General features: G+C 56.8%; 48 protein-coding genes (2 of these 48 cut by a window edge). 29 read left to right on the top strand and 19 right to left on the bottom strand.

Annotation, left to right across the window (positions count from 1 at the left end; genetic code table 11):
* The 9 genes from rpsA to SOM40_RS07625 form a co-directional block, all read left to right on the top strand.
* Positions 1–653, top strand: the 3' end of a protein-coding gene (rpsA, locus tag SOM40_RS07585; protein WP_004860074.1) for a 30S ribosomal protein S1. The gene continues 1,021 nt to the left of window position 1, outside the view; only the last 653 of its 1,674 coding nucleotides appear in the window; the start codon falls outside the window, past its left edge; it ends in the stop codon at positions 651–653.
* A gap of 120 nt (positions 654–773) precedes the next feature.
* Positions 774–1,061, top strand: a complete 288-nt coding sequence (ihfB, locus tag SOM40_RS07590) for an integration host factor subunit beta (protein WP_032617358.1) — start codon at positions 774–776, stop codon at positions 1,059–1,061.
* Between the two features lie 215 nt (positions 1,062–1,276).
* Positions 1,277–3,541, top strand: a complete 2,265-nt coding sequence (locus SOM40_RS07595) for a ComEC family protein (RefSeq protein WP_320457115.1) — start codon at positions 1,277–1,279, stop codon at positions 3,539–3,541.
* A 36-nt stretch (positions 3,542–3,577) separates the two neighbouring features.
* Complete coding sequence (msbA, locus tag SOM40_RS07600) at positions 3,578–5,326, top strand: lipid A ABC transporter ATP-binding protein/permease MsbA (RefSeq protein ID WP_106992586.1); 1,749 nt, start codon at positions 3,578–3,580, stop codon at positions 5,324–5,326.
* Positions 5,323–6,321 carry a tetraacyldisaccharide 4'-kinase gene (gene lpxK / locus SOM40_RS07605; protein ID WP_320457114.1) on the top strand — a complete coding sequence of 333 codons (999 nt, stop codon included), beginning with the start codon at positions 5,323–5,325 and terminating at the stop codon, positions 6,319–6,321. The genes msbA and lpxK overlap by 4 nt, the downstream gene beginning before the upstream one ends.
* Positions 6,322–6,332: 11 nt before the next feature.
* The gene (locus tag SOM40_RS07610) at positions 6,333–7,562 is read left to right on the top strand and encodes a winged helix-turn-helix domain-containing protein (RefSeq protein ID WP_320457113.1); all 1,230 of its coding nucleotides are present in this window, start codon (positions 6,333–6,335) and stop codon (positions 7,560–7,562) included.
* Positions 7,563–7,607: 45 nt separating this feature from the next.
* Positions 7,608–7,790, top strand: coding sequence for a protein YcaR (gene ycaR / locus SOM40_RS07615; RefSeq protein WP_106992589.1), 183 nt, complete (start codon positions 7,608–7,610; stop codon positions 7,788–7,790).
* Positions 7,787–8,533: a 3-deoxy-manno-octulosonate cytidylyltransferase gene (gene kdsB, locus SOM40_RS07620; RefSeq protein WP_106992590.1), complete on the top strand. Its 747-nt coding sequence runs from the start codon at positions 7,787–7,789 to the stop codon at positions 8,531–8,533. The genes ycaR and kdsB overlap by 4 nt, the downstream gene beginning before the upstream one ends.
* Positions 8,534–8,663: 130 nt before the next feature.
* Positions 8,664–9,557 (top strand): YcbJ family phosphotransferase, encoded by an 894-nt coding sequence (locus SOM40_RS07625; RefSeq protein WP_262673145.1) that lies wholly within the window; start codon positions 8,664–8,666, stop codon positions 9,555–9,557.
* On the opposite strand, the gene elyC is transcribed toward SOM40_RS07625, so the two are convergent.
* A complete protein-coding gene (gene elyC / locus SOM40_RS07630) occupies positions 9,534–10,313 on the bottom strand; it encodes an envelope biogenesis factor ElyC (RefSeq protein ID WP_320457112.1) in 780 nt (259 codons plus the stop codon). The genes SOM40_RS07625 and elyC overlap by 24 nt on opposite strands.
* 124 nt (positions 10,314–10,437) lie before the next feature.
* On the opposite strand from elyC, the gene cmoM reads away from it, so the two are divergent.
* The 7 genes from cmoM to SOM40_RS07665 all read left to right on the top strand — a co-directional run bounded on the left by cmoM (position 10,438) and on the right by SOM40_RS07665 (position 21,075).
* A complete protein-coding gene (cmoM, locus tag SOM40_RS07635; RefSeq protein ID WP_106992593.1) occupies positions 10,438–11,223 on the top strand; it encodes a tRNA uridine 5-oxyacetic acid(34) methyltransferase CmoM in 786 nt (261 codons plus the stop codon).
* Complete coding sequence (gene mukF, locus SOM40_RS07640; RefSeq protein ID WP_106992594.1) at positions 11,220–12,542, top strand: chromosome partition protein MukF; 1,323 nt, start codon at positions 11,220–11,222, stop codon at positions 12,540–12,542. Before cmoM ends, mukF begins: the two co-directional genes overlap by 4 nt.
* Positions 12,523–13,227: a chromosome partition protein MukE gene (mukE, locus tag SOM40_RS07645; protein ID WP_106992595.1), complete on the top strand. Its 705-nt coding sequence runs from the start codon at positions 12,523–12,525 to the stop codon at positions 13,225–13,227. The genes mukF and mukE overlap by 20 nt, the downstream gene beginning before the upstream one ends.
* On the top strand, positions 13,227–17,675 hold the full coding sequence (gene mukB, locus SOM40_RS07650; protein WP_320457111.1) for a chromosome partition protein MukB: 4,449 nt from the start codon (positions 13,227–13,229) through the stop codon (positions 17,673–17,675). Before mukE ends, mukB begins: the two co-directional genes overlap by 1 nt.
* Positions 17,676–17,858: 183 nt before the next feature.
* Positions 17,859–19,682 (top strand): L,D-transpeptidase, encoded by a 1,824-nt coding sequence (gene ldtD, locus SOM40_RS07655; protein ID WP_320457110.1) that lies wholly within the window; start codon positions 17,859–17,861, stop codon positions 19,680–19,682.
* Between the two features lie 177 nt (positions 19,683–19,859).
* Positions 19,860–20,408, top strand: coding sequence for a peptidoglycan L,D-endopeptidase MepK (gene mepK, locus SOM40_RS07660; RefSeq protein ID WP_106992599.1), 549 nt, complete (start codon positions 19,860–19,862; stop codon positions 20,406–20,408).
* A 19-nt stretch (positions 20,409–20,427) separates the two neighbouring features.
* Positions 20,428–21,075: an MBL fold metallo-hydrolase gene (locus SOM40_RS07665; RefSeq protein ID WP_106992600.1), complete on the top strand. Its 648-nt coding sequence runs from the start codon at positions 20,428–20,430 to the stop codon at positions 21,073–21,075.
* Positions 21,076–21,172: 97 nt separating this feature from the next.
* Here SOM40_RS07665 and aspC read toward each other — a convergent pair whose 3' ends face one another.
* The 4 genes from aspC to pncB all read right to left on the bottom strand — a co-directional run bounded on the left by aspC (position 21,173) and on the right by pncB (position 26,999).
* On the bottom strand, positions 21,173–22,363 hold the full coding sequence (gene aspC / locus SOM40_RS07670) for an aspartate transaminase (protein ID WP_106992601.1): 1,191 nt from the start codon (positions 22,361–22,363) through the stop codon (positions 21,173–21,175).
* Between the two features lie 184 nt (positions 22,364–22,547).
* Positions 22,548–23,627 carry a porin gene (locus SOM40_RS07675; RefSeq protein ID WP_106992602.1) on the bottom strand — a complete coding sequence of 360 codons (1,080 nt, stop codon included), beginning with the start codon at positions 23,625–23,627 and terminating at the stop codon, positions 22,548–22,550.
* 606 nt (positions 23,628–24,233) lie between these two features.
* Positions 24,234–25,634: an asparagine--tRNA ligase gene (gene asnS / locus SOM40_RS07680; RefSeq protein WP_106992603.1), complete on the bottom strand. Its 1,401-nt coding sequence runs from the start codon at positions 25,632–25,634 to the stop codon at positions 24,234–24,236.
* Positions 25,635–25,796: 162 nt separating this feature from the next.
* Complete coding sequence (gene pncB, locus SOM40_RS07685) at positions 25,797–26,999, bottom strand: nicotinate phosphoribosyltransferase (protein ID WP_106992604.1); 1,203 nt, start codon at positions 26,997–26,999, stop codon at positions 25,797–25,799.
* A 264-nt stretch (positions 27,000–27,263) separates the two neighbouring features.
* Between pncB and pepN the strand changes: the two genes are divergently transcribed.
* The gene (pepN, locus tag SOM40_RS07690) at positions 27,264–29,876 is read left to right on the top strand and encodes an aminopeptidase N (RefSeq protein WP_320457109.1); all 2,613 of its coding nucleotides are present in this window, start codon (positions 27,264–27,266) and stop codon (positions 29,874–29,876) included.
* A 101-nt stretch (positions 29,877–29,977) separates the two neighbouring features.
* Here pepN and ssuB read toward each other — a convergent pair whose 3' ends face one another.
* From ssuB to ssuE, 5 genes are read right to left on the bottom strand one after another with little or no spacing between them, the layout of a single operon-like run.
* Positions 29,978–30,748 (bottom strand): aliphatic sulfonates ABC transporter ATP-binding protein, encoded by a 771-nt coding sequence (gene ssuB / locus SOM40_RS07695; protein ID WP_320457108.1) that lies wholly within the window; start codon positions 30,746–30,748, stop codon positions 29,978–29,980.
* Complete coding sequence (ssuC, locus tag SOM40_RS07700) at positions 30,745–31,536, bottom strand: aliphatic sulfonate ABC transporter permease SsuC (protein WP_312079240.1); 792 nt, start codon at positions 31,534–31,536, stop codon at positions 30,745–30,747. Before ssuC ends, ssuB begins: the two co-directional genes overlap by 4 nt.
* Before the next feature lie 9 nt (positions 31,537–31,545).
* Positions 31,546–32,691, bottom strand: a complete 1,146-nt coding sequence (gene ssuD / locus SOM40_RS07705; RefSeq protein WP_106992607.1) for an FMNH2-dependent alkanesulfonate monooxygenase — start codon at positions 32,689–32,691, stop codon at positions 31,546–31,548.
* Positions 32,688–33,650: a sulfonate ABC transporter substrate-binding protein gene (locus SOM40_RS07710; protein WP_320457107.1), complete on the bottom strand. Its 963-nt coding sequence runs from the start codon at positions 33,648–33,650 to the stop codon at positions 32,688–32,690. The genes ssuD and SOM40_RS07710 overlap by 4 nt, the downstream gene beginning before the upstream one ends.
* Positions 33,643–34,218, bottom strand: a complete 576-nt coding sequence (gene ssuE, locus SOM40_RS07715) for an NADPH-dependent FMN reductase (protein WP_106992609.1) — start codon at positions 34,216–34,218, stop codon at positions 33,643–33,645. The genes SOM40_RS07710 and ssuE overlap by 8 nt, the downstream gene beginning before the upstream one ends.
* A gap of 248 nt (positions 34,219–34,466) precedes the next feature.
* On the opposite strand from ssuE, the gene pyrD reads away from it, so the two are divergent.
* On the top strand, positions 34,467–35,477 hold the full coding sequence (pyrD, locus tag SOM40_RS07720) for a quinone-dependent dihydroorotate dehydrogenase (RefSeq protein WP_320457106.1): 1,011 nt from the start codon (positions 34,467–34,469) through the stop codon (positions 35,475–35,477).
* A gap of 167 nt (positions 35,478–35,644) precedes the next feature.
* Entirely contained in the window at positions 35,645–36,181 is a 537-nt protein-coding gene (zapC, locus tag SOM40_RS07725) for a cell division protein ZapC (RefSeq protein ID WP_320457105.1), read from the top strand.
* On the opposite strand, the gene SOM40_RS07730 is transcribed toward zapC, so the two are convergent.
* Entirely contained in the window at positions 36,178–37,287 is a 1,110-nt protein-coding gene (locus SOM40_RS07730) for a YcbX family protein (RefSeq protein ID WP_106992612.1), read from the bottom strand. The genes zapC and SOM40_RS07730 overlap by 4 nt on opposite strands.
* 99 nt (positions 37,288–37,386) lie before the next feature.
* On the opposite strand from SOM40_RS07730, the gene rlmKL reads away from it, so the two are divergent.
* The 6 genes from rlmKL to rmf all read left to right on the top strand — a co-directional run bounded on the left by rlmKL (position 37,387) and on the right by rmf (position 45,314).
* Complete coding sequence (gene rlmKL, locus SOM40_RS07735; protein WP_225759141.1) at positions 37,387–39,495, top strand: bifunctional 23S rRNA (guanine(2069)-N(7))-methyltransferase RlmK/23S rRNA (guanine(2445)-N(2))-methyltransferase RlmL; 2,109 nt, start codon at positions 37,387–37,389, stop codon at positions 39,493–39,495.
* 12 nt (positions 39,496–39,507) lie between these two features.
* Positions 39,508–41,415, top strand: coding sequence for an ABC transporter ATP-binding protein (locus SOM40_RS07740; RefSeq protein WP_106992614.1), 1,908 nt, complete (start codon positions 39,508–39,510; stop codon positions 41,413–41,415).
* An 18-nt stretch (positions 41,416–41,433) separates the two neighbouring features.
* Positions 41,434–42,687, top strand: coding sequence for a membrane integrity-associated transporter subunit PqiA (gene pqiA, locus SOM40_RS07745; protein WP_320457104.1), 1,254 nt, complete (start codon positions 41,434–41,436; stop codon positions 42,685–42,687).
* Positions 42,688–42,691: 4 nt separating this feature from the next.
* On the top strand, positions 42,692–44,329 hold the full coding sequence (pqiB, locus tag SOM40_RS07750; protein WP_312079228.1) for an intermembrane transport protein PqiB: 1,638 nt from the start codon (positions 42,692–42,694) through the stop codon (positions 44,327–44,329).
* Positions 44,329–44,892 carry a membrane integrity-associated transporter subunit PqiC gene (gene pqiC, locus SOM40_RS07755; RefSeq protein WP_106992617.1) on the top strand — a complete coding sequence of 188 codons (564 nt, stop codon included), beginning with the start codon at positions 44,329–44,331 and terminating at the stop codon, positions 44,890–44,892. The genes pqiB and pqiC overlap by 1 nt, the downstream gene beginning before the upstream one ends.
* 254 nt (positions 44,893–45,146) lie before the next feature.
* Complete coding sequence (rmf, locus tag SOM40_RS07760; RefSeq protein WP_032617397.1) at positions 45,147–45,314, top strand: ribosome modulation factor; 168 nt, start codon at positions 45,147–45,149, stop codon at positions 45,312–45,314.
* Between the two features lie 73 nt (positions 45,315–45,387).
* Here the strand turns inward: rmf and fabA are convergent, their stop codons facing one another.
* Positions 45,388–45,906 carry a bifunctional 3-hydroxydecanoyl-ACP dehydratase/trans-2-decenoyl-ACP isomerase gene (gene fabA / locus SOM40_RS07765; protein WP_320457103.1) on the bottom strand — a complete coding sequence of 173 codons (519 nt, stop codon included), beginning with the start codon at positions 45,904–45,906 and terminating at the stop codon, positions 45,388–45,390.
* A 68-nt stretch (positions 45,907–45,974) separates the two neighbouring features.
* A complete protein-coding gene (locus SOM40_RS07770) occupies positions 45,975–47,735 on the bottom strand; it encodes an AAA family ATPase (RefSeq protein ID WP_106992619.1) in 1,761 nt (586 codons plus the stop codon).
* Between the two features lie 186 nt (positions 47,736–47,921).
* On the opposite strand from SOM40_RS07770, the gene matP reads away from it, so the two are divergent.
* Positions 47,922–48,377: a macrodomain Ter protein MatP gene (gene matP, locus SOM40_RS07775; protein ID WP_320457102.1), complete on the top strand. Its 456-nt coding sequence runs from the start codon at positions 47,922–47,924 to the stop codon at positions 48,375–48,377.
* 66 nt (positions 48,378–48,443) lie between these two features.
* Here matP and ompA read toward each other — a convergent pair whose 3' ends face one another.
* The gene (gene ompA / locus SOM40_RS07780; RefSeq protein WP_106992621.1) at positions 48,444–49,499 is read right to left on the bottom strand and encodes a porin OmpA; all 1,056 of its coding nucleotides are present in this window, start codon (positions 49,497–49,499) and stop codon (positions 48,444–48,446) included.
* 354 nt (positions 49,500–49,853) lie between these two features.
* Positions 49,854–50,363 (bottom strand): SOS-induced cell division inhibitor SulA, encoded by a 510-nt coding sequence (gene sulA / locus SOM40_RS07785; RefSeq protein ID WP_106992622.1) that lies wholly within the window; start codon positions 50,361–50,363, stop codon positions 49,854–49,856.
* 217 nt (positions 50,364–50,580) lie between these two features.
* On the opposite strand from sulA, the gene SOM40_RS07790 reads away from it, so the two are divergent.
* On the top strand, positions 50,581–51,207 hold the full coding sequence (locus SOM40_RS07790; RefSeq protein ID WP_225759136.1) for a TfoX/Sxy family DNA transformation protein: 627 nt from the start codon (positions 50,581–50,583) through the stop codon (positions 51,205–51,207).
* Here SOM40_RS07790 and yccS read toward each other — a convergent pair.
* Positions 51,192–53,327 (bottom strand): YccS family putative transporter, encoded by a 2,136-nt coding sequence (gene yccS, locus SOM40_RS07795; RefSeq protein WP_261642627.1) that lies wholly within the window; start codon positions 53,325–53,327, stop codon positions 51,192–51,194. The two genes, SOM40_RS07790 and yccS, sit on opposite strands and share 16 nt — an antisense overlap.
* Positions 53,328–53,345: 18 nt before the next feature.
* A complete protein-coding gene (locus tag SOM40_RS07800; RefSeq protein WP_106992625.1) occupies positions 53,346–53,792 on the bottom strand; it encodes a YccF domain-containing protein in 447 nt (148 codons plus the stop codon).
* A 123-nt stretch (positions 53,793–53,915) separates the two neighbouring features.
* On the opposite strand from SOM40_RS07800, the gene helD reads away from it, so the two are divergent.
* Positions 53,916–55,970, top strand: a complete 2,055-nt coding sequence (gene helD / locus SOM40_RS07805; RefSeq protein ID WP_106992626.1) for a DNA helicase IV — start codon at positions 53,916–53,918, stop codon at positions 55,968–55,970.
* Positions 55,971–56,007: 37 nt separating this feature from the next.
* On the opposite strand, the gene mgsA is transcribed toward helD, so the two are convergent.
* Positions 56,008–56,466 (bottom strand): methylglyoxal synthase, encoded by a 459-nt coding sequence (gene mgsA, locus SOM40_RS07810; RefSeq protein WP_106992627.1) that lies wholly within the window; start codon positions 56,464–56,466, stop codon positions 56,008–56,010.
* 79 nt (positions 56,467–56,545) lie between these two features.
* Positions 56,546–57,208 carry a curli synthesis inhibitor gene (gene csgI / locus SOM40_RS07815; protein WP_106992628.1) on the bottom strand — a complete coding sequence of 221 codons (663 nt, stop codon included), beginning with the start codon at positions 57,206–57,208 and terminating at the stop codon, positions 56,546–56,548.
* A gap of 171 nt (positions 57,209–57,379) precedes the next feature.
* Here csgI and SOM40_RS07820 point away from each other — a divergent pair, with 171 nt between their 5' ends.
* Positions 57,380–57,671, top strand: partial view of a CoA-binding protein gene (locus tag SOM40_RS07820; RefSeq protein WP_106992629.1) — the 5' portion only. Its footprint extends 122 nt past the window's final position; 292 of the gene's 414 nt are visible here — the first part of the coding sequence; its start codon is at positions 57,380–57,382; the stop codon falls past the right edge of the window.

A 57,671-nucleotide genomic window follows, 5' to 3' on the forward strand; every position in this document is an offset into this window, starting at 1 on the left:
GTATCTCCCTGGGCCTGAAGCAGTGCAAAAACAACCCATGGCAGCAGTTCGCGGAAACCCACAACAAGGGCGACCGTGTTGAAGGTAAAATCAAGTCTATCACTGACTTCGGTATCTTCATCGGCCTGGACGGCGGCATCGACGGCCTGGTTCACCTGTCTGACATCTCCTGGAACGTTGCAGGCGAAGAAGCAGTACGTGAATACAAAAAAGGCGACGAAATCGCAGCAGTTGTTCTGCAGGTTGACGCAGAGCGTGAGCGTATCTCTCTGGGCGTTAAACAGCTCGCAGAAGATCCGTTCAACAACTGGGTTGCACTGAACAAGAAAGGCGCAATCGTAAACGGTAAAGTGACTGCAGTTGACGCGAAAGGCGCAACCGTAGAACTGGCTGACGGCGTTGAAGGTTACCTGCGCGCTTCTGAAGCTTCACGTGACCGCGTTGAAGATGCAACTCTGGTTCTGAGCGTAGGCGACGACGTTGAAGCTAAATTCACCGGCGTTGACCGCAAAAACCGTGCAATCAGCCTGTCTGTTCGTGCTAAAGACGAAGCTGATGAGAAAGATGCAATCGCAACTGTTAACAAACAGGAAGATGCAAACTTCTCTAACAACGCAATGGCTGAAGCTTTCAAAGCAGCTAAAGGCGAATAAGTTACTCGTAGAGTAACTTGACAGATTGCAGGATTCGTCCTGTAATCAATAACAAAGGGCGGCTACGGCCGCCCTTGTTTAAGCTGATTAGCTAATGGGTTTGAAGGAACCGGAGGAATCATGACCAAGTCAGAATTGATCGAAAGACTTGCCAGCCAGCAATCGCACATTCCTGCGAAAGCAGTGGAAGATGCCGTAAAAGAGATGCTGGAGCATATGGCGACCACTCTTGCACAGGGCGAGCGCATTGAAATCCGCGGTTTCGGTAGTTTTTCTCTGCACTATCGTGCTCCACGCACCGGGCGTAACCCGAAGACTGGCGACAAAGTAGAGCTGGAAGGTAAATACGTTCCGCACTTTAAGCCGGGTAAAGAACTGCGCGATCGCGCCAATATTTACGGTGACTGAGTCTGGCCTGCGGGCGAAACTGAGTCATCAAAAGAAAAGCACCTGCGGGTGCTTTTTTTGTTTCTGTATTTCCCGATCCTGAACCGGCACCGCACGTTTTTCGGCCGGTTGCTGCAAACCGATCATTTCTCGCCAGCCCTGGCTGCAACCTCACACTTCCATACCTGACATGCTAAACGACCCGGCGCACACTGCTCTGATACAGGGAGGTGTAAATGTGTCTGTCAACGCTCGCGACATGTCTAATCCTGGCCATCTTACCGCTGCTCTGGTTGCCCGTGCTGCCGGCGCTACCGGTTATCCAGGCCACGATCGTTGCCGGCGTCCTGCTGGCCTTAATTCGCCATCAGATTGCACGCTATCTGGGCTTCTGGCTGCTCTTTTTTGCCTGGGGCGGGCTGGCAGCGCTGAGCGCAGTCTGGCCGATGCAGCATCTGACCAGCGGGCCGCAGAAAGCTGAAGTGGAGATCCTGGCGACCGGAAGCGACACGCGGTATCAGGCCCGTATCATCCGGCTTAACGGCAGGGCGATGCTGCCCGCACCAGGCGTCGCGCTGTATGGCAATACGCTACCGCAGCCGGGCTGTGCCGGGCAACGCTGGAAGATGACCCTGACGCTGCGGCCCGTGCACGGTCAGCTTAACGACGGGGGATTCGATGCCCAGCGCTATGCTCTGGCGCAGCACCAGCCGCTGACCGGGCGTTTTACCCATGCAGAGATAATGGATGCCCGCTGCAGCTTACGCGCGCGGTATCTTGCCACGCTGACAAATACGCTCTCGTCGTATACCTGGGGGCCGGTTCTGCTGGGCCTTGGCATGGGGGAGCGTCTGGCGGTGACGCCCGACATCAAAAATCTGATGCGGGAAACGGGCACCGCGCATCTGATGGCAATTTCAGGATTGCATATTGCGCTGGCGGCGTCGGTTATCTGGCTGCTGGTACGCAGCATACAATTTTTCGTTCCGGCGCGCTGGGTAGGCTGGCGTGCTCCGCTGGTGGCGGGATTCTGTTTTGCCGCTTTTTACGCCTGGCTCACCGGATTGCAGCCACCCGCGCTGCGCACCGTCGTCTCGCTGGGTGCGTATCTGGCGCTACAGTTGAGCGGCCGTCTCTGGTCGCCATGGCAGATATGGCGGGTTTGCATCGCCGCTATTCTGTTGGTCGACCCGTTGGCGGTGTTATCCCATAGTCTTTTACTGTCGGCCTTTGCGGTGGCGGTGCTCATTTTCTGGTATCAGTGGGTGCCCAGGCCCCGTTTAACCGGGCCATGGGCGATCCAGGCGGTGGTTAATCTGCTGCATCTCCAGCTCGGCATGCTGTTGCTGTTGCTGCCGGTGCAGGTGATGGTCTTTCACGGGTTCAGCCTGTCATCACTGGTTGCGAACCTGGTAGCAGTACCGCTGGTAACCTTTATCTCGGTGCCGCTCATTCTGCTGGGAATGTGGCTGCATCTCGGGATATGGCCGCTGGCGGAAAACGGGGTCTGGACACTGGCGGATGGCTCACTGTCGCTGCTGTTTGGCTTCCTGACCACGCTGCCTGACGGTTGGATCCCGGTCGATAAGCGCTGGCTGTGGCTGACCCTGCTGCCCTGGGTCGTCATTATCGCCTGGCGGATGCGCGGCGCACGAACTTACCCGGTGGTCTGTGTGTCGGCACTGGTGCTGGCAGCCAGTCCGTTATGGCGGGCTAACAAAACGGAAGGGTGGGCGGTGCATATGCTGGATGTCGGACAGGGGCTGGCAGTGGTAATTGAGCGGCAGGGGAAAGCGATTTTATATGACACCGGGCCTGCATGGCCGGGCGGGGACAGCGCCCAACAGCTGATTATTCCCTGGCTGCGCTGGCACCACCTACGCCCGGAGGGGGTGATTGTCAGCCATGATCATCTGGACCATATTGGTGGGCTGGCGTCGCTACGTCAGGCGTGGCCGAAGATGTGGATACGCAGCCCGCTGCGCCAGGAGGGACATAGAGCCTGTTTTCGCGGTGAGCGCTGGCAGTGGCAGGGGTTGACCTTCAGCGCGCACTGGCCTCTTGCCACCACACCGCAGCACGGCAACAACGGCTCCTGCGTGGTAAAAATTGAGGACGGCACCCATAGCCTGTTGTTAACCGGGGATATTGAGGCGCAGGGAGAAAAAGCGATGCTCAGTCATCACTGGCAATATCTTGCGTCTACACTTATCCAGGTGCCGCACCATGGCAGTAATACCTCTTCGTCACTCCCTCTGGTGCAGCGCGTGGGTGGGCGCATCGCCCTGGTGTCTGCATCCCGCTATAACGCGTGGCGTCTGCCCTCGAACAAGGTGGCTCGCCGTTACAGAAAGGAGGGGTATCTCTGGTTAACCACGCCCCGATCTGGACAAATCACTGTGTCGTTTTCGCAACATGGCTGGCAAATCCAACGCTTACGGGATCAAATTTTCCCCCGTTGGTATCATCAGTGGTTTGGCGCGCCCGGAGATAACGGGTAGAATATGCGGCTATTTCAACAAATGCTGGTTTTTTGAATGCATAACGACAAAGATCTCTCCACGTGGCAGACCTTCCGCCGACTCTGGCCGGTGATTGCACCCTTCAGAACGGGCCTTATCGTGGCGGGCGTAGCGTTAATCCTCAACGCAGCCAGCGATACCTTCATGTTATCGCTCCTCAAACCGTTACTGGACGACGGTTTTGGTAAAACGGATCGCTCAGTGTTGCTCTGGATGCCACTGGTGGTTATCGGCCTGATGATTTTACGCGGCATCACCAGCTATATCTCCAGCTACTGCCTCTCGTGGGTATCCGGCAAAGTGGTAATGACCATGCGCCGTCGCCTGTTCAGTCACATGATGGGCATGCCGGTGGCGTTCTTCGACAAGCAGTCGACGGGCACCTTGCTGTCGCGTATTACCTACGACTCCGAGCAGGTAGCCTCCTCCTCCTCCAGCGCACTGATTACCGTGGTACGTGAAGGGGCCTCGATCATTGGCCTGTTCATCCTGATGTTCTGGTACAGCTGGCAGCTGTCGCTGATCCTGATCGTGCTGGCGCCAATTGTGTCGATCGCTATCCGCGTCGTCTCCAAACGTTTCCGCAGCATCAGTAAGAACATGCAGAACACGATGGGGCAGGTGACCACCAGCGCCGAGCAGATGCTGAAAGGGCATAAAGAGGTGCTGATTTTTGGCGGCCAGGAAGTGGAAACCAAGCGCTTCGATAAGGTCAGCAATAAGATGCGTCTGCAGGGGATGAAGATGGTTTCCGCCTCTTCCATCTCCGACCCGATCATTCAGCTTATCGCCTCTCTGGCGCTGGCGTTTGTGCTGTATGCTGCCAGCTTCCCGAGCGTGATGGAAACCTTAACCGCCGGTACCATTACCGTGGTCTTCTCGTCGATGATTGCCCTGATGCGCCCGCTGAAATCGTTAACCAACGTTAACGCCCAGTTCCAGCGCGGGATGGCAGCCTGTCAGACACTGTTCGCTATTCTCGATTCCGAACAGGAAAAAGACGAAGGTAAGCGCGTCATCGAGCGCTCAACCGGCGATGTGGAGTTCCGCAACGTGACCTTCACCTATCCGGGTCGCGACACGCCTGCTCTGCGTAACATCAATCTGAAAATCCCGGCAGGCAAGACCGTGGCGCTGGTGGGCCGTTCAGGCTCCGGTAAATCGACCATCGCCAGCCTGATCACCCGCTTCTATGATATCGATGAAGGCGAGATCCTGATCGATGGTCACGATCTGCGCGAGTATACCCTGCGGTCGCTGCGTAACCAGGTCGCCCTGGTTTCCCAGAATGTGCATCTGTTTAACGACACCGTCGCCAATAACATTGCATATGCCCGTAACGAAGAGTACAGCCGTGAGCAGATTGAAGCGGCGGCGCGGATGGCCTACGCCATGGACTTCATCAATAAGATGGATAATGGCCTGGATACCATTATCGGTGAAAATGGCGTGCTGCTCTCCGGCGGCCAGCGCCAGCGTATCGCCATTGCGCGCGCGCTGCTGCGTGACAGTCCGATCCTGATCCTTGATGAAGCCACTTCGGCGCTGGATACCGAGTCTGAACGTGCGATCCAGTCTGCGCTGGATGAGCTGCAGAAGAACCGTACCTCGCTGGTGATCGCGCACCGCCTGTCGACTATCGAAAAAGCCGATGAAATCGTGGTGGTGGAAGATGGTTACATCGTCGAACGCGGCAGCCATACCGACCTGCTGGCGCATCAGGGCGTGTATGCGCAACTTCATAAGATGCAGTTTGGCGCATGATTGCCCGCATCTGGTCCGGTGAGTCTCCGCTCTGGCTGCTGCTGTTGCCGCTCTCCTGGCTGTATGGCCTGGTCAGCGGCCTGATCCGCCTCAGCTATAAAGTGGGGCTCAAACGGGCCTGGCGTGCACCCGTACCGGTGGTAGTGGTGGGGAACCTTACCGCTGGCGGCAACGGTAAAACGCCGGTGGTGATCTGGCTGGTGGAACAGCTGACCCAACGCGGGATCCGCGTGGGGGTCGTCTCCCGGGGATACGGCGGCAAGGCGGAGCGCTATCCGCTGCTGCTGACCGCGCAAACCACCACCGCGGAAGCGGGTGATGAACCGGTGCTGATCTTTCAGCGCACCGGTGCGCCGGTGGCAGTCTCGCCGGTACGTAGTGAGGCGGTTCAGGCCCTGCTAGCCCATGCTGATGTGCAGATGGTGATTACCGACGACGGGCTGCAGCACTACGCCCTGGCCCGGGATAAAGAGATCGTGGTGATTGACGGCGTGCGCCGCTTTGGTAACGGCTGGTGGTTACCCGCCGGGCCGATGCGCGAGCGCGCTTCTCGTCTGCGTTCTGTGGATGCGGTCATCGTCAACGGCGGTACGGCACAGGCGGGAGAGATCCCGATGCAGCTGAGCCCAGGCCTGGCAGTAAATCTGCTGACCGGCGAACGGCGTGACGTCGCTGAACTCCCTGATCTGGTGGCCATGGCCGGTATCGGTCATCCTCCACGCTTTTTCGCGACCCTCGAAGCCTGTGGTGCCCGGCTCCTTAATACGGTGCCGCTGGCCGACCACCAGGCGCTAAGCCTCGAACAGGTTGACGGCTTTACCGCTCCCGGTCAGACGCTGATCATGACCGAAAAAGATGCGGTGAAATGCCGGGCATTTGCCCGCGATAACTGGTGGTATTTGCCGGTTGACGCTGAACTGCAGGGCGAACAGCCCGAACAACTCCTGCAGGCGCTGATTGCCCTGGCAGAAGAGGTTTCCCCGCGCACTCATTAACAGGAGATGGCATGGCTTTACCGCAACTTACGCTTTCAGCCGCACGTCATCTTCATCTCGCCGCGCAGGGGCTTTTGAAAAAGCCCCGCCGCCGCGCGCAGCCCGCCGATATTCTTACTACCATCCAGCGCATGTCGCTCCTGCAGATCGACACCATCAATATCGTTGCCCGCAGCCCGTATCTGGTGCTGTTCAGCCGTCTCGGCCACTATCAGCCCGAATGGCTGGATAACGCCCTGCGTCAGGGCGAGCTGATGGAATACTGGGCGCACGAAGCATGCTTTCTGCCGCGCAGCGATTTTGCGCTGGTGCGTCACCGGATGCTCTCCCCCGACAAAATGGGCTGGAAATACCGTCAGGCATGGATGCAGGAGCATGCGGAGGAGATTGATCAGCTGATCGCCCTTATTCAGGAGAAGGGCCCGGTGCGTTCCGCTGATTTCGAACATCCCCGCAAGGGAACCAGCGGATGGTGGGAGTGGAAGCCGCATAAACGTCATCTTGAGGGGTTGTTTACCGCCGGAAAGGTGATGGTGGTTGAAAGGCGAAACTTCCAGCGCGTCTACGATCTCACGCACCGGGTGATGCCGGAGTGGGATGACAGCCGGGATATGCTGACCCAGGCGGCGGCCGAAGCCGTAATGCTGGAAAACAGCGCTCGCAGCTTAGGCATTTTCCACGCCCGGTGGTTGGCCGATTATTATCGCCTGCGTCAGCCGGTGCTGGCTCCGCTGTTTGAGCGCTGGCAGGCGCAGCAGCAGGTAGTGCGTGTCGAGGTAGAGACGCTGGGAGAGATGTGGCTGCATGCCGATCTACTGCCGCTGCTTCCTCTTGCAGAGGAAGGCAAGCTCACCGCCACCCACAGCGCCGTCCTGTCGCCGTTTGATCCCGTCGTCTGGGATCGCAAGCGTGCTGAGCAGCTGTTTAACTTCAGCTACCGGCTGGAGTGCTACACCCCGGCCCCGAAACGTCAGTACGGCTATTTCGTTCTGCCACTGCTGCACAAAGGGCAACTGGTGGGGCGGATGGATGCCAAAATGCACCGCAAAACCGGCGAGCTGCAGATTATCGCTCTCTTTCTGGAAGAGGGTGTCCGGGTCAGCGCCGGGCTGGAAAAGGGGCTCACTGCCGCAATCAGCGACTTTGCAGGCTGGCAGGGAGCAACACGGATCGCGCTGGGCCATCTTCCTGACGGACTTTTTGCTGCCTGTCGACGTGGCTGGGAAATAGACGCGGTCTGAAAAAGGAATATGGTAAGCTTTACCGATCATTGATACGGAGGAACTATGGATCACCGTTTATTGGAAATTATTGCCTGCCCGGTGTGCAACGGCAAACTTTACTACAGCCAGGATAAGCAAGAGTTAATCTGCAAACTGGACAACCTTGCCTTCCCCCTGCGCGACGGCATTCCCGTCCTGCTGGAGACCGAAGCCCGTTCGCTGGCGGCAGAAGAGAGCAAACCATGAGTTTTGTTGTCATTATCCCGGCGCGTTTCGCCTCCACGCGCCTGCCGGGCAAACCGCTGGTCGACATCAACGGTAAGCCGATGATTGTCCACGTGCTGGAACGCGCGCGTGAGTCCGGCGCTGACCGTATTATTGTCGCCACCGATCACGAAGAGGTGGCGCGTGCGGTAGAAGCGGCGGGCGGCGAAGTGTGCATGACTCGCGCCGATCACCAGTCCGGTACCGAACGTCTGGCGGAAGTGGTGGAAAAATGCGGCTTCAGCGACGACACGGTGATTGTTAACGTGCAGGGCGATGAGCCAATGATCCCGGCGGTCATTATTCGCCAGGTGGCAGAAAACCTCGCCCAGCGTCAGGTGGGTATGGCGACGCTGGCCGTGCCGGTGCACAGTGCCGAAGAGGCGTTCAACCCGAACGCCGTGAAAGTGGTGCTGGACGCTGAAGGCTACGCGCTCTATTTCTCCCGCGCGACTATCCCCTGGGATCGCGACCGTTTTGCTGAATCGCGCGAAGCGCCTGGCGATAACATCCTGCGTCATCTGGGCATTTATGGCTATCGCGCCGGCTTTATTCGCCGTTACGTGACATGGCAGCCGAGCCCGCTGGAAAACATCGAAATGCTCGAGCAGCTGCGCGTGCTGTGGTACGGCGAGAAGATCCATGTTGCCGTGGCGCAGGAAGTTCCAGGTACAGGCGTTGATACGCCTGAGGATCTCGCCCGCGTTCGCGCTGAGATGCGTTAATCCCCGCCATCCCCTCGCCTGAGGGGATGTTTTATCTTCTCTATTTCTTCTCAGAATTGCCTCATAAGAGTGACATCCGCTCGTCAGACGCTCATTATAAAAGCAGTAGTCTTAATGGGGGTAATCTCAAATGGAACAGCTACGTGCCGAACTCAGCCATCTGTTGGGTGAAAAACTGAGCCGTGTGGAATGCGTGCATGAAAAGGCGGATACCACGCTGTGGTCGTTGTATGACAGTCAGGGAAACCCCATGCCGTTACTGGCGCGAAGCTTCTCTTCACCGGATGTTGCCCGACAGCTGGCGTGGAAAATCTCCATGCTGGCCCGCAGCGGTACGGTCAGAATGCCGACCGTCTATGGCGTGATGACCCACGAAGAACACCCGGGGCCTGATGTGTTGCTGCTCGAGCGCCTGCGCGGCGTGCCGGTTGAAGCGCCGGCCCGCACCCCGGAACGCTGGGAACAGCTTAAGGATCAGATTGTCGAGGCGCTGCTGGCCTGGCACCGGATGGACAGTGGGGGGCTGGTGGGGGCGGTGGACAGCACCCAGGAGAACCTCTGGCCGCTCTGGTATCGCCAGCGGGTTGAGGTCCTGTGGGGAACGTTAAACCAGTACCGCAACACTGGCCTGACCATGCAGGACAAACGGATCCTGTTTCGGACCCGGGAATGCCTGCCCGGCCTGTTTAAAGGCTTCAACGACAACAGCGTGCTGATCCACGGCAACTTTACCCTGCGCAGTATGCTTAAGGATCCGCGCAGCGATCAGCTGCTGGCGATGGTCGGGCCGGGGGTGATGCTGTGGGCCCCGCGGGAGTTTGAACTGTTTCGGCTGAGTGAGGGCGGGCAGGCAGAAGATCTGCTCTGGCACTATCTGCAGCGCGCGCCGGTCTCAGAGTCATTCCTCTGGCGGCGCTGGCTGTATCTGCTGTGGGACGAAGTGGCGCAGCTGGTCAATACCGGACGTTTTAACCGCGCCAACTTCGACCTGGCGTCGAAATCACTGCTCCCCTGGCTCGCCTGACGGGGCTTTAAGCCACTGCCAGACGCGTCCGAGCGTCTCGTAACCCACGCGATCGCTGTGCATCAGCCAGACCGGGGACGGAATAATCCGTTCCCAGAGGTTGAGCGGCGCGCTAATTGCCAGCTGGTTAGCCGGGGCGGGCAGGGGATGTAATCCCTGCTGTTCAAAAAAGATCATCGCCCGCGGCAGATGCGAGGCGGAGGTCACCAGCAGGAACGGGGCATCGCCGATCGCCTGCTTCACCGCTGCGGCTTCCTCTTCGGTATCTTTCGGGCTGTCGAGGGTGATGATCTCCTCGCGCGGTACCCCCAGCGACTGCGCCACGCGCGCCCCGGCTTCAGCGGTGCTCACCGGATTGCGTTGCGCCGCCGCCCCGGTGAAGATCATCTTCGAACCGGGATTCGCCAGCCACAGGCGCATCCCTTCATTGAGTCGCGGCAGGCTGTTGTTAATCAGATTAGAGCTGGGCGCCCAGTCCGGATCCCAGGTGTAACCCCCGCCGAGTACCACGATGTACTCAACCTTTTGATTTCCTTGCCAGGTCGGGTACTTATTTTCCACCGGACGTAACAACCCGTCCGCCACCGGCTGCAGGCTCAGCAGCAGGAGCACCAGCCAGCCTGCCGTGGTAATAATTTTACCGGTTCTCTGAAAGCGGCTGAACCACAGCAATCCCAGGCCCAGCGCGATACACAGCAGAATAAGAGGGAGGGGAAGCATCATGCCGCCAATATATTTTTTTAGGGTAAAAAGCATCCTTTCTGGCTCCTTTTTTGACCATACAGCTGAGGATTGTTAGCGATATTACACCAGAGAGGTTCATTCTCCGCCCGGCTGTGACAAAATAGCGGTTTTGTTGTTAGCGGGTGGAGCTCTCCCAATGCGGGATCGCAATTTTGATGACATCGCGGAAAAGTTTGCCCGCAATATTTATGGCACGACCAAGGGCCAGCTGCGTCAAACGATCCTCTGGCAGGATCTGGACATCCTGCTTGCCCGCTTTGGATCGAAAAAATTGCGCGTCCTTGACGCCGGCGGCGGTGAAGGTCAGACGGCGATAAAAATGGCCGAGCGTGGACACCACGTCATCCTCTGCGACCTGTCAGCGGAGATGATCGCCCGGGCTGAAAGCGCGGCGATGGAGAAAGGTGTGAGCGATAACATGCAATTTATACATTGCGCCGCTCAGGACATCGCTCAACATTTGGAAAGCCCGGTTGATCTGATATTGTCTCATGCGGTGCTGGAGTGGGTGGCCGACCCCCAGGCGCTGTTGCAGACGCTGTGGTCGATACTGCACCCCGGCGGCGCGTTGTCGCTGATGTTTTACAACGCCAACGGCCTGCTGATGCGTAACGTGCTGGTGGGTAATTTTGGCTATGTGCAGCAGGGCATGTACAAAAAGAAACGGCGCACGCTTTCACCGGACTTTCCGCGCGATCCGCAGCAGGTCTACGGCTGGCTGGAAGCGATGGGCTGGGAGATCGCCGGGAAAACCGGCATCAGGGTGTTTCACGACTATTTGCGTGATAAACAAAAGCAGCATGAGTGTTTTGACGCCCTGACAGAATTAGAGACGCGGTACTGTCGCCAGGAGCCCTGGATCAGCCTTGGCCGCTACATACATGTCACCGCGCACAAGCCGCAGAGCAAGGATAACTTATGAGTGAATTTTCCCAGACAGTCCCCGAGCTGGTTGCCTGGGCCCGAAAAAACGATTTCTCCCTCTCGCTGCCGGTAGACAGACTCTCTTTTCTGCTGGCGGTTGCCACGCTGAACGGCGAACGGCTGGATGGAGAAATGAGCGAGGGCGAACTGGTGGATGCGTTCCGCCATGTCAGTGATGCGTTTGAGCAAACCAGCGAAACCATTAATGTGCGTGCTAATAACGCCATTAACGATATGGTGCGTCAACGTCTGCTGAACCGCTTTACCAGCGAACTGGCGGAAGGGAACGCCATCTATCGCCTGACGCCACTGGGCATCGGCATCACCGACTATTACATTCGCCAGCGTGAATTCTCGACCCTGCGCCTCTCGATGCAGCTCTCCATTGTGGCGGGCGAACTGAAGCGTGCGGCGGATGCCGCTGATGAAAACGGCGACGAGTTCCACTGGCACCGCAATGTCTACGCGCCGCTGAAATATTCGGTGGCCGAAATTTTCGACAGCATCGATCTGACCCAGCGCATTATGGATGAGCAGCAGCAGCTGGTGAAGGACGACATCGCCCAGCTGCTGAACAAGGACTGGCGGGCGGCGATCTCCAGCTGTGAAATGCTGCTGTCAGAAACCTCCGGCACCCTGCGTGAACTGCAGGATACGCTGGAAGCCGCGGGCGACAAGCTGCAGGCCAACCTGCTGCGCATCCAGGATGCCACCCTGGCCCATGACAACCTGCATTTTGTCGATCGGCTGGTCTTCGACCTGCAGAGCAAACTCGACCGTATTATCAGCTGGGGTCAGCAGGCGATCGACCTGTGGATCGGCTATGACCGTCACGTGCATAAATTTATCCGTACCGCCATCGATATGGATAAAAACCGCGTCTTTGCCCAGCGTCTGCGCCAGTCGGTCCAGACCTACTTCGATGCGCCATGGGCGCTGACCTACGCCAGCGCCGACCGTCTGCTCGATATGCGTGACGAAGAGATGAGCCTGCGCGACGAAGAGGTGACCGGGGAACTGCCGGCAGACCTGGAATATGAAGAGTTTAACGAAATACGGGAACAGCTTGCCGCGATGATCGAGGAGCAGCTGGCGATCTTCAAAGCCAAAAACACCCCGCTGGATCTCGGTCTGGTGGTGCGCGACTACCTCGCACAATACCCACGTGCGCGCCATTTTGATATCGCCCGCATCGTGGTCGATCAGGCGGTACGCCTGGGCGTCGCGCAAGCAGATTTCACCGGCCTGCCGCCGAAGTGGCAGCCGATTAACGATTACGGAGCCAAGGTACAGGCGCATGTCATTGACAAATATTGAACACGTGATGCCCGCTAAGCTGGCACTGGCGCTGGCAAATCCGATCTTTCCGGCGCTGGACAGCCAACTGCGTGCCGGTCGTCACATTGGTCTCGACGAGCTGGATAATCACGCCTTTTTGATGGATTTCCAGGAATATCTGGAAGAGTTTTATGCCCGCTATAACGTGGAGCTGATCCGCGCCCCGGAAGGTTTCTTCTACCTTCGCCCGCGCTCTACCACGCTTATTCCGCGTTCGGTGCTGTCCGAGCTGGACATGATGGTCGGCAAAATTCTCTGCTACCTCTATCTCAGCCCGGAGCGTCTGGCTAATGAAGGCATCTTCACCCAGCAGGAGCTCTATGACGAGCTGATGACGCTGGCGGACGAAGGCAAACTGCTGAAGCTGGTGAACAACCGCTCTACCGGTTCCGACGTTGACCGTCAGAAGTTACAGGAAAAAGTTCGCTCCTCCCTGAACCGTCTGCGCCGTCTGGGGATGGTGTGGTTTATGGGCCACGACAGCAGTAAATTCCGCATCACGGAATCGGTATTCCGCTTTGGCGCCGACGTGCGCGTGGGCGATGACGCCCGTGAAGCGCAGCTGCGCATGATCCGCGATGGCGAAGCGATGCCGGTGGAAAACCACCTGCAGCTCAATGATGAGCATGAAGACAATCAGCCGGATAGCGGGGAGGAAGAGTAATGATTGAACGCGGTAAATTTCGCTCACTGACGCTGATTAACTGGAACGGTTTCTTTGCCCGCACCTTTGATCTCGATGAGCTGGTAACCACGCTCTCGGGCGGGAACGGGGCCGGGAAATCCACCACCATGGCGGCGTTCGTCACCGCCCTGATCCCGGACTTGACGCTGCTGCACTTCCGTAACACCACCGAAGCCGGTGCGACCAGCGGCTCCCGCGATAAGGGTCTGCACGGTAAGCTGAAGGCGGGTGTCTGTTATTCGGTGCTGGACGTGATCAACTCCCGCCACCAGCGCGTGGTCGTCGGCGTACGTCTGCAGCAGGTCGCCGGGCGCGACCGTAAGGTGGACATCAAGCCGTTCGCCATTCAGGGTCTGCCAACGTCCGTTCAGCCGACCTCGCTGTTAACGGAAACCCTGAACGACCGCCAGGCGCGCGTGCTGACGCTTCAGGAGCTGAAAGACAAGCTGGAAGCCATCGAGGGCGTGCAGTTTAAGCAGTTCAACTCGATCACTGAATACCACTCCCTGATGTTCGATCTGGGGGTAGTGGCGCGTCGTCTGCGTTCGGCCTCGGATCGTAGTAAATACTATCGCCTGATTGAGGCCTCGCTGTACGGCGGGATCTCCAGCGCCATTACCCGTTCCCTGCGCGACTACCTGTTGCCGGAGAACAGCGGTGTGCGCAAAGCCTTCCAGGATATGGAAGCGGCGCTGCGTGAAAACCGCATGACGCTGGAAGCCATTCGCGTCACCCAGTCGGACCGCGACCTGTTCAAGCATCTGATCAGCGAAGCCACCAACTATGTGGCTGCTGACTATATGCGCCATGCCAACGAGCGCCGCATTCATCTGGATCAGGCCCTTGAGTATCGCCGCGAGCTGTTTACCTCGCGCCAGCAGCTGGCGTCCGAGCAGTACAAGCACGTCGAGATGGCCCGCGAGCTGTCCGAGCATAACGGGGCAGAAGGGGATCTGGAGGCCGATTATCAGGCCGCCAGCGATCATCTGAACCTGGTGCAAACCGCGCTGCGTCAGCAGGAAAAAATTGAGCGCTACGAAGCGGATCTCGATGAACTGCAAATTCGTCTGGAAGAGCAGAACGAAGTGGTGGCCGAAGCTGCCGACAAGCAGGAAGAGAACGAAGGCCGCGCCGAAGCCGCCGAGCTGGAAGTGGATGAGCTGAAAAGCCAGCTTGCCGACTATCAGCAGGCGCTGGACGTTCAGCAAACCCGCGCCATTCAGTACAACCAGGCCCTGCAGGCCCTGCAGCGCGCGAAAGATCTCTGCCATCTGCCGGATCTGACTCCGGAGAGCGCCGATCAGTGGCTGGAAACCTTCCAGGCGAAAGAGCAGGAAGCTACCGAGAAGCTGCTGAATCTCGACCAGAAAATGAGCGTGGCGCAAACCGCGCACAGCCAGTTTGAACAGGCGTACCAGCTGGTGGCGGCGATTAACGGCCCGCTGGCGCGCAGTGAAGCCTGGAGCGTGGCTCGTGAGCTGCTGCGTGATGGTGTCAACCAGCGTCATCAGGCGGAACAGGTTCAGCCGCTGCGTATGCGTCTGAACGAGCTGGAACAGCGTCTGCGGGAACAGCAGGAGGCGGAACGCCTGCTGGCTGAATTCTGTAAGCGTCAGGGCAAACGGATTGATATTGACGATCTGGAAACCCTGCATCAGGAGCTGGAAGCCCGTATCGCGTCGCTGTCTGACAGCGTCTCCAGCGCCAGCGAGCAGCGTATGCAACTGCGCCAGGAGCTGGAGCAGTTGCAGTCGCGCATTCAGACCCTGATGCAGCGCGCCCCGATCTGGCTGGCAGCCCAGAGCAGCCTGAGCCAGCTCAGCGAGCAGTGCGGCGAGGAGTTCGAATCCAGTCAGGACGTGACAGAGTACCTTCAGCAGTTGCTGGAGCGTGAACGCGAAGCCATCGTAGAGCGTGATGAAGTGGGCGCGCGCAAACGTGCCGTCGACGAAGAAATTGAGCGCTTAAGCCAGCCGGGCGGGGCAGAAGATGCACGCCTGAACACCCTGGCCGAACGTTTTGGCGGCGTGCTGCTGTCCGAAATTTATGACGACGTCAGCCTTGAAGATGCGCCGTACTACTCTGCGCTGTACGGTCCGTCCCGCCACGCTATCGTGGTGCCGGATCTGTCGCTGATCGCCGACCAGCTCGAAGGCCTGGAGGATTGCCCGGAAGATCTCTATCTGATCGAAGGGGATCCGCAGTCGTTCGATGACAGCGTCTTTGGCGTCGACGAGCTGGAAAAAGCGGTGGTGGTGAAAATCGCCGATCGTCAGTGGCGTTATTCGCGCTTCCCGACCCTGCCGCTGTTTGGCCGCGCCGCGCGTGAAAGCCGCATTGAGAGCCTGCACGCCGAACGCGAAACACTGTCAGAACGTTTTGCCACACTGTCGTTTGATGTGCAAAAAACCCAGCGTCTGCACCAGGCGTTCAGCCGCTTTATCGGCAGCCATCTGGCAGTAGCGTTTGATGCCGATCCGGAAGCGGAGATCCGCAAACTCACCACCCGCCGTGGTGAACTGGAACGCGCCATCTCTAACCACGAGAATGACAACCAGCAAAGCCGGGTGCAGTTCGAACAGGCCAAAGAGGGCGTTGCTGCGCTTAACCGCATCCTGCCACGCCTCAACCTGCTGGCGGACGACACCCTCGCCGATCGCGTGGATGAGATCCAGGAGCGCCTCGACGACGCGCAGGAAGCCGCGCGCTTCGTGCAGCAGCACGGCAACCAGCTGGCGAAGCTGGAGCCGATGGTCTCCGTTCTGCAGAGCGACCCGGAACAGTTCGAACAGCTGAAAGAAGATTACGCCTGGTCCCAGCAGGTTCAGCGCGAAGCCCGTCAGCAGGCGTTTGCCCTGACCGAAGTGGCCCAGCGTCGGGCACACTTCAGCTATTCCGACTCGGCGGAAATGCTGAACGGCAACAGCGATCTGAACGAGAAGCTGCGCCACCGTCTGGAGCAGGCGGAAACGGAACGTACCCGCGCCCGTGAGGCGATGCGTAGCCATGCCGCGCAGCTGAGCCAGTACAGCCAGGTGCTGGCGTCGCTGAAAAGCTCCTTTGATACCAAGAAAGAGTTGCTGACTGATCTGCACAAAGAGCTGCAGGATATCGGTGTGCGGGCCGACAGCGGGGCAGAGGAGCGGGCGCGTATTCGTCGCGACGAACTGCATGCCCAGCTCAGCAACAACCGTGCTCGCCGCAATCAGCTGGAAAAAGCGCTGACTTTCTGCGAGGCGGAGATGGATAACCTCACCCGTCGTCTGCGCAAACTGGAACGCGATTACCACGAGAAGCGCGAGCAGGTCGTCACCGCTAAAGCGGGCTGGTGTGCTGTGATGCGGATGGTGAAAGACAATGGCGTTGAACGTCGTCTGCACCGCCGCGAGCTGGCCTATCTCTCCGGGGATGAGCTGCGCTCTATGTCGGATAAGGCGCTCGGTGCGCTGCGTCTGGCGGTGGCGGATAACGAACACCTGCGCGATGTACTGCGCATGTCGGAAGATCCAAAACGCCCTGAACGCAAAATTCAGTTCTTCGTGGCGGTCTATCAGCACCTGCGCGAGCGTATTCGCCAGGACATTATCCGTACCGATGACCCGGTTGAAGCCATTGAACAGATGGAGATCGAGCTGGGCCGTCTGACAGAAGAGCTCACCTCCCGCGAGCAGAAGCTGGCGATCAGCTCCCGCAGCGTGGCCAACATCATCCGTAAAACGATCCAGCGCGAGCAGAACCGTATTCGTCAGCTGAACCAGGGCCTGCAGAGCGTCTCCTTCGGCCAGGTCAACAGCGTGCGACTGAACGTCAACGTGCGTGAAGCCCACGCCACGTTGCTGGACGTGCTGGCTGAACAGCACGAGCAGCATCAGGATCTGTTCAACAGCAACCGCCTGACCTTCTCCGAAGCGCTGGCGAAGCTGTATCAGCGTCTGAACCCGCAGATTGATATGGGCCAGCGCACGCCGCAAACCATCGGTGAGGAGCTGCTGGATTACCGCAACTATCTCGAGATGGAAGTGGAAGTTAACCGTGGCTCCGACGGCTGGCTGCGTGCGGAATCCGGCGCCCTGTCGACCGGGGAAGCGATCGGTACCGGGATGTCGATTCTGGTGATGGTGGTGCAGAGTTGGGAAGATGAATCCCGTCGCCTGCGCGGCAAGGATATCTCGCCATGCCGCCTGCTGTTCCTCGATGAAGCCGCGCGTCTGGATGCCCGTTCCATCGCCACGCTGTTTGAACTGTGCGACCGTCTGGATATGCAGCTGATTATCGCGGCGCCGGAGAACATCAGTCCGGAGAAAGGCACCACCTATAAACTGGTGCGTAAGGTCTACCAGAACAGCGAGCACGTTCACGTTGTCGGTCTGCGCGGCTTTGCCCCGCAACCGCCGGAATCGCTTCCAGGAACGGCTGACGCCTCCTGACGATTCTGAAAGTTACCCATGGCGGCCTGCAGGCCGCCTTTTTTTATTCCTTGAGCTTGTACTGGCGGCTGCGTTAACTTTAAACTTCTTTACATAAGGCAAGGCTGGTGCCGGTCTGTCTTCCTATAATGAATTGAAGCCCCGGTGATGAGGGCGCGACGTAAAGCAAACAGGGGGCAAGGGATGTTGCTGAATAAAATGTACGGTCGTCAGCTGTCAGCACTCAGTTTGTGCCTGACGGTAGTAGTGGCTCCACTGTTTTCTGCCCGGGCCGATGAGCCCGAACTGGTTCCGGTCGATAGCTCCGCCACGATGGGCGCGCAGCCTACGTCGCTGTCACAACCGCTGGAGCAATCGCCAGCCACCGCCATGATGGCCGGTATCCGTCCGCTGCCTGCCGATGTCAGTGCGGAACAACGTCGCGAGCAGCTGCTCTCGGCTCTGCCTGCGGGTTACTCCCCGGTCTATCTTAATCAGCTTACGCTGCTGTATGCCGCACGTGACATGAAACCCATGTGGGACGATCGCGATGGTGTGCGGGCGTTCCAGCAACAGCTTGCCGAAGTCGCTATCGCCGGTTTCCAGCCGCAATTTACCGCCTGGGTGGAACTGCTGACCCAGCCTGAGATAACCGGAATGGCGCGGGACGTGATCCTGTCGGATGCGATGATGGGCTATCTGCAGTTTGTGGCAGGGATCCCGGTCAACGGTAACCGCTGGCTCTATAGCACCAAACCTTACAAGATGGCGACACCGCCGCTGTCGGTGATTAACCAGTGGCAGCTGGCGCTGGATAACGGGACGGTGCCGCAATTCATTGCCGGCCTTGCGCCGACGCATCCGCAGTATGCGGTGATGCATCAGTCGCTGCTGGAGCTGGTGGCCGATACGCAACCCTGGCCGCAGCTGCAGAGCACCGCCAAACTGAGCCCGGGGCAGTGGAGCAGCGATGTTCCGGCCCTGCGTGAAATCCTGAAACGCTCCGGCGTGATCGACGGCGGGCCAAAAATTGCCCTGCCGGGTGACGATCCACAAAGCGTGGTTGTCAGTCCGTCAGCCCCACCGGTTGAGAAGAAAAAGAAGCCAGCCTCCAGCAAGCCGGCCTCCTATGACCGCAGCCTTGTTGAAGCGGTCAAAGCCTTCCAGACCACCCAGGGTCTGGGCGCCGACGGCGTGATTGGCCAGGGCACGCGTGACGCGCTGAATCTCACACCAGCCCAGCGTGCCGGCGTGCTGGCGCTGAATATTCAGCGTCTGCGCCTGCTGCCGGCCACGCTCTCCACCGGAATTATGGTGAATATTCCGGCTTTCTCGCTGGTTTATTATCAGAACGGTAATGAGGTGCTGGCATCGCGAGTCATTGTTGGCCGTCCGGATCGTAAAACGCCGATGATGAGCAGCGCCCTGAATAACGTGGTGGTCAACCCGCCGTGGAATGTGCCGCCGACGCTGGCACGCAATGATATTCTGCCGAAACTCTGGAATGACCCGGGATACCTTGAACGCCACAACTATACCGTGCTGCGGGGCTGGAACAGTAAAGAGGCTATCGATCCGTGGCGGGTAGACTGGGCGACCATCACGCCTTCTAATCTGCCGTTCCGCTTCCAGCAGGCACCCGGAGCGCATAACTCGCTTGGGCGCTATAAGTTCAATATGCCAAGCTCGGACGCTATCTATCTGCACGATACGCCTAACCACAACCTGTTCCAGAAAGATGCTCGTGCGCTCAGCTCCGGCTGCGTGCGTGTAAACAAGGCGTCAGAACTGGCTAACATGCTGTTACAGGATGCAGGCTGGAACGACACACGAATCTCCGATGCGCTGAAGCAGGGCGACACGCGTTATGTGAATATCCGCCAAAATATTCCGGTTAATCTGTACTATCTGACCGCGTTTGTCGGCAAGGATGGTCGCACCCAGTATCGTACAGATATTTACAATTATGATGAGATTGCCCGATCGAACACTCAGATTCTGCCCAAGGCAGAGCAATTGATCAGGTAAATGAAGAAGTTCGGAAAATTCTGGTAGCCTGAGTCAGGAAAAGATACGGGGTTTGCGGCTGCAAGCCCCGTATTTCCTGGTTTTGCTGCCTTGACGCTGACAGGTTTGCCCGGTAATGTGCCCTTCGTGCGCTGTATTGCATTTATACGATAACACTGACCTGTAGACCTGATTACCATGGATAAATTCGACGCTAATCGCCGTAAGTTGCTGGCGTTAGGGGGCATTGCGCTGGGCGCTGCCATCTTACCGACGCCATCATTTGCTACGCTCTCAACCCCTCGACCACGCATTTTGACGCTTAATAACCTGCATACAGGTGAGTCAATAAAAGCCGAGTTTTTTGATGGCCGGGGCTATATTCAGGATGAATTAGCAAAGCTTAATCATTTTTTCCGGGATTTCCGCGCAAATAAGATTAAAGCCATCGATCCGGGATTATTCGATCAGCTTTTCCGCCTGCAGGGCCTGCTGGGCACCCGCAAACCGGTCCAGCTCATCTCTGGTTACCGCTCCCTTGATACCAATAACGAACTACGCGCCCGCAGCCGTGGGGTCGCTAAAAAAAGTTATCATACCAAAGGGCAGGCGATGGATTTTCATATTGAAGGCGTTTCGTTAGCCAATGTTCGCAAAGCTGCGTTATCTATGCGCGCAGGTGGTGTAGGATATTACCCACGTAGCAACTTTGTGCATATTGATACCGGGCCACTGCGGCACTGGTAATAACGAAATCAGGAGCAGTATGAACTATCGTATTATTCCGGTCACTGCGTTCTCCCAGAACTGTTCGATTATCTGGTGCGAACAAACCAAACTGGCCGCCCTGGTCGATCCCGGTGGTGATGCAGAGAAGATCAAACAGGAAGTCGCTGCCGCTGGCGTGACCTTAATGCAGATTTTACTCACCCACGGTCATCTCGATCACGTGGGCGCTGCGGCCGAGCTGGCGCAACACTACGGTGTGCCGATTGTAGGTCCGGAAAAAGAAGATGAGTTCTGGCTGCAGGGCTTGCCGTCACAGAGCCGGATGTTCGGTCTGGATGAGTGTCTGCCGTTGACGCCAGATCGCTGGCTGAACGAAGGTGAGAGCGTCAGCGTCGGCAATGTGACTTTACAGGTGTTGCATTGCCCGGGCCATACGCCAGGCCACATTGTCTTCTTTGATGACCAGTCGCGTCTGTTGATTTCCGGCGACGTGATCTTTAAAGGCGGAGTAGGGCGCAGTGATTTCCCACGTGGCGATCACGGTCAGCTGATTCGCTCAATTAAAGAGAAGTTATTGCCGCTGGGGGATGATGTGACCTTTATCTCCGGCCACGGCCCGATGTCGACGCTGGGCTACGAACGGCTGCACAACCCGTTCCTGCAGGATGAAATGCCTGTCTGGTAATGACGAATTAAAAAAGCCTGCTTAAAGCAGGCTTTTTTTTGCCCGGCGACCGGGCTTTTGTAGGCCGGGCAAACGCAGTGCCGCCCGGCTTAACGTTTTACAGCACAGCCACAATCGCTTCGCACAGCGGCGCCATGTTATCCGGCGTCATACCCGCCACGTTAACACGACCTGAAGCCACTGCGTACACGCCAAATTCTTCACGCAGACGCAGGACCTGCTCTTTGGTCAGGCCGCTGAAGGAGAACATGCCATTCTGCTTAATGATGAAGCTGAAGTCGCGATCCGCGCCTTTTTCCGCCAGGGTGTTCACGAACAGCAGACGCATGCGCTGAATACGCTGACGCATGTCGTTCAGTTCCTGTTCCCAGATAGCGCGCAGGGCGTCATTGCTGAGAATAGTCGCAACGACTGACGCACCGTGAGCCGGTGGGTTGGAGTAGTTAGCACGAATAACGGATTTCATCTGGCTGAACGCACGATCGACGGTCTGCTCATCGGCAGCCACCAGCGTACAGGCACCTACGCGCTCATTGTACAGACCGAAGTTCTTGGAATAGGAGCTGGCAACAATCAGCTCTTTATGCAGCGCAGCGAACGCACGCAGGCCTTCAGCATCTTCTTCCAGACCACGGGCAAAGCCCTGATAAGCGAAGTCGAACAGCGGCAGCCAGCCTTTTTCAACCGACAGTTTCGCCAGCTGTTCCCACTGCTCCAGCGTTGGATCGATGCCAGTTGGGTTGTGGCAGCAGCCGTGGAACAGCACCACATCACCCGCCTGCGCTTCGCTCAGGCTGGCCAGCAGACCGTCAAAGTCGAGAGTGTGGTTGGCCGCGTCATAGTAAGCATATTCACGCACTTCCAGGCCCGCAGAGTTGAAGACGCTCTTATGGTTAGGCCAGCTTGGATTGCTCACCCAGACGGTTTTTACGCTGGTATTTTTGGCGAGGAAATCCGCTGCCACGCGCAGGGCGCCAGTACCGCCAGGGGTCTGTGCGGTGCGGGCGCGCTTATCACTGATAATCGCGTTGCCTTTGCCGAACAGCAGCTCCTGAGTGCAACGACCAAATTCCGGAATACCGTCGATGCCGAGGTAGTTTTTGGTATTTTCGTTCTCCAGCAGATACTGCTCAGCTTTTTTAACGCTGGTCAGTACCGGGGTCTTGCCGGTCTCATCTTTATAGACACCAATACCCAGGTTGATTTTTCCAGGGCGGTCATCGGCACGAAACAGATCGGCCAGGCCCAGAATCGGGTCGGCAGGGGCGGCGGTAATGTTCTCAAACATGACGAAGTTCCATTGTGGTTACGGAAGTGAAATCCGCTATCAGGTTAACGATAGTTCTACAAAATGCCAACCGTTTGCTACAAAAAGCGTGCGGCTTTTCAAAAGTCGCCATTTTTAGCTTTCGGGCATAAAAAAACAGGGCCGAAGCCCTGTTTTTTAGACATATAACAAAGTGGTGTACTGATTAGAACTGGTAAACGATACCCACGCCCGCCTGGTCGTCGGTAGACAGGCCAGTTGCTTCGGTGTAGTTGTTGTCATCCAGCAGGTTGAAGCGGTACGCAGCGTACACGTTCATGTTCTTGTTGAAGTAGTACCAGGTACCCACTTCTACGTATTTCACCAGGTCAGCATCGCCACCGGAGAAACCGTTACGCGCGGTCAGATCTTTACCTTTGGACTGAACGTAGCCCACGGACGGACGCAGACCGAAGTCGAACTGGTACTGAACCACAGCTTCAACGTTCTGGGTTTTGTTAGCGAACTGGTCGTCGCTTTCACGAGTCATGTTCTGAGATTCGCCGTACATTACCGCTGCGTACAGGTTGTTTGCGTCATATTTAACGGAGGTTGCCCAGCCTTCAGCACGTTCGCCTTTACCGTCAACACTCTGCGCAGTAGAGCGGTCAGAGTTGGAGTAGGCTGCGGTTACGTTGAAGCCTTCAGCGAAGTCATAACCCAGAGAGTAGCTGCCGCCGTCGCCGTTCTGACGTGAGGTGGTGTGGCCAGATTCGTTTTTGCCCTGGTACTGCAGACCCAGTGACAGGCCGTCAACCAGACCGAAGAAGTCAGAGTTACGGTAGGTAGCCAGACCGGTGCTACGTGCAGTCATGAAGTTGTCAGTAGCAGCCAGGGAGTCGCCGCCCCAGATGACGAACATATCGGTAGAAGCCAGCGCATCGTAGAACACGCCGTAGTTACGACCGTAATCGAATGAACCATAATCACCGGTTTTCAGGCCTGCGAATGCCAGACGGGTTTTAGTACCCTGAGCACCTTCCTGAGAAGAGGCGTCCATGTTGTATTCCCACTGACCGTAACCGGCCAGCTGGTCATTAATCTGAGTTTCGCCTTTAAAGCCGATACGCGCATAAGTGGTATCACCGTTGTTGGTGTCACCGTTGGTGGTCCAGATATGCTCACCAACTGCTTTGCCGTAGAAGTCCAGCTTGTTAGCGTTTTTGTTATAGATTTCTGCTGCGTTAGCTGCACCGGCTGCCAGCAGGGCAGGGATAACCACTGCCAGGATATTGCGCTTCATCATTATTTATTACCCTCATTGGTTTTTTTATGACACTCGCCACTGCCGTCAATAAATTCTGTCAATAAATATTTCCGGAACTATTGATGAGAGTTTGGTGTCTTTATGTGTCTGACAGGCATCTTTCCATTCAAATAAACGTTTCGCTAGCCTGAAAGTGCTACAAATCTAAAGAATCAGTTACAAGAAGAAAATATGTGTAACAAAACGTGTATTTTAAGGAACTTTGTGAGGCATCTCAAACTTCAGAGTTGAGTGGCGAAAAATAAAGCTTCACTAATTCTATCTATATGAATTGCTTATCTTAATTTTAGATAATGACTTTTTTTATGATCCGAAGCATTAGCAAACTATTTTTCTTATCCCTAACGATGGACGTCTGGATAGCCGACTTTTTGCACGAAAAGTGTGCTAATGCTTGAGATAAGTATTAGGCGCAATAAGACTGCGGTTTATTTTATGTGCAAAGATGTTTCATGGAAATAAAGCGTAACATTGCAGAGGATCTGGCGGGGTTGCTCTTTAAGGAGAATGACTTTCAGCTGACAAAATTTGACAGTGCAGAATAAAATAATGGCCAGCAGAGGCTGGCCATTGAGTGTTATTGAATCAGAATGTGGCGCTGCGCGGAGTACGCGGGAATGGAATCACATCACGGACGTTCTGAACACCGGTCACGTAAGCGATCAGGCGCTCGAAGCCGAGACCGAAACCGGAGTGCGGCACGGTGCCGTAACGGCGTAAATCGCGGTACCACCAGTAGTCCTCTTTGTTGAGGCCCATCTCAGCCATACGCGCATCCAGCACATCCAGACGCTCTTCACGCTGTGAACCACCGATGATTTCACCGATGCCTGGGGCAAGGACGTCCATTGCGGCGACGGTTTTACCGTCTTCGTTAAGGCGCATATAGAACGCCTTGATGTCTTTCGGATAGTTTTTCACGACCACCGGCGCTTTGAAGTGCTTCTCGGCCAGGTAGCGTTCATGCTCGGAGGAGAGGTCAACGCCCCAGTACACCGGGTTCTCAAACTTCTGACCGCAGTTTTCGAGGATGGTCACCGCATCGGTGTAATCCACCTGGGCGAAGTCAGCAGAGACGAAACGCTCCAGACGGGAGATCGCATCGCTGTCCACGCGCTCGGCGAAGAATTTCATGTCGTCCGCGCGCTCGGTCAGTACGGCGTTAAAGACGTACTTCAGCATCGCTTCCGCCAGGCCTGCCACGTCGTCGAGGTTGGCGAAGGCCACTTCCGGCTCCAGCATCCAGAACTCCGCCAGGTGGCGGCTGGTGTTGGAGTTCTCGGCGCGGAAGGTTGGGCCGAAGGTGTAGATTTTAGACAGTGCACAGGCGTAGGTTTCGCCGTTCAGCTGGCCAGATACGGTCAGGAAGGACTCTTTGCCAAAGAAATCTTTGTCGTAGTCCACTTTGCCTTCCGGCGTGCGCGGCAGGTTTTCCATGTCCAGGGTGGAGACGCGGAACATCTCTCCAGCACCTTCGGTGTCGGAGGCGGTGATCAGCGGGGTGGAGACCCAGAAGTAGCCCTGCTCGTCAAAGAAACGGTGCAGCGCCTGCGCCAGGGTGTGACGAACACGGGCCACGGCACCAATCATGTTGGTACGCGGGCGCAGGTGAGCCACTTCACGCAGATACTCGATGCTGTGGCGCTTTGCCGCCATCGGGTAGGTATCCGGATCTTCAACCCAGCCGGTCACTTCAATCGAGGTGGCCTGCAGTTCATAGCTCTGACCCTGGCCCTGAGAGGCCACGATTTTGCCGGTGACCACTACGGAACAACCGGTGGTCAGACGCAGCACTTCCTGATTGTAATTGGGCAGAGAATTATTAATAACGGCCTGTACAGGATCAAAGCAGGAACCGTCATAAACGGCGAGGAAAGAAAAGCCAGCTTTTGAATCTCGGCGGGTACGCACCCATCCGCGCACGGTGACTTCGCTGTCAACGGCTACGCGGCCCTGGAGTACGTCGGCTACAGGCACAACGCTCATAATAATCTCTCTATGTAGTCCAATAATAAAATCTGTATCCCCTTCAATGGGGGGATATCTATGTTACCTGGCATCCGCCATCAGACAAGTAGATTTCGCAATGATAAGGGAAGAAATAAGAAATAAATGCGGGAAGGGAGCCCGGTGGGCTCCCTGAAAGGATTAGCTGGCGATTTTAACCTGCGGCAGGTCGAACGCTTTACGCAGGGCACGGACAAAGGCTTTGTCATGGCAAATGGTTTTGCCCGGGCTGTCGGAGAGTTTCGCCACCGGCTTGCCGTTACATTCCACCAGTTTAATGACGATATTCAGCGGTTTTACCTGGGGAATATCGCAGGTTAAACGGGTACCAATGCCAAAGCCCAGATTGATGCGCGAGGAGAAGTGCCGGTACAGGCCCACCGCTTTTGGCAGGTCGAGATTATCGGAGAAGACCAGCACTTTACTCATTGGATCGATGCCCAGCTTTTGATAATGGGCGATCGCTTTCTCACCCCACTCCAGCGGATCGCCGGAGTCATGGCGCAACCCCTGATAGGCCGTGGCAAACTCCGGGCCGAAATCGCGCAGGAAGGCGTCCATGGTAATACAGTCGGTTAAGGCGATCCCAAGCTGGTCCGGGTACTCGTCAAGCCAGGCCGCCAGCGCCGCACGCTGGCTGGTCGCCAGTTCCGGGCTGATCTGCTGGTGCGCCTGGAACCACTCATGGGCCTGGGTACCCATCGGGGTGAGGTTCAGACGGCGGGCCAGATCGTAATTGCTGGTGCCAACAAACCACGGCTCCTGCTGCAGTCGCTCAACGATGGCCTGCTGCACCTCGCGGGAGAAACGGCGGCGGGTGCCAAAATCCATCAGGCGGAAACGCGACATATCCAGCGATTCGGTCAGCTGAGCAAAATCAACCAGCTTGTTTTCCAGCGTGGCCAATGCCTGTTCAACGCTGGCCTCCGGGGAACGGAAGCGGTGCACCAGCTCGCTGATCACCGCCAGCAGCGGTACTTCCCACATGATCACTTCCCGCCACGGCCCTTCAAGGCGAATATGCAGCTTGCCGTTATCATTGCTGATCTGCACCTGGGTCGGATCGTAGCGGAAATTCCGCAGCCACTGGAGGTAGTCTTCTTTAAAGAAGGGCAGGCCGGACAGCCACTGGAATTCATCATCCTGCAGATGAAGATGCTGCATAGCGTCGACTTGCTCACGAATGGCATCGGCATAGATCCCAAGCAAATCATCACCACGGCAGCGAAACTCGGCCGCGACCTGTACGTCGTGGTAGTGGTGAAATACGGCTTGCTGCATATGCAGTTTATACGCGTCGGTATCCAGCAGCGTATGCAGAACAGGTGAAGCGAATCGAGTCATAGGCGCGCAATAGCATCCTCTCACGGGAGCGTTTAGTACAATAAACAACTATTGAAACCGCTGGAGTATACCCTGTTTAGCGATTTATTGAACCCCGATCACACCATAAGCCTGGACCAGGGTCGAGTGCATTTCGTGCCGCATGTTATATAAATGTAGCAAATAGAGTGTTTGTGACTGAAAAGATGAACATTCTGCATAGCGCGTTTTACACAACAGGAATAGACTGGTTCGTTATTCGACAAACGATGCAAAAGGTTTTCTATGACACAACAGCCTCAAGCCAAATACCGCCACGACTACCGTGCGCCCGATTACCTGATTAGCGATATCGACCTGACTTTTGACCTGGATGCCACCAAAACCGTTGTCACGGCGGTCAGCCAGGTAACACGCCATAACGCCACGGCGGTGCCGCTGCGTCTTGATGGCGAAGATCTGACCCTGGTGTCGGTGCACGTTAACGACACCGCATGGACTGACTATAAAGAAGAAAACAACCAGCTGGTACTCGACAACCTGCCGGAGCGTTTTACCTTACGCATCGTCAACGAAATTAGCCCGGCGTCCAACACCGCGCTGGAGGGGTTATACCAGTCGGGTGTCGCGCTCTGTACCCAGTGTGAAGCCGAAGGTTTCCGTCACATTACCTGGTACCTGGATCGCCCGGATGTACTGGCCCGCTTCACCACCAAAATCATTGCCGATAAAGCCACCTATCCGTTCCTGCTCTCCAACGGCAACCGCGTCGGTGAAGGCGATCTGGAAAACGGTCGTCACTGGGTGCAGTGGCAGGATCCGTTCCCGAAACCCTGTTACCTGTTTGCGCTGGTGGCGGGTGATTTTGACGTCCTGCGTGACACTTTCACCACCCGTTCCGGCCGTGAAGTGGCGCTGGAGCTGTTTGTCGATCGCGGCAACCTCGATCGCGCGCCGTGGGCGATGACCTCGCTCATCAACTCCATGAAGTGGGACGAAGAGCGTTTCGGCCTCGAGTATGACCTCGACATCTATATGATCGTCGCCGTCGACTTCTTTAATATGGGCGCGATGGAGAACAAAGGTCTCAACGTCTTTAACTCCAAATATGTGCTGGCACGTACCGACACCGCCACCGATAAAGACTACCTCGATATCGAGCGCGTTATCGGCCACGAATATTTCCATAACTGGACCGGTAACCGTGTGACCTGCCGCGACTGGTTCCAGCTGAGCCTGAAAGAGGGCTTAACCGTCTTCCGCGATCAGGAGTTCAGCTCCGACCTCGGCTCGCGCGCGGTTAACCGCATCAACAACGTGCGCACCATGCGCGGCCTGCAGTTTGCCGAAGACGCCAGCCCGATGGCGCACCCGATCCGTCCGGATAAAGTGATCGAGATGAACAACTTCTACACCCTGACGGTGTATGAGAAGGGTTCTGAAATCATCCGCATGATCCACACTCTGCTGGGCGAAGTGAATTTCCAGAAAGGGATGCAGCTCTATTTCGAGCGTCATGACGGCAGCGCGGCCACCTGCGACGATTTCGTGCAGGCGATGGAAGATGCCTCTAACGTCGATCTGTCCCACTTCCGCCGCTGGTACAGCCAGGCCGGTACGCCGATTGTGACCGTCAAAGACGACTACAACCCGGAAACCGAGCAGTACACCCTGACCATCAGCCAGCGCACGCCGCCGACGGCCGAGCAGGAAGAGAAGCACCCGCTGCATATCCCGTTCGCCATTGAGCTGTACGATAACGAAGGCAAAGTGATCCCGCTGCAGAAGGGCGGTCATCCGGTGCATAACGTGCTGAACGTGACCCAGGCTGAGCAGACCTTCGTCTTTGACAACGTCTGGTTCCAGCCGGTGCCTGCGCTGCTGTGCGAATTCTCCGCGCCAGTTAAGCTGGAGTACAAGTGGAGCGATCAGCAGCTGACCTTCCTGATGCGTCACGCGCGTAACGACTTCTCCCGCTGGGATGCCGCGCAGAGCCTGCTGGCAACCTACATCAAGCTCAACGTCAATCGTCATCAGCAGGGCCAGCCGCTCTCTCTGCCGGTCCACGTGGCCGACGCTTTCCGTGCGATCCTGCTGGATGAAACGATCGACCCGGCGCTGGCGGCTGAAATTCTGACCCTGCCGTCCGCGACTGAAATCGCCGAGCTGTTTGAGATTATCGACCCGATTGCGATCGTGGCGGTGCGTGAAGCCCTGACCCGTACCCTGGCGACCGAGCTGGCGGATGAGTTCCTCGCCATCTACAACCACCACAAGCTGGATGCGTACCGCGTTGAGCATGCCGATATTGGCAAGCGCACCCTGCGTAACACCTGCCTGCGCTATCTGGCGTTTGGCGAAACCGCGCTCGCCAACGAGCTGGTCAGCCAGCAGTATCACACTGCCGACAACATGACCGACGCCCTGGCCGCGCTGGCCGCAAGCGTAGCCGCAGAGCTGCCGTGCCGTGATGCCCTGATGCAGGAGTATGACGATAAGTGGCATCAGGACGGTCTGGTGATGGACAAGTGGTTCATTCTGCAGTCCACCAGCCCGGCCGCCGACGTGGTGAACAAGGTGCGCAGCCTGCTTGAGCACCGCTCATTCACCCTGAGCAACCCGAACCGCGTCCGCTCCCTGATCGGTGCCTTTGCCAGCAGCAACCCGGCCGCCTTCCATGCGGAAGATGGCAGCGGCTACCAGTTTATGGTGGAGATGTTGACCGAGCTTAACAGCCGTAACCCGCAGGTGGCGTCACGTCTGATTGAGCCGCTGATCCGTCTGAAACGCTACGATGCCACGCGTCAGGCGAAGATGCGTGCCGCGCTGGAGCAGCTGAAAGGGCTGGAGAATCTGTCCGGGGATCTGTACGAGAAGATCAGTAAGGCTTTAGCCTAAAAGAAATGCCCGGTGGCAAGGTAAAGGCAAAACGGCAACCAGAGGTTGCCGTTTTTATTGTTTGTACCCTCTCCCTGTGGGAGAGGGCCAGGGTGAGGGCATCAGGCATTAGCCGTAATTAACTGCCGCTCCGTTACGCCACGCTTCATCACCCGATCCAACACCTCCGCTTCCAGCTCCGCCAGCCGCGCTGAACCCACCCGGCGAGGACGTGGAAGGTCCACCGTCAGATCCAACCCAATCTTGCCCTCCTCAATCAGCAGCACCCGGTCCGCCATGGCCACGGCTTCACTCACATCGTGAGTGACCAGCAGCACCGTAAATCCGTGCTCCTGCCATAGCGAGACGATCAGATCCTGCATCTCAATCCGTGTCAGCGCATCCAGCGCCCCCAGGGGTTCATCCAGCAGCAACAGCCCCGGGCGATGGATCAGCGCTCTGGCCAGCGCCACACGCTGTTTTTGTCCCCCGGAGAGGGCGGCAGGCCATTCGCCCGCGCGATTGTCCAGCCCGACGGCGGCCAGGGCTTGTAACGCCTGCGCTTTCCAGCTGCCTTTCAGCCCCAGACCGACGTTATCAATCACCGTTTTCCACGGCAGCAGACGCGCATCCTGGAACATCATCCGGGTATCGTCCTGGATCTCCACCAGCGGGGTATTCCCGGCCAGCAGCTCACCGCCGTTAGGCGCTTCCAGCCCGGCCAGCAGGCGCAGCAGGGTGCTTTTACCGCCGCCGCTGCGGCCCACCACCGCCACGAATTGCCCGGCCGGGATGTGCAGTTCCAGTTCGTTCAGAATAGTGTTTTCGCCGTAGCGTTTGGTCACGCCGTTAAGCAGCAGCGGCGTCCCCTGATTTAAGCGAGCGGTATTCATGCGTGTGCCTCCTTTATCGCGTAGGCCGGATTCCAGCGCAGCCAGCGGCGTTCAAGCCACTGGGCGCTGACATCCGCCAGTTTGCCGAGCAGGGCGTAGAGAACGATCGCCACCACTACCACGTCGGTCTGCAGGAATTCGCGGGCGTTCATCGCCAGGTAGCCAATCCCGGAGTTAGCGGAGATAGTTTCCGCCACGATCAGCGTCAGCCACATCAGGCCGAGGGCAAAACGCACGCCGACCATAATCGAGGGCAGGGCGCCCGGCAGAATGACATGTGTAAACAGGGCGAAGCCGGACAAACCGTAGCTCCGCGCCATCTCCACCAGCCCGCGGTCGATGTTACGAATGCCGTGCCAGGTGTTGATGTAGATTGGGAACAGCGTTCCGAGAGCGACGAGGAAAATCTTCGCCGTCTCGTCGATACCAAACCACAGGATCACCAGCGGGATCAGCGCCAGGTGCGGCACGTTGCGCAGCATCTGGATGGAGGTGTCCAGCAGACGCTCGCCCCAGCGGGACAGGCCGCTGATCAGACCCAGCGTCAGGCCAATCGACCCGCCGATCGAAAAACCAATCACCGCGCGCCAGGAGCTGATGGCCAGATGCTGCCACAGCTCACCGCTGGCGCTCAGGGACCAGAACGCTTCCACAACGCCCTCCGGGGAGGGCAGAATGCGGCTCGACAGCCAACCCACGGAGGATGCCAGCTGCCAGATAACGACGATACCCGCAGGGAGCAGCCAGGGCGCAATGCGCAGCAGCCATTTTTGGGATGGGTTAGCCATGCGTTCTCCTTAGCTCTGGGCGACTTTACGCGGGATAAATTCGTTGGCGACCGCTTCACCCTGCTGCAGCAGAGGCTGCGGCTGCGGGATCTGCGGAATAGCCACATCCAGATGCGGGAACAGCAGCTCACCCACCTTGTACGCCTCTTCCAGATGCGGATAACCGGACAGAATAAAGCTGTCGATGCCGAGGTCGGCGTATTCATTAATCCGCGCCGCCACGGTTGGGCCATCACCTACTAACGCCGTACCCGCCCCGCCGCGCACCAGCCCCACGCCAGCCCACAGGTTCGGGCTGATCTCCAGATTCTCCCGCTTGCCGTTGTGCAGGGAGGCCATCCGGTGCTGCCCGACGGAGTCGGTGCGGGCGAAGGCGGCCTGGGCTTTGGCAATAGTGTCATCGTCCAGATGGGCGATCAGGCGGTCGGCGGCCTGCCACGCCTCTTCAGTGGTTTCGCGGACAATCACGTGCAGACGGATCCCGAAGCGCACCTTACGACCGTGGGCCGCGGCTTTAGCACGCACCTGCTCGATCTTCTCTTTCACCAGTTCCGGCGGCTCGCCCCAGGTGAGATACAAATCCACCTGCTCGGCGGCCAGATCCTGGGCGACGTCCGACGAACCGCCAAAATAGAGCGGCGGACGCGGCTGCTGGATCGGCGGGAAGAAGAGTTTGGCATCACGAACATGAATATGTTTGCCCTCGAAGGTCACATTCTCGCCCTCCAGCAGACGACGCCAGACGTGGGTGAACTCAGAGGAGGCTTCATAACGCTCGGTGTGATCCAGGAAGACGCCGTCCCCGGCCAGCTCCTGCGGATCGCTACCGGTCACCAGGTTAAACAGCGCGCGTCCGTTCGACAGACGGTCAAGGGTCGCGGCCTGGCGGGCGGCCACTGTCGGAGAAGTCACGCTCGGGCGCAGGGCCACGAGGAACTTCAGGCGCTGGGTCACCGGGATCATCGACGCCGCGACCAGCCATGCATCTTCGCAGGAGCGTCCGGTCGGGATCAGTACCCCGGTAAAGCCAATTCGATCGGCGGCCTGGGCAATCTGCTGGAGATAAGCGTGATCCACCGGGCGGGCGCCCTCGTCGGTGCCCAGATAGTGTCCATCACCGTGGGTAGGTAAAAACCAGAACAGATTCAGACTCATGATTTAGCTCCTTTTTGCGCTGTGGGATGCCAGATACGGTCGCGAATATCGATTTTTTTCGGCACCAGGCGGTTGTCATAGAAGAGATCAGCGGTTTGCTGCTGTAACACGGCGGTATGGGCATCAACCGGTTTGATGACGGTAGGCGGGCGATGGTCAAGGTAGGTGGCAATGACCGGCTCCGGAAGACCCATCGTTTTAGCCAGCAGGGCGATACTGGCCTGACGCTGACTCTGGGTAAGGGCATCCGCCTCGCTAAAGGTATTCAGTACGCCCTGAACGAATTCACCGTTTTTCTCTGCATAAGGGCGGGCCGCCAGGTAGAAGGAGCCGGTCTGTTTCAGGCTTTCACCGTCTTTCAGCACCTTCACGCCACCCTGCAGCAGGGCCGCGGAGTAGTAGGGGTCCCAGATTGCCCAGGCATCGACGTTGTTTTGCTGGAAGGCGGCGCGGGCATCTGCCGGGGAAAGATAAACTGGCTGAATATCTTTAAAAGTCAGACCCGCCTGCTGTAGGGCGCGCAATAGCAGATTGTGGGAGCTGGACCCTTTCTGGAAAGCCACCTTATGGCCTTTGAGATCCGCCACGGTTTTAATCGGGCTGTTTTCAGGGACCAGAATCACTTCGGCTTTCGGTTTAGGCGGCTCCACGCCGACGTAAACCAGGTCTGCCCCGGCGGCCTGGGCGAAGATAGGCGGAATATCGCCGGTGCTGCCGAGATCGATACTGCCGACGTTCAGCGCCTCCAGCATCTGCGGGCCTGCCGGGAACTCTACCCAGGAGAATTTGGTGTCCGGGTAGCGTTTTTCGAGCAACTGATGGCTTTTCGCCAGCACCATGCTGACGCTGCCTTTCTGGTAGCCAATACGCAGGCTCTCGGGGACAGGATCGGCGGCATGCGCCAGGCCGGAGAGGGCCACCAGACCGGCCAGGCTCAGGCGTGCAAGGGATTTAAACATGGGCGACTCCTTTCTGAAGACCAAAGGCAGGAACCTGAACGTCGCGTCGATGCAGCGCCTGCCAGAAGGTCTCCAGGGCGCTGTCGAGGCGGGTTTGCAGGTTAGGGGTAAAGTGCGGCTTGTGCTGATAGTCAATCACCTGCGAGTCGTCGGCAAACACGCCGTGCAGGATCTCCTGGGCCTTCAGGGCGCTGAGCACCGGCTTCAGGGCGTAATCCACCGCCAGCAGGTGAGCGACGGTGCCGCCGGTCGCCAGCGGCAATACGATTTTGTTCTCCAGCGCGCGCTCCGGCAGCAGATCGAGCAGGGTTTTCAGGGCACCGGAAAACGAGGCCTTATACACCGGCGTGGCGACGATCAGCCCGTCGGCGTCTTTAAGCTGCTCATTGAGGGTTTTCAGCGCCGGACTGTCGAAGCGGGCATAGAGAAGATCTTCCGGAGCAAAGTTATGCAGATTCCAGTGGAATACTTCGACATCCAGAGAGGTGAGTTGCTCCCGGGCATACTCCAGCAACGCGCTGGAGCGGGAAGGAAATCGCGGACTGCCGGCCAACGTAATGACGCGCATAGATGCTCCTTATAACCAATTATTTGCTTTTATCTAACATTGATAACATTTGTTGGCAGTGTCGCATCGCTGACTTATTCCACTAAATGATTTATCCGCAGAATAAATGCAAAAAAATGAATAAAGGAGGGGTGAAAAGTAAACGATTGCGTCTGGTGACGTTTTTTTTGCCGCAGGTCAATTCCCTTTCCGGCTGCGATCGCTGATAATTCGGCCCCGGTTTGCACACCGGGAATCCAGGAGAGTTCATGTACTACCCCTTCGTTCGTAAAGCCCTTTTCCAGCTCGATCCTGAGCGCGCTCATGAATTTACATTCCAGCAGTTACGCCGTATTACGGGAACCCCGCTTGAAGCGCTGGTGCGCCAGAGAGTGACGGAGAAGCCGGTCACCTGCATGGGTTTAACCTTTAAGAACCCACTGGGTCTGGCGGCAGGGCTGGATAAAAACGGCGAGTGCATCGATGCACTGGGTGCGATGGGCTTTGGCTCTATCGAAATTGGCACCGTCACGCCACGTCCGCAGCCGGGTAACGACAAGCCGCGCCTGTTCCGCCTGGTGGAGGCCGAAGGGCTGATCAACCGCATGGGCTTTAATAACCTCGGCGTCGATCATCTGGTTGAGAATGTGAAGAAAGCCCATTTCGATGGGGTTCTGGGCATTAATATCGGTAAAAATAAAGATACGCTGGTCGAGCAGGGCAAAGATGACTACCTGATTTGTATGGAAAAAGTCTACGCCTACGCCGGGTATATTGCGGTGAATATCTCTTCACCTAACACCCCGGGCCTGCGCACCCTGCAATACGGTGAAGCGCTCGACGATTTATTACTCGCCATCAAGAATAAGCAAAATGAACTCCAGGCGAAGCACCATAAATATGTGCCGGTGGCCGTTAAAATTGCTCCGGATCTGACCGTAGAAGAGCTGGTGCAGGTCGCCGACAGTTTAGTTCGTCATAATATTGATGGCGTTATTGCCACCAATACCACGCTCGATCGCTCTCTGGTTCAGGGAATGAAATATTGCGACGAAATGGGGGGCCTGAGCGGGCGTCCGGTGCAGTTAAAAAGCACCGAAATTATTCGTCGTCTGTCAGAAGAATTAAAGGGTCGCCTGCCGATTATTGGCGTAGGCGGTATAGATTCAGTCATGGCCGCGCGCGAGAAAATGGCGGCCGGCGCTTCGCTGGTGCAGATATATTCAGGCTTTATTTTCAAAGGCCCGCCGCTGATTAAAGAAATCGTTAATCATATCTAATCTTTTAGCATGACTGACAACCAGGGCTTTATTTCCAGCTCTGGTTGTTTTATATTCCCGGACTGTTGCTTTATTAGACATTGTAGTCTTTGATTATTGCAGTTAAAAAAGCGAAGCGGCAATAAGGACTTTCTTAGGACAGGACGTTTCGGGAACGGGAGAGACAGATGCGAATTAAACCTGACGATAACTGGCGCTGGTATTTCTGTGACGAGCACGATCGCATGATGCTCGATCTGGCCAATGGTATGTTGTTTCGTTCGCGTTTTGCCCGCCGGATGTTAACCCCGGACGCCTTTGCCGACACCGGTTTTTGCGTCGATGATGCCGCACTCTACTTCTCCTTTGAAGAAAAATGCCGTGACCTCGACCTGTCGAAAGAACAACGCGCCGAGCTGGTGCTCAATGCGCTGGTGGCGATCCGCTTCCTCAAACCTCAAATGCCGAAAAGCTGGCACTTTCTTGCCCACAGTGAGCGCTGGTCGCCGGTCACCGGTGATGCGGCGTGCGTCAGCCTGAGCGAGAGTGCAGAGCAGGTGAATTTGCTGGTGGTGGAGCCGGGCGACAATGCCGCGCTCTGTTTACTGGCGCAGCCGACGGTAACCATTGCCGGGCGCACCATGCAGTTGGGCGACCCGATTAAAGTGATGAATGACCGACTGAAACCTCAGCCGGTCACCTTCAGCCTCGAGCAGGCCGTTTAGGCTTCCAGCTGTAACGAGGTTTTCGGTACGCAGCTGCAGCACAGAATTGTGCCGTCACTGCCGATAGCCGATTTCTTCAGCGCACTCACTTCGCCTTCTACCAGCGTGATGCGACAGCATCCGCAGATCCCCGCCCGACAGGAATAGGGCACGCGAATACCGGCCTGTTCAAGCTGTTCCAGTAACACCTGCTGATTGTTTCCGCGGATTGTTTGACCCTGCCACTGGATAGTGACCGCCGTGGCGGGTTGTGTCTCCACCTCTGTCGCCTCTTCCTCAGCGCCTGCGCCGTAGATCCGGCCTGGCCCGGTGGAGAGGATCTCCACCTCGTCGCCCACGCGGATCACGCCGCTGGTGCGTGGGATCAGGTTCTGACCGAAATCCACATCACCGTTATCCTGCGCGGTGCGGAAAGATTGCAGGGTTTTGAGTGGCTCACCGGCAGGGTGTTTCTGCCCCTTTTCCGGGCTGACGGTGGTAAAGATGCAGCGGCTGCAGGGTTTGACCACGTCAAAGATCACGTCGCCGATGCGGATCACTTTCCAGGTATCTTCTTCCCAGGCCGTTGCGCCGGTGACCACCAGATTCGGGCGGAACTGCTCCATCTGTACGCTCGCCGGGCAGCGCTTTTGCAGGTCGCGCAGCGAAGCGTCGTTGGTGAGCAGGAACGGGAAGCCGTCGGCAAATGACAGTGGCACCGCGGCGAAATCTTTGACGCGTCGCGTCAGTTCGGGCCCGACCCAGCGGAGCTGCACCGGGCGCGAAAAGAATTCGCTCATCCAGCGGTTGATCGCGTCCGGGGCGATACGGGCGGTAAAGTGGTTGCCCCATACTTCGGTAGGCGCATCCGCTGGCGCAAAATCGCTGAAGCGAACGATACTACTGGAACCGTCCGGCGCGGTGAGATGCAGACCATCCTGAACCGGGGCCGGGGTGAAGCGAACCATCTGTGGGAACTGGCGGGCGGTGATGAAGGTGCCATCCGGTTCGGTGACCATAAAAATGCGATCGTAGGCAAAACCGCTAACGTCTGCGAAGGCATGCGTCAGCCCAATACCGCGCATGGATTTGACCGGATGAATGAAAAGCCTGGATAACGTTGCCACGGCACCGTCCCCTCAAATGAAAATAAGCCCTCAACTTTATGACATAGAGCCCAGATTGGCTATAATGCGCAGCAATTTTCTTAGAGTAAAAGTGACGATATGAATTCTCTGTTTGCCAGTACGGCCCGTGGGCTGGAAGAGCTGTTAAAAACTGAACTGGAAAGCCTGGGCGCGCAAGAGTGCCAGGTGGTTCAGGGTGGTGTCCATTTTCAGGGCGACACGCGGCTTATTTACCAGAGCCTGATGTGGAGTCGCCTGGCCTCACGCATCATGTTGCCGATGAGAGAGTGCAAGGTTTACAGCGATCTCGATCTTTATCTGGGCGTGCAGACGATTAACTGGACAGAGATTTTTGCCCCGGGTGCCACCTTTGCGGTGCACTTCAGCGGCCTGAACGATGAGATCCGCAACAGCCAGTACGGCGCGTTGAAGGTCAAAGATGCCATCGTCGACAGCTTTACCCGTAAAAATCTGGAACGCCCGAACGTCGATCGCGAAAACCCGGATCTGCGTATCAACGTGCGTCTGAATAAAGAGATCGCCAGCATCGCACTTGATCTGTGTGGTGAGGGCCTGCACCAGCGCGGCTACCGCGATCGGGCGGGTATCGCCCCGATCAAAGAGAACCTGGCCGCAGCCATTGTGATGCGTTCCGGCTGGCAGCCGGGTACGCCAATGCTCGATCCAATGTGCGGTTCCGGCACGCTGCTGATTGAAGCGGCTATGCTGGCGACCGACCGTGCACCGGGGCTGCATCGCGGCCAGTGGGGCTTTACGGGCTGGGCTCAGCACGACGAGGCGGTCTGGCAGGAGGTGAAAGCCGAAGCCCAGACCCGCGCCCGCGCAGGGCTGGCGGCTTATGAATCCCATTTCTACGGCTCTGACAGCGATAGCCGCGTGATTGAACGCGCGCGCAGCAACGCCCGTCGCGCCGGGATTGGCGATCTGGTCACCTTTGAGGTGAAAGACGTCTCCCGGCTCACCAACCCGTTGCCGAAAGGCCCGTACGGGACGGTGATCAGCAACCCGCCTTACGGCGAACGTCTGGACAGCGAGCCGGCGCTGATTGCTCTGCACAGCCTGCTGGGTCGCACCATGAAAGATCTGTTTGGCGGCTGGAATCTGTCCCTGTTCAGCGCCTCGCCGGAGCTGCTGAGCTGCCTGCAGCTGCGCGCCGAGCGTCAGTTCAAAGCCAAAAACGGCCCGCTGGACTGCGTGCAGAAAAACTATCACCTGGCCGAGAAAGAAGCCGACAGTAAACCGGCCAGCATCGCGGAGGATTATGCCAACCGTCTGCGTAAGAACCTGAAGAAATTTGAAAAATGGGCGAAGCAGGAGGGTATTGAGTGCTATCGCCTGTATGACGCCGATCTGCCGGAATACAACGTGGCGGTCGACCGCTACGGCGAGTGGGTGGTGGTGCAGGAGTATGCTCCGCCAAAAACCGTCGATCCGCAGAAAGCGCGTCAGCGTATGCTGGATATCATCGCTGCCACCATCAACGTGCTGAACATCGCTCCGAACAAGCTGATCCTCAAGACCCGTGAGCGTCAGAAGGGTAAAAATCAGTACGAGAAGATGAACAGCAAGGGCGAGTTTATCGAAGTGGGCGAATACAACGCGCGCCTGTGGGTTAACCTGACCGACTACCTCGATACCGGCCTGTTCCTCGACCACCGTATTGCCCGTCGTATGCTGGGCCAGATGAGCAAAGGTAAAGACTTCCTGAACCTCTTCTCCTATACCGGCAGCGCCAGCGTCCATGCCGGTCTGGGTGGCGCACGTACCACCACCACCGTGGATATGTCCCGCACCTATCTGGAATGGGCAGAGCGCAACCTGCGTCTCAACGGCCTGACCGGCCGGGCGCACCGTCTGCTGCAGGCCGACGTGCTGGGCTGGCTGCGCGAATCGGATGAACAGTTCGATCTGATCTTTATCGATCCGCCGACCTTCTCCAACTCCAAACGTATGGAAGAGTCTTTTGATGTGCAGCGCGACCACCTGGCGCTGATGAAAGATCTCAAACGGATGCTGCGTAAAGGCGGCACCATCATGTTCTCGAACAACAAGCGCGGTTTCCGCATGGATCATGACGGGTTAGCTGAACTGGGGCTGAAAGCACAAGAGATCAGTCAAAAAACCTTGTCCCAGGATTTTGCCCGTAACCGTCAGATCCACAACTGCTGGCTCATCACCGCCGCCTGAAAGGAAAAGTAAATGTCATTAATTAGTATGCATGGCGCGTGGCTGTCATTCAGCGACTCACCCCTTCTCGATAACGCAGAACTGCATATCGAAGATAACGAACGTGTCTGTCTGGTAGGCCGCAATGGCGCCGGTAAATCGACCCTGATGAAGATCCTGAATCGCGAGCAGGGGCTGGATGACGGGCGTATCGTTTACGAGCAGGACCTGGTGGTGGCGCGTCTGCAGCAGGATCCGCCGCGTAACGTGCAGGGCAGCGTCTATGATTTTGTGGCCGAAGGGATCGCCGAGCAGGCGGAGTACCTGAAGGGTTACCACGAGATCTCGCACCTGGTGATGACCGACCCGAGCACTAAAAACCTCAACGAGATGGCGCGTCTGCAGGAGCTGCTGGACCACCACGGCCTGTGGCAGCTGGAAAACCGCATCAACGAAGTGCTGGCGCAGTTAGGTCTGGAAGCCGACATGCCGCTGGCCTCCCTCTCCGGTGGCTGGCTGCGTAAAGCTGCCCTGGGCCGGGCGCTGGTCAGCGGGCCGAAAGTGCTGCTGCTTGATGAACCGACGAACCACCTGGATATCGAAACCATCGACTGGCTGGAAGGGTTCCTGAAAACCTTCGGCGGCACCATTATCTTTATCTCGCATGACCGTTCGTTTATTCGCAATATGGCGACCCGCATTGTCGATCTCGACCGCGGCAAGCTGGTGACCTATCCGGGCGATTACGACACCTATCTGCTGGAAAAAGAGGAAAACCTGCGCGTAGAAGAGCTGCAAAACGCCGAGTTCGACCGCAAGCTGGCCCAGGAAGAGGTGTGGATCCGTCAGGGCATCAAAGCCCGTCGTACCCGTAACGAAGGCCGCGTCCGTGCCCTGAAAGCGATGCGCCGTGAGCGCAGCGAGCGCCGTGAAGTGATGGGCAGCGCGAAGATGCAGGTCGAAGAGGCGAGCCGCTCCGGCAAAATCGTCTTTGAGATGGAAAACGTTAACTACCAGGTTGACGGCAAAGTGCTGGTGAGAGATTTCTCTGCCCAGGTGCAGCGCGGGGATAAAATTGCCCTTATCGGCCCGAATGGCTGCGGTAAAACCACGCTGCTGAAGCTGATGCTGGATCAACTGAAAGCCGACAGCGGTCGCATCCACTGCGGAACGAAGCTGGAAGTGGCCTACTTCGACCAGCACCGTGCCGAACTGGATCCGGACAGAACGGTAATGGACAACCTCGCAGAAGGTAAGCAGGAAGTGATGGTGAACGGGAAACCGCGCCATGTGCTGGGCTATCTGCAGGACTTCCTGTTCCATCCAAAACGGGCCATGACCCCGGTTCGTGCCCTCTCCGGTGGGGAGCGTAACCGCCTGTTACTGGCACGTTTGTTCCTGAAACCCAGCAACCTGCTGATTCTCGATGAACCAACGAACGATCTTGATGTGGAAACGCTGGAACTTCTTGAAGAACTGATTGATAGTTATCAGGGAACGGTGATGCTGGTGAGCCACGATCGTCAGTTCGTGGACAATACCGTGACCGAATGCTGGATCTTCGAAGGTCAGGGCCGTATCGGACGCTATGTGGGCGGCTACCACGATGCCCGCGGACAGCAGGCGCAGTCGCTGGCGACAAAGCAGTCAAAAGCGAAGAGCGAAGCGGAAGTTGCTGTAACCAAAGCAGAAACGGTCAAACGCGGCAGTAACAAACTAAGCTATAACCTCCAGCGCGAACTGGAAAGCTTGCCGCAGCGTCTGGAAGAGCTGGAAGCGAGTCTGGAAAGTTTGCAGGCTCAGGTGGCCGACGCGTCATTCTTTAGCCAGCCGCATGACCATACGCAAAAAGTGCTGGCCGATATGGCCCAGGCTGAGCGGGCGCTGGAAGAGGCATTTGAACGCTGGGAATATCTTGAGGCTCTGAAAAACGGCGCATAAGTTAAACATGGAGCCAGTATGTGTGAACATCACCATGCCGATCGGCATATTTTATGCTCCCAGTGCGATATGCTCGTGGCGCTACCCGCGCTCGAGCATGGACACAAAGCGGCATGCCCGCGATGCGGGACAACGCTGACAACGAAGTGGGATGCGCCGCGGCAGCGTCCCACTGCTTATGCTATTGCTGCGCTGTTCATGCTGTTCCTCTCCAACCTGTTTCCCTTTATCTATATGAAAGTGGGGGGTATCACCAGCGAAGTGCATTTGCTGGAGATACCCGGCGTGATGTTCTCGGAAGATTACGCCAGTCTGGGCACCTTCTTTATGCTCTTCGTCCAGATCGTGCCGGCGTTTTGCCTGGTGGTTATCCTGCTGCTCGTGAACCGCGTGCAGATGCCCAGGGCACTGAAAATCAGGCTGGCGCGGATCCTGTTCCAGTTAAAAAGCTGGGGAATGGCGGAGATTTTTCTTGCCGGGATCCTGGTGAGCTTTGCCAAGCTGATGGCCTACGGCGACGTGGGCGTTGGCAGCAGCTTTATTCCCTGGTGTCTCTATTGCGTATTGCAGCTGCGCGCGTTCCAGTGTGTGGACCGCCGCTGGGCATGGGACGATATCGCCCCGGCGCCGGTGCTGTCGCAAAAGCTGAAGGTCGGCGTCCCGGGGATCCACCAGAATCTGCGCCTCTGTTCCTGCTGTACGGCGATCCTCCCGGTCGACCAGGAAGTCTGTCCGCGTTGCGAAAGCAAAGGGCACGTGCGGCGTAAAAACAGTCTTCAGTGGACCATGGCGCTGCTCATCACCTCGATCATGCTTTATCTCCCTGCCAACATCCTGCCGATTATGATCACTAATCTGCTGGGGGATGAGATGCCCTCGACAATCATGGCTGGGGTGGTCCTGCTGTGGGGGGAAGGGTCCTACCCGGTAGCCTTAGTTATTTTTATCGCCAGTATCATGGTGCCTACGCTCAAAATGATTGCCATTGCCTGGCTCTGCTGGGATGCCAAAGGACACGGCAAGCGGGATAGCGAGCGAATGCATTTTATTTATGAAGTCGTTGAGTTTGTTGGACGCTGGTCAATGATTGACGTATTCGTGATTGCCGTTCTGTCTGCCCTGGTGCGGATAGGGGGGCTAATGAGTATTTACCCAGCCATTGGGGCGCTAATGTTTGCATTGGTCGTTATTATGACCATGTTTGCGGCCATGACCTTCGATCCGCGTTTATCGTGGGATCGTGAGCCAGAGCCGAGCCATGAGGATGAATAAAAGCATGGAAAATAAGAGTGGAGAGGCGAAAGTGCAGAAGGTCAGAAACTGGTCGCCGGTGTGGATCTTCCCCATCGTGACCGCGCTGATCGGTGCCTGGATCCTGTTTTATCATTACAGCCATCAGGGCCCGGTCGTGACGCTGATCACCACTAACGCCGAGGGGATTGAGGGCGGTAAAACGACCATCAAGAGCCGCAGCGTGGATGTGGGGGTAGTCGAGAGCGCAACCCTGACCGACGACCTGACGCACGTAGAAATTACCGCCCGCCTCAACGCCGGTATGGAGAAGCTGCTGCATGGCGACTCGGTGTTTTGGGTGGTGAAACCGCAGGTGGGTCGCGAAGGTATTAGCGGCCTGGGGACCCTGTTATCCGGGGCCTATATCGAACTGCAGCCGGGGAAACAGGGATCTCAACCGGAGCAGTACCAGCTGCTGGACTCTCCGCCGCTGGCACCGCCGGATGCGAAGGGGATCCGCGTCATCCTCGACAGTAAAAAGGCCGGTCAGCTGAGCCCGGGCGATCCGGTGCTGTTCCGCGGCTATCGCGTCGGTTCTGTGGAAACCAGCACCTTTGACACGCAAAAACGCACCATCAGCTATCAGCTGTTTATCAACGCGCCGAACGATCGTCTGGTCACAGGTAACGTTCGCTTCTGGAAAGATAGCGGCATCGCCGTCGACTTAACCTCAGCGGGAATGCGCGTTGAGATGGGCTCGCTCTCCACCCTGTTTGGCGGCGGAGTCAGCTTTGATGTGCCGGAAGGGATGGATCAGGGGCAGCCGGTGGCGCAAAAGACCGCCTTCAGACTGTATGACGACCAGAAAAGCATTCAGGATTCGCTCTATACCGACCATATCGACTATCTGATGTTCTTCAAGGATTCGGTCCGTGGCCTGCAGCCGGGAGCGCCGGTTGAATTCCGCGGCATCCGTCTGGGTACCGTCGGCAAGGTGCCGTTCTTCGCGCCGGGGATGCGTCAGATGCTGGATGACGATTTCCGTATTCCGGTGCTAATCCGCATCGAGCCGGAGCGTCTGATTAACCAGATTGGCGATACGCCTGATATCGCTCAGCACATTGAAGGGTTGATGAAGCGTGGCCTACGCGGTTCTCTCAAAACCGGTAATCTGGTGACCGGGGCGCTGTATGTGGATATGGACTTCTTCCCGAAAGAGCCGCCGGTGAAAGAGATCCGCGAGTTCTCGGGCTACAAAATCATCCCGACCGTGAGCAGTGGACTGGCACAGATCCAGCAGCGTCTGATGGAGACGCTGGATAAGATCAACAGCTTGCCGCTCAATCCGATGATTCAACAGGCCACCAATACGCTTAGCGAGAGCCAGGCGACGATGCGCCGTCTGCAGGCCACGCTGGATAATCTCAACAAGCTGACCGCCAGCCAGTCGATGCAGCAGCTGCCTCAGGACATGCAGAAAACGCTGCGTGAACTGAACCGCAGTATGCAGGGCTTCCAGCCGGGTTCAGCGGCGTACAACAAGATGGTGGCGGATATGCAGCGCCTCGATCAGGTTCTGCGTGAACTGCAGCCGGTGCTGAAGACGCTGAACACCAAGAGCAACGCACTGGTATTCGAAGCGAAAGACAAAAAGGACCCTGAGCCGAAGGGGGCTAAATAATGAAAAAGTGGCTAATGATTACCGCAGTGGCGCTCCTGACCGCCTGTAGCTCAGCAGAGAACAAGAGCTATTACCAGCTGCCTGTGGCCGCGCAGGCGGGCGGGCAAAGTATCGCCAGCCAGGGGAACCGCCTGCTGTGGGTAGAGCAGGTGGCGGTACCGGATTACCTGGCCGGTAATGGTGTGGTTTATCAAACCAGCGATGTGCAGTATGTCATCGCCAATAACAACCTGTGGGCCAGCCCGCTGGATCAGCAGCTGCGCAACACGCTGGTTGCCAATCTCAGCAGCCAGCTGCCGGGATGGGTGGTGGCGTCGCAGCCGCTGGGTAGCGACCAGGATACGCTCAACGTCAACGTGACCAACTTCCATGGCCGCTATGATGGCAGGGTGATTGTCAGTGGTGAATGGTTGCTGAATCACCAGGGCCAGCTGATAAAGCGGCCTTTCCATCTGGAGTTGACCCAGCAAAAGGATGGTTATGATGAGATGGTGAAAGTGCTGGCACAGGGGTGGGCGCAGGAGTCCGCCAGTATTGCCAGAGAGATTTCTCGTCTGCCATAAGTAAAATTCATCGCCTCAGGCCGCAGTTAGCGTCATGCTAATTGCGGCTTTTTTTTGTTTTATGCTCAGGCCGTTACTTGTGCCGTGTCACAGTTTTTGTACAAATGAACTTCTGACCAGGTCACAAATATGACACTGGCGTGAATTTTGCGCATTGACGGTCAGCGGGAATCAGGGTATTCGTTATCTGTGGTTGCACGTTTTGTAATCACTGTTTTCTTTTCCACCAGATCAAATAATGAGGGAAACGAGGCATGAAGAGACAGAAACGAGATCGCCTTGAAAGGGCTCATCAACGTGGTTATCAGGCTGGCATCGCCGGACGTTCTAAAGAAATGTGTCCCTATCAGACCATCAATCAAAGGTCGCAATGGTTAGGGGGCTGGCGAGAAGCCATCGGAGACAGGGCAGTACTTGCTTGATAGCGTCTCTTTAAAAAAAGAAACCTCCGCAGTGCGGAGGTTTCGCCGTTTTATGCTTTGGTAAAAGCAAAAATCAGAATGCGGAAGTGTCCTGGAACAGACCCACTTTCAGGTCATTCGCCGTGTAGATCAGACGGCCGTCAACCAGCACTTCGCCATCCGCCAGGCCCATGATCAGGCGACGGTTAACAATGCGTTTGAAGTGAACACGGTAGGTCACTTTTTTCGCGGTCGGCAGAACCTGACCGGTAAATTTCACTTCGCCAACGCCCAGGGCGCGGCCTTTGCCTTCGCCACCCAGCCAGCCGAGGTAGAAACCAACCAGCTGCCACATCGCGTCCAGACCCAGGCAGCCTGGCATCACTGGATCGCCAATAAAGTGGCAACCAAAGAACCACAGGTCCGGGTTGATATCGAGCTCTGCTTCTACGTAACCCTTATCGAAGTTGCCGCCGGTTTCCGTCATCTTAACGACACGGTCCATCATCAGCATGTTCGGGGCCGGTAACTGCGGGCCTTTAGCACCAAACAGTTCACCGCGACCAGAGGCAAGAAGATCTTCTTTTGTATAGGATTCGCGTTTATCTACCATGTTCTCAGTATGCCTTATTTTAGTGAAGGACGCAGGATAGCTAACACGTGTACGCTGAACAAGTCCGATCAGTTCGGCGTGAACCAGTTCAACCAGCGTAACGGCCAGGGATAACGATGGCGTGCTTCCTGCTGTGTTGCCTGCGCAATACGCTCCTGGATGCTGTGCATCAGCGTGTTCTGCCCTTCGGCATCCCACTCCAGGTTTGTCAGTAAGGGTAGCGCATCTGCGATATCTTCGATCGCCCAGAGGCTGAATTGTTCCTCCTCTACCGCGGTCAGCAGTTCCTGACTGAGGCTGAGGTGACGCACGTTCGGCAGGGGAATAATAACGCCCTGTTTACCGCTCAACCCGCGCTGCTGGCAAACGGTAAAGAAGCCTTCAATCTTCTCGTTCAGACCGCCGACCGGCTGCGCGCGACCAAACTGATCCACCGAACCGGTGATGGCAATGCTCTGATTCACCGGCACATCGGCCAGGGCACTGATTAACGCGCACAGTTCTGCCATCGAGGCGCTGTCGCCATCGACTTCGCTGTAGGACTGCTCGAAGGTCAGCGAGGCGGTGAAGGGGATCTGCTGCTCAAGCTGCAGTTCCGACATCAGATAAGCCTGCATGATCATCATGCCCTTGGCGTGAATGTTCCCGCCCAGCTCGGCTTTACGTTCCACATCGATAAATTCACCGTCACCGATGTGTACAACGCAGCTGATACGGGACGGCTCGCCAAAGGCGCGCGGATGACCCGGGAACTCAATCACCGACAGGGCGTTGATCTGTCCGACGCGTTCACCTTCGGTTTCGACCAGGATCTGCTCCAGCAGGATCTCGTCCTGCATGCGATCGGCAAGGTAGCCTTCACGCCACTCTCGCTGCACCAGCATCTGGGAGAGTTGTTCGCCGGTAATGGTGTCGTCTTCGGTCATGGCTGCGGCTTCACGCAACTGCTTGCCAAGCCAGAGAGGACAAAGCGGCAGGGTCTCCTGGTCGCCGGTGTAGCGCACCGCTTCGCGGATCAGCACCGGCCAGGCATCGGCTGCCGGGGTTGGCAACTGCGCGCGTTCGCAAACGGCATGCACCCACTGGAGCCATTGCAGCATATCTTCGGCATCCGCGATCTGCGTGCTGTCTTCGAACTCGCTGTACACCACCTGATCGGCCAGCTCGGGTTCCATTTCCTGGAAATCGGCCAGTGCTTCGCGATCGCCAATCAGCACCACTTTCAGGGAGAGCGGCATAGAAGGCACTGCGACCGGAAGAGGGCGCGACTCATCATACGCCACCCAGTCGAAGCGCTGCTGGCTGACGCTGTTTTTCAGGCGCATCCACAGCAGAGGCTGGGCCAGAAGGGTGCGCAGCGAGATGAGCAGCACGCCGCCGTTAGCCTGATGCACCAGGCCAGGATGCAGGGTCAACTCGCCGTTAAACTGGCGCAGGCAACCGAACAGTTGTTCTGCTTCTGTCCAGCCCGCCGGGACGATGTTGCCTGTGACCGCAAAACGGCCATCGGGTACGGTCGCCGGTTCAAAGGTGACAGTGTGTCCGCTGATGCGGTATTCACCCCCAAAGACCGTCCCGGTTTCTGGTTGCAGCTGCCGCATGGCATCCGCCAGAAGATTCAGGTACTCCGCTTCGTCTGGCGCTTTCAACAACATGAACGGTGAGGTTGCCCACGGGCTCAACACCTGCTCCAGTGCGTAATGCAAACGGGGCTGTGTGTCACTGAGGATGTATTCGTGTTCTTTCGCGAGATCTGGCTGTGCAAACAGTTCCTGATAGCTTTCGGTATCCGGAACCAGGTCACGCCATGCAAGTTTCGTAATGGTCAAAGTTGATGTTTTTTAGTCAGAAGTAAAACGATGGAGTATACCGTAAGGCGCAGGCTCTGCCCATGAGGGAATGGGCGTTTCCAGAGATGAATGCATCGCCACGTATCACAGGATATGATTTCTTTTCAGCAGATTGCCAAAAAACTGATATTCTGAACACAGTTACACGGTCACACTGAGATCGCAATGAAATACCAACAACTGGAAAATCTCGAAAGCGGCTGGAAATGGAAGTATCTGGTCAAAAAACACCGTGAAGGGGAATTGATCACGTGCTACCTCGAAGCCAGTGCTGCAAAAGAAGCTGTAGATTTATTGCTGACCCTCGAAAACGAACCCATTCTGGTCAACGGCTGGATAGATAAACACATCAATCCGGCGCTACTGAACCGCATGAAGCAGACTATCCGTGCGCGGCGAAAACGGCATTTCAATGCTGAGCACCAGCATACGCGGAAGAAGTCGATCGATCTGGAGTTTATGGTCTGGCAACGTCTGGCCGGACTGGCCCAGCGCCGCGGAAAAACCCTGTCAGAAACTATCGTCCAGCTGATTGAAGATGCGGAATATAAAGAGAAGTACGCCAGTCAGATGTCAACCCTGAAAACCGATCTCCAGGCGCTGCTCTCCAGTAAGAAGTAGCGTTTTACTTTCCTTCAGGCAATAAAAAACCCCGCAACATGGCGGGGTTTTTTGTCAGACGATAACTTATGCCGCTGGCTGAGTTACAACGTCTTTGATGCCTTTAACTTCGATCTCTACGCGACGATCTGGTGCCAGGCAGTCGATCAGTGCAGCGCGAGGTTTCACGTTGTCACAGGTAGCACCGGTAACTGGGTTAGATTCGCCCATACCACGTGGGGAGATCTTGTTAGCTGGGATACCTTTAGAGATCAGGTAATCAACAACAGACTGAGCACGTTTCTCGGACAGACCCTGGTTGTAGGCGTCAGAACCGATACGGTCGGTGTAACCCAGAACAACTACGGAACCGTCTTTAGGATCCAGGTTGCTCAGCTGGGTGTACAGCTGATCCAGAGCCTGCTGGCCTTCTGGTTTCAGAGTTGATTTGTTGAAGTTGAACAGAACGTCAGACTTCAGAGTGAAGTGCTTGGTCTGTACTTCTGGCGCTGGCGCTGGAGCTGGAGCAACGATTGGCGCTGCTTCTTCCTGCTGGCCGAAACGGTAAGAAACACCTACGCTCAGCATGCCGTTGTCTGGACGAACACCAACGGTGTTGCCGTCGCCGATGTTGTTAACCCACTGGTATTCCAGACGGGTAGCAACGTCACGGGTCATTGCCCACTCAACGCCACCTGCGAATACTGGAGATACGCCAGTGTCATGGTCGTCGCCAGCGATGCTGTTGCTGGAGTCTGCACGCCATACCATGCCGCCCAGACGGGTGTAGATGTCTACAGCGTCATTTACTGGGTAGCCCAGTTTAGCAGTCAGCTGAACGCCCTGTGCCTTGAACGCACCGTTAACGGTGTCGCCTTTATAAGGCATGCGGCCCAGCCAGTCGTAACCCATTTCGAAACCAACGTACGGGTTAACCTGATAACCACCGAACGCGCCTGCGCCCAGCTGGCTTTCGTGAGTTGGGCCGTCGTTGTTCAGAGCATCGTTATACCAGCCAGTGTCATGGAACTGAGACCAGCCCAGTTTGCCACCTGCATACCAGGTATTATCTTTCGGAGCGGCCTGCGCTACGGTAGCGAAACCTGCCAGTGCCACTGCAATCGCGATAGCTGTCTTTTTCATTTTTTGCGCCTCGTTATCATCCAAAAATCGCCATGAGAATCTCAATGAGAGTCACGGTTAAATCCTTCACCGGGGGGCGGGGACAAAGAGTAAAGCTACCGATATCTTCGGCTTAGGCCGAGCACCCCTGGCGATGTAAAGTCTACAACGTACCTGAAAACTTACAAGTGTGAACTCCGTCAGGCATATGAAAAAAAAAGTTTTGTATACACAATATTTAACATTTAGGGCGAAGTTTTAGGCGTGCTAAACTGGAGGAAGCCGCGGCAGACAAGACTTGTCGCGGCTTTTAGAAATGGAACCAACGGCGTACAGCGCTTGCAAAAAAAATTCCAGGAAAACTCTTATTTTTACTTAGTGATACAAATTTGAGTGAATTTTTAGCCCAGACAGGTGTCCGTTGCCCAGAGCATTCATCCGAACGGGACGCATAATAAAGCCCAATGCGTTACCTTCTTCTGCCGCTTCGGCCAGGCGATGTTGTTCCATTTCGGTTAACTCTTCCGTAAACCAGCCAATCACCACGCTGTAATTGCCGGTACGCAATGCCCTCACCATAGATTCTACAGTATGGCAGGGATCCATCTGGCTAACCTGCATCACTTTAGTGAGCGGTAAACCTGCGGATTGCACCCATTCCCGACTCAATTTCTGCTGCGGCGTGAGCCACAGCTGCCAGCGAGACTGTTGACCAAGCTGCTGCAATAGCGGCAGCAATAACAGCTGCGTCATCATGGGCTGGTCTTCACGGTAAAGCACTTCACTGATCAACCCGGTAGACATGTAAGCAGCGGAACTCCGTGCACTTTTACCGGCGGAAGAAGAGAAAGTTGTGGAACGCTTTGCATAGCCTGAAGAGTACATAATCAATCCAGCCCTGTAGTTACTGTATGGATATACAGTAACCCCTGTACGTCTAAAGATCAACCTCAATTTCGGAAAGCTCCTCGCAAATTTGGGTTGTTATTCAGGCGGATTGAAAAATCATCTTGCCGTTCGATCATAAGTTACCTATTTTTTGACTAACGGATCCGTTAACCAATAACTTCACTATTACTGCATGATTTAAAAGGGAAATATCATGAAAAAGTTATCTTATGAACGGATCTATCAATCTACGAAATATCTTTCACCCCTTGGTGAAGTCCAGCATCGCGCGCTGTTTGGCGGGTACACCCTGGCGGTGGATGACGCGGTCTTTGCGATGGTATCAGACGGTGAGTTATACCTGCGCGCCTGTGAAGAGAGCGCACAGTATTGCGTCAAAAATACCTCCTCTTACTTAACGCTGGTTAAAAGGGGGCGCCCGATTTTGCTGAATTACTACCGCGTGGATGAGGCGCTCTGGCAGGATCAGGATAAGCTTCTGCAGCTCTCCTCCTTTGCCCTCGAAGCCGCACGACGGGAGCGGCGCGAGCGGTACAAGCGCGACAGGCTGAAAGATTTACCCAATCTCAACTTTCAGCTTGAGATCCTGCTGAACGAAGCGGGCATCACCGATGAAGAGGCGTTACGCGCCCTCGGCGCCGAGCAGTGCTGGCTGAAGATAAGAGAACTTAACAGGCATCTGAGCTACAAGGTGCTGTTTGCGCTGGAGGGGGCCATCGTCGGGCTGCACGAAGCGGCGCTCCCGGAGATCAGACGCCAGGAGCTGGTAGAGTGGTACAAAAGGCTGCCCGTGGAGAACAGCCCTCACTCCGGTAGTTGATTAACATGCTGCTGTAATCGACAAATTTCTGGTAGCAACGCGATAAGCAGACCGATTTGCTGCAGCACTAACGGAGCTTTGCTCTCGGCACCCGGTTCAATATGCGAAATGCGTTGCGCCAGTTCGGACAAGGCCTGCTGAACACGAGGTTCATCCGCTGGACGTTGATGAAGCGCATCATCGACATAGCAAACGGCGTCATCAAGTAACGCCAGGATAGCCGGACTGGTCAGCCGTTCGCGGTGTGCGCCCAGGGCCGATATGTAGCTGGTAAAGGTGTGGTTCAGGCACAACAGGCGAAATGCGGCTTCGCGCGTTTCCGCTGTCGCCCGCGGCTCCGTGGACATGTTCGAGACCACCGACGCCAGCTCCGCATCGCGGTTGTAAGCGTCACGTCGGGCTATGCGATACGCCAGACGGTTATCGCGGCCCTGATGATACTGCTCAAGAATGGCATCCAGATATCGGCAGTTGGCATTCATCGCCTGATCCAGCACCCGGGGCAGATTACGGAAGCGCCAGTCCGGCCAGATAAAGCTCACCGCGGCCCAGGCAATGGCACAGCCGATCAGGGTATCGATGACGCGCGGCAGAGCCACTTCAAAACCTTCCCCGAGGAGGTTGAAACAGAGCAACACCAGCAGGGTAATAAACATGGTGGCGTGCGCGTACTGCACATTGCGAAACGCAAAAAACAGTACCCCGGTGATTACAATTAAGATCAGCTGGCCTTCCAGAGAGGGGACGAAGTAGAGGATGGGCAGCCCGATGGCGACCCCCACCAGCGTGCCGATAATACGCAGCGCCAGCCGATGGCGGGTAGCATTGTAGTTGGGCTGGCAGACAAACAGACTGGTCAGCAAAATCCAGTAGCCATGGTTAAGCCCGGTTATCTGTATAAAGGCATAGCCAATGCAGAGTACCACCGACATTCGCACCGCATGGCGGAACAGGGCCGATTCCGGCGAAAAGTTGCGGCTTAAGCGCAGCCACATATCGCTGAAACCGTGCAGGCTGTCGTCGGCCAGCTGGTTTTCCACATCATTGCGGGGCATGGCGAGCGCCTGCTCGGATTCGATGGTGGCGAGCTGGGCATCAATGGCGCGCAGGTTATTCAGCAGAAAACCCAGCGCTTTCATCTGTTCAGCAGAGGTCCCACTGGCCTGGACGCGATCGAGAGCCGCATCCAGGTGCGTGAAGGCCCGCTCAAAACGCGGATCGTGCTGATAAGGGATGCGCAGCAGGATGGACCGCGACAACTGCTGGCAGGCCTGCGACTGCATGGACAGGAGGCGCTGGAAGCGAAACATCACGTCGCTATAGCGAAACTTCTCTCGCAGATCGGCGTACTGAATATGCGAGGAGCTGGCGCGCTCGTGGATATCCTGTGCCACAAAGTAGTAGTGCAACGTTCGGCGGGTGCCGCGCTGCCCGCGATCGCCGCGTAAACGGGTGAGCAGCGAGGCTTTGGTCTGGTTCAGCGTGGTCACCAGCTGGCCGTTCGCCAGCGCCAGATCGTACAGCGGTGCCTGACCGTCATCTTCAATATCCGGGTCAAAGAGCCGGGATTTTAGCTCCAGATAATGCGCCAGCTGCCCATAGCTGCGGGCCAGATTGTCCTGCAGCGGACGAATGGGGAAGATCAGGTGCCCGGCCAGAGTGAGCAGGTTATACCAGACTGCTCCCAGTAGCAGAAGTACCGGCTGCTGATACCACTGGTCGTAAAGCGACACCCCCAGCATGGTATAGATAGCAATCAGCAGCGCGCCAAAGGCAATGGTGGCGTAACGCTGTCCCAGTCCGCCCAGCAGGATAAAGACGCTGGTGGAGAGCATCAGCCCGAGGGCGAAAAGCCACGGCCACGGGAAGAGCAGCTCCACCGACGCCGAGGCGATAAAAAAGCAGATCAGCGTGATGACCAGATTGCGCAGCCGACCGGCGAGACGGTCATCCAGATCGGCCAGCGCCCCGGCCACGACGCCCAGCGTCAGCGGAATGGTCAGCTTTACGTCGCCCAGCCACCAGGGCAGGGCGGTACTGCCACACAGGGCAATAAAGATCCTGACGTTATACAGCCAGGCGCTGTTGAGAGTGTAGCGACGAAGCAGCGGGCTTAGCATGAGCGCTCGGGATCCTTGTTACGGAAAACGACGGCGGGCATTAGCTTCCCGCGCGGCGCGGGCCACTTCCACCGGGACGACCCGGCGTCCGACAGGCCATAAGGCAATGGCGGCAATTTTAAAATTGGCGAGCCCGACCGGGATCCCGATAAGCGTCAGACACTGGGCGATCCCCGCCGCAATGTGCATAAGACACAGCCACCAGCCGAAGAAGATCAGCCACACAATATTGAGCAGCGTCCCGCCGGTATTCAACAGCGCGTTTTTGCTGCCAGGCTCCAGCTCATCCACGTGAACCGCTTCATTACCGTACGGGACCAGCGAAAGTTTGGTGATCTCCCAGCAGGAGCGCGTCAGCGGCAGGGTGAAGATCAGCACCACGCTGATCAGCGTCGCCAGCAGCCATGAGAGCGTGGTGGCAAAACCACCCAGCACAAAATTCAAAATATTCAGAACGGTACGCATAAAACCTCAATTCTTTCCATAATGTTGAAGCCCTGCTGATTGTAACGTTTTTTTGCGCTGGAGCACCTGAAAACTGGCAGTTAAACTATCAGGCAATTATTCACGTCGTGGATCGGGCTGGACATGGAACTGAAAGCAACTTCGTTAGGCAAACGCCTGGCACAACATCCGTACGACAAAGTCGTTCTGCTTAACGCCGGGGTGAAAGTCTCCGGCGAACGCCACGAGTATCTCATTCCCTTCAACCAGCTGCTGGCCATTCACTGTAAGCGCGGCCTGGTCTGGGGCGAGCTGGAGTTTGTCCTGCCCGAAGAGAAAGTGGTGCGCCTGCACGGGACGGAGTGGGCGGAAACCCAGCGTTTTCACCACCATCTGAATACGCTCTGGCAGCAATGGAGTGCTGAAATGAGCGAGGTGGCGGCGCAGGTGCTGCAAAATGCGCTGAATGATATTGCCACCAGCAACGCGCAAAACAGCTGGCTGACCCGGGAGAAAACGCTGGGCCTGCAGCAAAAAATCACCCAGGCGCTAGAGGCGCTCCCGCTGTCGGTCTCGCGGCTGGACGAGTTTGATAACTGTCGGGATGCCTGGCGTCAGTGCCAGGCCTGGCTGGAGGATATTGACCAGAGCCGGCTGGCACATAACCAGGCCTGGACCACGGCCATGCTCAGCCAGTACGCCGACTTTTTTGCCGGTATTGAGTCATCTCCCCTGAACCCGGCCCAGGCCCGGGCAGTGGTAAACGGCGAGCAGTCGCTGCTGGTGCTGGCAGGGGCCGGTAGCGGCAAAACTTCAGTCCTGGTGGCGCGGGCAGGCTGGCTTCTCACCCGCAATGAAGCCGCTCCCGAGCAAATTTTGCTCCTGGCGTTTGGTCGCAAGGCAGCCCAGGAGATGGATGAGCGGATCGAGGCCCGGCTGCACACCCGCGACATTACCGCCAGAACCTTCCACTCCCTGGCCCTGCACATCATTCAGCAGGGGAGCAAAAAGGTGCCGGTCGTCAGCCAGCTGGAGAATGACACCGTGGCGCGGCAACAGATTTTTATCGAGGCCTGGCAACAGCAGTGCAGCGAGAAAAAAGCGCAGGCCAAAGGCTGGCGCCAGTGGCTGGAAGAGGAGCTGGACTGGAGCGTGCCGGAAGGCAGTTTCTGGCAAAACGAAAAGCTGGCCCGCCGACTGGCTCCGCGGCTCGATCGCTGGGTGAGCCTGATGCGGATGCACGGTGGCGCGCAGGCCGAGATGATTGCCGGGGCGCCCGAAGAGGTCCGGGCCCTGTTTTCTAAGCGGGTGAAGCTGATGGCCCCGCTGTTAAAAGCGTGGAAAACCGCCCTCAAGGATGAAAATGCCGTCGACTTTTCCGGGTTGATCCATCAGGCGATCGTTATTCTCGAGAAAGGCCGCTTTATCAGCCCGTGGAAGCACATTCTGGTGGATGAGTTTCAGGATATCTCTCCTCAGCGCGCGGCCCTGCTGGCGGCGCTGCGGGCGCAGAATAAACACACTACTCTCTTTGCCGTGGGGGATGACTGGCAGGCGATCTACCGCTTTAGCGGTGCCCAGCTGTCACTGACGACCGCGTTCCACCACTACTTTGGCGAAGGCGATCGCTGCGACCTCGACACCACCTACCGCTTCAATAACCGGATCGGTGAGATCGCCAACCGGTTTATCCAGCAGAACCCGCATCAGCTGGCAAAACCGTTGAACAGCCTGTCGGCCGGTGACAAAAAAGCGGTCACGCTGCTGGCAGAGGATCAGCTTGATGCTCTGCTGGATAAACTGAGCGGTTATGCCAGACCGGAGGAGCGCATTCTGGTGCTGGCGCGCTATCACCATCTTAAGCCTGCCAGCCTTGAGAAAGCTGCCACCCGCTGGCCGAAACTGCAGCTGGATTTTATGACCATTCATGCCAGCAAGGGGCAGCAAGCGGATTATGTGATCGTGGTGGGGTTGCAGGAAGGAAGCGATGGTTTCCCGGCCCCTGCGCGCGAATCGGTGATGGAACAGGCGTTGCTGCCTGCGGTGGAAGATTTTCCCGATGCCGAGGAGCGCCGGTTGCTGTATGTGGCGATCACCCGCGCCCGTCACCGCGTCTGGCTGCTGTTTAACAAAGAGCAGCCTTCGCGCTTTGTGGACATTTTGAAAAACATCGATGTGCCGGTAGCGCGGAAACCGTAGGCCGGGTAAGGCGAAGCCGCCCCCCGGCAGGAAACCCTTACTTAAGACGCTCGGCCAGATAGCGTGGATAATCCGGGATCAGGATCTCCACCTGGTCGTTGAACTGCGGCGAGGCAATAATAAAGTCCGCCGTAGACAGGTTGGTGGCGACCGGGATATTCCATACCGTCGCCAGGCGCAGCAGCGCTTTGACGTCCGGGTCGTGCGGGACCGCATTCAGGGGATCCCAGAAGAAGATCAGCACATCAATCTTCCCTTCCGAAATCTGGGCGCCCACCTGCTGATCGCCGCCCAGTGGGCCGCTCAGCATGGCATTGACCTCAAGCCCGGTTTCGCGCTGGATCAGGTTACCGGTGGTCCCGGTGGCGGACAGCCGGTGTTTTTCCAGCAGGGATTTGTGACGCTGAACCCAGTTGAGCAGCATCTGTTTGCAGTGATCGTGCGCCACCAGCGCGATATGTTTGCGGTCCGGCAGGGTGCGAGTTGTGAGTTCCATAATCTCTATCCGTTAGTTAACTGGTTACAGATTACTGGAAGCACCTGACGCTGCAAGAGAAAGGGCTAAAAAATGCGGCTCAGGACGAGGGTTGTTGCTTCGCCCACTGCAGAAAACGGTTACGGGTTTCGGGATCGGCCTGGGCAAACCAGTACTTGAGCCGCTGCTCGGTCAGATTCTGCGACTGCGGTGGCGGCATATCCAGTTCGGACACGCCGGATAACAGCGTGCTGTCATCGGCCATGGTGGTGGAAAATTGCGGTATCGAGGCGCTCTGGCCGGCTTTGTTATAACGCTCGGTATCGTATTCATAGTTGACGCCCGACGGGGTATCGGTGATCGCCAGAATATCCAGCTTCACCGGAATCGGCGTCGCATCGCCATCCAGCAGTTCAATATGCGGTGAATGATCAAAAAGTTGCGACTCTTTTTCTGTTTCCAGCCGGGGAAGGCTAAAATTAACCTGACTGATACGTTGGGTGTTAAAGCTGGCGACCAGCGGAGGAGAGATATAGACCCGTTCTTCATGATTGCCGATGCGAATGGTCTTCTCGACCCGAAACACAATCTGATGGGGGCCGTTGTCGAGCTCTATACTGTCCGCACCGCGCAGCAGTGAACTTGAGACTTTTTTTCCGTCCAGCACCAGCAGGTCGATGTCCGTAGAGAGCCGCAGCGTAGTGGCAAAAACGCAAACCGGCATGAGCAGCGCAAACAGACTCCAGGCAATGCCGGTTTTCATAAAAAGCCCTCTTAAAAGACACACGCCACGAAGAATGTATCAAAATTTTTCTTTAATCATATTTACTAACATATAGACATCATTGGGCAATTTGCCCTCATGCAGACGTATGGGATGCCAAATTGCGCTCACTGTATTGGTATTGATGTTGAACACGCCAGGAGGAAATTCATGAAACAGAATGATATTGCTGAGATCCTTTCCACCACCCGAACCATCGCGCTGGTGGGGGCGAGCGACAAGCCCGATCGTCCGAGTTATCGGGTCATGAAATATCTGCTCGATCAGGGTTATCACGTGATCCCGGTCTCGCCAAAAGTGGCAGGCAAAACCTTGTTAGGCCAGCAGGGGTACGGCACCCTGGCGGAGGTACCGGAAAAAATCGATATGGTGGATGTGTTCCGTAATTCCGAAGCCGCCTGGGGTGTCGCGCAGGAAGCCATTGCGGTTGGAGCGAAAACCC

The organism is Leclercia sp. CFBP8987 (assembly GCF_034044995.2).
GTDB lineage: Bacteria > Pseudomonadota > Gammaproteobacteria > Enterobacterales > Enterobacteriaceae > Enterobacter > Enterobacter tamurae.

Coding starts and splice junctions, on each gene's coding strand:
- ihfB (WP_032617358.1), top strand. CDS start 774: ATGACCAAGTCAGAATTGATCGAAAGACTTGCCAGCCAGCAATCGCAC.
- SOM40_RS07595 (WP_320457115.1), top strand. CDS start 1,277: ATGTGTCTGTCAACGCTCGCGACATGTCTAATCCTGGCCATCTTACCG.
- msbA (WP_106992586.1), top strand. CDS start 3,578: ATGCATAACGACAAAGATCTCTCCACGTGGCAGACCTTCCGCCGACTC.
- lpxK (WP_320457114.1), top strand. CDS start 5,323: ATGATTGCCCGCATCTGGTCCGGTGAGTCTCCGCTCTGGCTGCTGCTG.
- SOM40_RS07610 (WP_320457113.1), top strand. CDS start 6,333: ATGGCTTTACCGCAACTTACGCTTTCAGCCGCACGTCATCTTCATCTC.
- ycaR (WP_106992589.1), top strand. CDS start 7,608: ATGGATCACCGTTTATTGGAAATTATTGCCTGCCCGGTGTGCAACGGC.
- kdsB (WP_106992590.1), top strand. CDS start 7,787: ATGAGTTTTGTTGTCATTATCCCGGCGCGTTTCGCCTCCACGCGCCTG.
- SOM40_RS07625 (WP_262673145.1), top strand. CDS start 8,664: ATGGAACAGCTACGTGCCGAACTCAGCCATCTGTTGGGTGAAAAACTG.
- elyC (WP_320457112.1), bottom strand. CDS start 10,313: ATGCTTTTTACCCTAAAAAAATATATTGGCGGCATGATGCTTCCCCTC.
- cmoM (WP_106992593.1), top strand. CDS start 10,438: ATGCGGGATCGCAATTTTGATGACATCGCGGAAAAGTTTGCCCGCAAT.
- mukF (WP_106992594.1), top strand. CDS start 11,220: ATGAGTGAATTTTCCCAGACAGTCCCCGAGCTGGTTGCCTGGGCCCGA.
- mukE (WP_106992595.1), top strand. CDS start 12,523: ATGTCATTGACAAATATTGAACACGTGATGCCCGCTAAGCTGGCACTG.
- mukB (WP_320457111.1), top strand. CDS start 13,227: ATGATTGAACGCGGTAAATTTCGCTCACTGACGCTGATTAACTGGAAC.
- ldtD (WP_320457110.1), top strand. CDS start 17,859: ATGTTGCTGAATAAAATGTACGGTCGTCAGCTGTCAGCACTCAGTTTG.
- mepK (WP_106992599.1), top strand. CDS start 19,860: ATGGATAAATTCGACGCTAATCGCCGTAAGTTGCTGGCGTTAGGGGGC.
- SOM40_RS07665 (WP_106992600.1), top strand. CDS start 20,428: ATGAACTATCGTATTATTCCGGTCACTGCGTTCTCCCAGAACTGTTCG.
- aspC (WP_106992601.1), bottom strand. CDS start 22,363: ATGTTTGAGAACATTACCGCCGCCCCTGCCGACCCGATTCTGGGCCTG.
- SOM40_RS07675 (WP_106992602.1), bottom strand. CDS start 23,627: ATGATGAAGCGCAATATCCTGGCAGTGGTTATCCCTGCCCTGCTGGCA.
- asnS (WP_106992603.1), bottom strand. CDS start 25,634: ATGAGCGTTGTGCCTGTAGCCGACGTACTCCAGGGCCGCGTAGCCGTT.
- pncB (WP_106992604.1), bottom strand. CDS start 26,999: ATGACTCGATTCGCTTCACCTGTTCTGCATACGCTGCTGGATACCGAC.
- pepN (WP_320457109.1), top strand. CDS start 27,264: ATGACACAACAGCCTCAAGCCAAATACCGCCACGACTACCGTGCGCCC.
- ssuB (WP_320457108.1), bottom strand. CDS start 30,748: ATGAATACCGCTCGCTTAAATCAGGGGACGCCGCTGCTGCTTAACGGC.
- ssuC (WP_312079240.1), bottom strand. CDS start 31,536: ATGGCTAACCCATCCCAAAAATGGCTGCTGCGCATTGCGCCCTGGCTG.
- ssuD (WP_106992607.1), bottom strand. CDS start 32,691: ATGAGTCTGAATCTGTTCTGGTTTTTACCTACCCACGGTGATGGACAC.
- SOM40_RS07710 (WP_320457107.1), bottom strand. CDS start 33,650: ATGTTTAAATCCCTTGCACGCCTGAGCCTGGCCGGTCTGGTGGCCCTC.
- ssuE (WP_106992609.1), bottom strand. CDS start 34,218: ATGCGCGTCATTACGTTGGCCGGCAGTCCGCGATTTCCTTCCCGCTCC.
- pyrD (WP_320457106.1), top strand. CDS start 34,467: ATGTACTACCCCTTCGTTCGTAAAGCCCTTTTCCAGCTCGATCCTGAG.
- zapC (WP_320457105.1), top strand. CDS start 35,645: ATGCGAATTAAACCTGACGATAACTGGCGCTGGTATTTCTGTGACGAG.
- rlmKL (WP_225759141.1), top strand. CDS start 37,387: ATGAATTCTCTGTTTGCCAGTACGGCCCGTGGGCTGGAAGAGCTGTTA.
- SOM40_RS07740 (WP_106992614.1), top strand. CDS start 39,508: ATGTCATTAATTAGTATGCATGGCGCGTGGCTGTCATTCAGCGACTCA.
- pqiA (WP_320457104.1), top strand. CDS start 41,434: ATGTGTGAACATCACCATGCCGATCGGCATATTTTATGCTCCCAGTGC.
- pqiB (WP_312079228.1), top strand. CDS start 42,692: ATGGAAAATAAGAGTGGAGAGGCGAAAGTGCAGAAGGTCAGAAACTGG.
- pqiC (WP_106992617.1), top strand. CDS start 44,329: ATGAAAAAGTGGCTAATGATTACCGCAGTGGCGCTCCTGACCGCCTGT.
- rmf (WP_032617397.1), top strand. CDS start 45,147: ATGAAGAGACAGAAACGAGATCGCCTTGAAAGGGCTCATCAACGTGGT.
- fabA (WP_320457103.1), bottom strand. CDS start 45,906: ATGGTAGATAAACGCGAATCCTATACAAAAGAAGATCTTCTTGCCTCT.
- matP (WP_320457102.1), top strand. CDS start 47,922: ATGAAATACCAACAACTGGAAAATCTCGAAAGCGGCTGGAAATGGAAG.
- ompA (WP_106992621.1), bottom strand. CDS start 49,499: ATGAAAAAGACAGCTATCGCGATTGCAGTGGCACTGGCAGGTTTCGCT.
- sulA (WP_106992622.1), bottom strand. CDS start 50,363: ATGTACTCTTCAGGCTATGCAAAGCGTTCCACAACTTTCTCTTCTTCC.
- SOM40_RS07790 (WP_225759136.1), top strand. CDS start 50,581: ATGAAAAAGTTATCTTATGAACGGATCTATCAATCTACGAAATATCTT.
- yccS (WP_261642627.1), bottom strand. CDS start 53,327: ATGCTAAGCCCGCTGCTTCGTCGCTACACTCTCAACAGCGCCTGGCTG.
- SOM40_RS07800 (WP_106992625.1), bottom strand. CDS start 53,792: ATGCGTACCGTTCTGAATATTTTGAATTTTGTGCTGGGTGGTTTTGCC.
- helD (WP_106992626.1), top strand. CDS start 53,916: ATGGAACTGAAAGCAACTTCGTTAGGCAAACGCCTGGCACAACATCCG.
- mgsA (WP_106992627.1), bottom strand. CDS start 56,466: ATGGAACTCACAACTCGCACCCTGCCGGACCGCAAACATATCGCGCTG.
- csgI (WP_106992628.1), bottom strand. CDS start 57,208: ATGAAAACCGGCATTGCCTGGAGTCTGTTTGCGCTGCTCATGCCGGTT.